60 protein-coding genes (2 of these 60 only partly in view) are annotated in these 54,901 nt (G+C 65.1%); 29 read left to right on the top strand and 31 right to left on the bottom strand.

The genetic code is table 11. The annotated features are described in order from the left end of the window. Together CP556_RS09145 and CP556_RS09140 are read right to left on the bottom strand one after the other, a co-directional pair. Nucleotides 1–870 carry the 5' portion of an FAD-dependent oxidoreductase gene (locus CP556_RS09145; protein ID WP_098725332.1) on the bottom strand. It extends 513 nt beyond the left edge of the window, so only the first 870 of its 1,383 coding nucleotides appear in the window; the start codon lies at nucleotides 868–870; its stop codon lies beyond the left edge, outside the window. 434 nt (nucleotides 871–1,304) lie between these two features. Then, nucleotides 1,305–2,144 carry a potassium channel family protein gene (locus CP556_RS09140; RefSeq protein ID WP_098725331.1) on the bottom strand — a complete coding sequence of 280 codons (840 nt, stop codon included), beginning with the start codon at nucleotides 2,142–2,144 and terminating at the stop codon, nucleotides 1,305–1,307. Between the two features lie 144 nt (nucleotides 2,145–2,288). Here CP556_RS09140 and CP556_RS09135 point away from each other — a divergent pair, with 144 nt between their 5' ends. After that, a complete protein-coding gene (locus CP556_RS09135; RefSeq protein WP_098727340.1) occupies nucleotides 2,289–2,924 on the top strand; it encodes a class I SAM-dependent methyltransferase in 636 nt (211 codons plus the stop codon). 30 nt (nucleotides 2,925–2,954) lie between these two features. On the opposite strand, the gene CP556_RS09130 is transcribed toward CP556_RS09135, so the two are convergent. From CP556_RS09130 to CP556_RS09120, 3 genes are read right to left on the bottom strand one after another with little or no spacing between them, the layout of a single operon-like run. Continuing rightward, nucleotides 2,955–3,701 carry a hypothetical protein gene (locus CP556_RS09130; protein ID WP_098725330.1) on the bottom strand — a complete coding sequence of 249 codons (747 nt, stop codon included), beginning with the start codon at nucleotides 3,699–3,701 and terminating at the stop codon, nucleotides 2,955–2,957. Between the two features lie 22 nt (nucleotides 3,702–3,723). After that, on the bottom strand, nucleotides 3,724–4,272 hold the full coding sequence (locus tag CP556_RS09125) for a hypothetical protein (protein WP_141551657.1): 549 nt from the start codon (nucleotides 4,270–4,272) through the stop codon (nucleotides 3,724–3,726). A gap of 9 nt (nucleotides 4,273–4,281) precedes the next feature. Further along, nucleotides 4,282–4,716 carry a DUF4870 domain-containing protein gene (locus CP556_RS09120; RefSeq protein WP_098725328.1) on the bottom strand — a complete coding sequence of 145 codons (435 nt, stop codon included), beginning with the start codon at nucleotides 4,714–4,716 and terminating at the stop codon, nucleotides 4,282–4,284. 256 nt (nucleotides 4,717–4,972) lie between these two features. Here CP556_RS09120 and CP556_RS09115 point away from each other — a divergent pair, with 256 nt between their 5' ends. After that, nucleotides 4,973–5,755: a helix-turn-helix transcriptional regulator gene (locus tag CP556_RS09115; protein ID WP_098725327.1), complete on the top strand. Its 783-nt coding sequence runs from the start codon at nucleotides 4,973–4,975 to the stop codon at nucleotides 5,753–5,755. 341 nt (nucleotides 5,756–6,096) lie between these two features. Next, on the top strand, nucleotides 6,097–9,303 hold the full coding sequence (locus CP556_RS09110; protein WP_098725326.1) for a PAS domain-containing sensor histidine kinase: 3,207 nt from the start codon (nucleotides 6,097–6,099) through the stop codon (nucleotides 9,301–9,303). Between the two features lie 314 nt (nucleotides 9,304–9,617). Here the strand turns inward: CP556_RS09110 and CP556_RS09105 are convergent, their stop codons facing one another. Beyond that, nucleotides 9,618–9,842, bottom strand: coding sequence for a hypothetical protein (locus tag CP556_RS09105; RefSeq protein WP_098725325.1), 225 nt, complete (start codon nucleotides 9,840–9,842; stop codon nucleotides 9,618–9,620). A gap of 284 nt (nucleotides 9,843–10,126) precedes the next feature. Here CP556_RS09105 and CP556_RS09100 point away from each other — a divergent pair, with 284 nt between their 5' ends. Next, on the top strand, nucleotides 10,127–10,807 hold the full coding sequence (locus CP556_RS09100) for a glycosyltransferase family 2 protein (protein WP_098725324.1): 681 nt from the start codon (nucleotides 10,127–10,129) through the stop codon (nucleotides 10,805–10,807). 288 nt (nucleotides 10,808–11,095) lie between these two features. On the opposite strand, the gene CP556_RS09095 is transcribed toward CP556_RS09100, so the two are convergent. Then, complete coding sequence (locus CP556_RS09095) at nucleotides 11,096–13,405, bottom strand: PAS domain S-box protein (RefSeq protein WP_098725323.1); 2,310 nt, start codon at nucleotides 13,403–13,405, stop codon at nucleotides 11,096–11,098. Nucleotides 13,406–13,536: 131 nt separating this feature from the next. On the opposite strand from CP556_RS09095, the gene CP556_RS09090 reads away from it, so the two are divergent. After that, nucleotides 13,537–13,923: a pyridoxamine 5'-phosphate oxidase family protein gene (locus CP556_RS09090; protein WP_098725322.1), complete on the top strand. Its 387-nt coding sequence runs from the start codon at nucleotides 13,537–13,539 to the stop codon at nucleotides 13,921–13,923. A 49-nt stretch (nucleotides 13,924–13,972) separates the two neighbouring features. On the opposite strand, the gene CP556_RS09085 is transcribed toward CP556_RS09090, so the two are convergent. From CP556_RS09085 to CP556_RS09065, 5 genes are all read right to left on the bottom strand, one after another. Next, complete coding sequence (locus tag CP556_RS09085) at nucleotides 13,973–15,034, bottom strand: deoxyhypusine synthase (RefSeq protein ID WP_098725321.1); 1,062 nt, start codon at nucleotides 15,032–15,034, stop codon at nucleotides 13,973–13,975. 87 nt (nucleotides 15,035–15,121) lie between these two features. Continuing rightward, the gene (locus CP556_RS09080) at nucleotides 15,122–15,406 is read right to left on the bottom strand and encodes a hypothetical protein (RefSeq protein WP_098727339.1); all 285 of its coding nucleotides are present in this window, start codon (nucleotides 15,404–15,406) and stop codon (nucleotides 15,122–15,124) included. A 111-nt stretch (nucleotides 15,407–15,517) separates the two neighbouring features. After that, complete coding sequence (locus tag CP556_RS09075) at nucleotides 15,518–16,285, bottom strand: Nif3-like dinuclear metal center hexameric protein (RefSeq protein WP_098725320.1); 768 nt, start codon at nucleotides 16,283–16,285, stop codon at nucleotides 15,518–15,520. Between the two features lie 109 nt (nucleotides 16,286–16,394). Beyond that, nucleotides 16,395–18,863, bottom strand: a complete 2,469-nt coding sequence (locus tag CP556_RS09070) for a cbb3-type cytochrome c oxidase subunit I (protein WP_098725319.1) — start codon at nucleotides 18,861–18,863, stop codon at nucleotides 16,395–16,397. A 236-nt stretch (nucleotides 18,864–19,099) separates the two neighbouring features. Next, a complete protein-coding gene (locus CP556_RS09065; protein ID WP_098725318.1) occupies nucleotides 19,100–19,930 on the bottom strand; it encodes a glycerophosphodiester phosphodiesterase in 831 nt (276 codons plus the stop codon). A gap of 107 nt (nucleotides 19,931–20,037) precedes the next feature. On the opposite strand from CP556_RS09065, the gene CP556_RS09060 reads away from it, so the two are divergent. Next, entirely contained in the window at nucleotides 20,038–20,295 is a 258-nt protein-coding gene (locus tag CP556_RS09060; protein ID WP_098725317.1) for a hypothetical protein, read from the top strand. A 548-nt stretch (nucleotides 20,296–20,843) separates the two neighbouring features. Continuing rightward, a complete protein-coding gene (npdG, locus tag CP556_RS09055; protein WP_098725316.1) occupies nucleotides 20,844–21,512 on the top strand; it encodes an NADPH-dependent F420 reductase in 669 nt (222 codons plus the stop codon). Nucleotides 21,513–21,683: 171 nt separating this feature from the next. Here npdG and CP556_RS09050 read toward each other — a convergent pair whose 3' ends face one another. Then, nucleotides 21,684–21,953, bottom strand: a complete 270-nt coding sequence (locus CP556_RS09050) for a thioredoxin family protein (RefSeq protein WP_098725315.1) — start codon at nucleotides 21,951–21,953, stop codon at nucleotides 21,684–21,686. Nucleotides 21,954–22,071: 118 nt separating this feature from the next. Here CP556_RS09050 and CP556_RS09045 point away from each other — a divergent pair, with 118 nt between their 5' ends. Further along, nucleotides 22,072–22,233 carry a preprotein translocase subunit Sec61beta gene (locus CP556_RS09045; RefSeq protein WP_097379553.1) on the top strand — a complete coding sequence of 54 codons (162 nt, stop codon included), beginning with the start codon at nucleotides 22,072–22,074 and terminating at the stop codon, nucleotides 22,231–22,233. 127 nt (nucleotides 22,234–22,360) lie between these two features. On the opposite strand, the gene CP556_RS09040 is transcribed toward CP556_RS09045, so the two are convergent. Next, nucleotides 22,361–23,401, bottom strand: a complete 1,041-nt coding sequence (locus CP556_RS09040) for a DUF7972 family membrane protein (RefSeq protein WP_486187780.1) — start codon at nucleotides 23,399–23,401, stop codon at nucleotides 22,361–22,363. 36 nt (nucleotides 23,402–23,437) lie between these two features. Further along, a complete protein-coding gene (sp36, locus tag CP556_RS09035; protein ID WP_098727338.1) occupies nucleotides 23,438–23,653 on the bottom strand; it encodes a Sp36 family protein in 216 nt (71 codons plus the stop codon). A gap of 127 nt (nucleotides 23,654–23,780) precedes the next feature. Between sp36 and pdxT the strand changes: the two genes are divergently transcribed. The 4 genes from pdxT (at nucleotide 23,781) to CP556_RS09015 (ending at nucleotide 25,754) form a co-directional block, all read left to right on the top strand. After that, the gene (gene pdxT, locus CP556_RS09030) at nucleotides 23,781–24,398 is read left to right on the top strand and encodes a pyridoxal 5'-phosphate synthase glutaminase subunit PdxT (RefSeq protein WP_098725313.1); all 618 of its coding nucleotides are present in this window, start codon (nucleotides 23,781–23,783) and stop codon (nucleotides 24,396–24,398) included. A gap of 110 nt (nucleotides 24,399–24,508) precedes the next feature. Next, nucleotides 24,509–24,976, top strand: coding sequence for a bifunctional nuclease family protein (locus CP556_RS09025; protein ID WP_098725312.1), 468 nt, complete (start codon nucleotides 24,509–24,511; stop codon nucleotides 24,974–24,976). Beyond that, nucleotides 24,977–25,261 (top strand): phosphoribosyl-ATP diphosphatase, encoded by a 285-nt coding sequence (gene hisE / locus CP556_RS09020; RefSeq protein WP_098725311.1) that lies wholly within the window; start codon nucleotides 24,977–24,979, stop codon nucleotides 25,259–25,261. 139 nt (nucleotides 25,262–25,400) lie between these two features. Further along, nucleotides 25,401–25,754, top strand: coding sequence for a four-helix bundle copper-binding protein (locus CP556_RS09015; RefSeq protein WP_098725310.1), 354 nt, complete (start codon nucleotides 25,401–25,403; stop codon nucleotides 25,752–25,754). Between the two features lie 36 nt (nucleotides 25,755–25,790). Here CP556_RS09015 and CP556_RS09010 read toward each other — a convergent pair whose 3' ends face one another. The 3 genes from CP556_RS09010 to CP556_RS09000 form a co-directional block, all read right to left on the bottom strand. Beyond that, a complete protein-coding gene (locus CP556_RS09010) occupies nucleotides 25,791–26,918 on the bottom strand; it encodes a citrate synthase (protein WP_098725309.1) in 1,128 nt (375 codons plus the stop codon). Nucleotides 26,919–27,158: 240 nt separating this feature from the next. Beyond that, nucleotides 27,159–28,610, bottom strand: a complete 1,452-nt coding sequence (locus tag CP556_RS09005; protein ID WP_255291434.1) for a citrate/2-methylcitrate synthase — start codon at nucleotides 28,608–28,610, stop codon at nucleotides 27,159–27,161. Nucleotides 28,611–28,729: 119 nt separating this feature from the next. After that, complete coding sequence (locus CP556_RS09000; protein WP_098725307.1) at nucleotides 28,730–29,101, bottom strand: DUF5518 domain-containing protein; 372 nt, start codon at nucleotides 29,099–29,101, stop codon at nucleotides 28,730–28,732. Between the two features lie 82 nt (nucleotides 29,102–29,183). Between CP556_RS09000 and CP556_RS08995 the strand changes: the two genes are divergently transcribed. Together CP556_RS08995 and CP556_RS08990 are read left to right on the top strand one after the other, a co-directional pair. Continuing rightward, nucleotides 29,184–30,173 carry an NOG1 family protein gene (locus tag CP556_RS08995; RefSeq protein WP_098725306.1) on the top strand — a complete coding sequence of 330 codons (990 nt, stop codon included), beginning with the start codon at nucleotides 29,184–29,186 and terminating at the stop codon, nucleotides 30,171–30,173. Between the two features lie 77 nt (nucleotides 30,174–30,250). Then, nucleotides 30,251–30,574 (top strand): hypothetical protein, encoded by a 324-nt coding sequence (locus CP556_RS08990; RefSeq protein ID WP_098725305.1) that lies wholly within the window; start codon nucleotides 30,251–30,253, stop codon nucleotides 30,572–30,574. A gap of 98 nt (nucleotides 30,575–30,672) precedes the next feature. On the opposite strand, the gene CP556_RS08985 is transcribed toward CP556_RS08990, so the two are convergent. Further along, nucleotides 30,673–31,965 (bottom strand): TIGR00341 family protein, encoded by a 1,293-nt coding sequence (locus tag CP556_RS08985; protein WP_098725304.1) that lies wholly within the window; start codon nucleotides 31,963–31,965, stop codon nucleotides 30,673–30,675. A gap of 126 nt (nucleotides 31,966–32,091) precedes the next feature. Here CP556_RS08985 and CP556_RS08980 point away from each other — a divergent pair, with 126 nt between their 5' ends. Then, nucleotides 32,092–32,565 (top strand): DUF7994 family protein, encoded by a 474-nt coding sequence (locus CP556_RS08980; RefSeq protein ID WP_141551656.1) that lies wholly within the window; start codon nucleotides 32,092–32,094, stop codon nucleotides 32,563–32,565. A gap of 84 nt (nucleotides 32,566–32,649) precedes the next feature. Continuing rightward, entirely contained in the window at nucleotides 32,650–33,267 is a 618-nt protein-coding gene (gene engB, locus CP556_RS08975) for a GTP-binding protein EngB (RefSeq protein WP_098725302.1), read from the top strand. A 305-nt stretch (nucleotides 33,268–33,572) separates the two neighbouring features. Here the strand turns inward: engB and ddh are convergent, their stop codons facing one another. Then, nucleotides 33,573–34,514: a D-2-hydroxyacid dehydrogenase gene (gene ddh, locus CP556_RS08970; RefSeq protein WP_098725301.1), complete on the bottom strand. Its 942-nt coding sequence runs from the start codon at nucleotides 34,512–34,514 to the stop codon at nucleotides 33,573–33,575. Nucleotides 34,515–34,645: 131 nt separating this feature from the next. Between ddh and CP556_RS08965 the strand changes: the two genes are divergently transcribed. After that, nucleotides 34,646–35,149, top strand: a complete 504-nt coding sequence (locus tag CP556_RS08965) for a hypothetical protein (protein WP_098725300.1) — start codon at nucleotides 34,646–34,648, stop codon at nucleotides 35,147–35,149. Between the two features lie 253 nt (nucleotides 35,150–35,402). Here CP556_RS08965 and CP556_RS08960 read toward each other — a convergent pair whose 3' ends face one another. Further along, on the bottom strand, nucleotides 35,403–36,743 hold the full coding sequence (locus CP556_RS08960; RefSeq protein ID WP_098725299.1) for an eIF2B alpha/beta/delta subunit family protein: 1,341 nt from the start codon (nucleotides 36,741–36,743) through the stop codon (nucleotides 35,403–35,405). Between the two features lie 156 nt (nucleotides 36,744–36,899). On the opposite strand from CP556_RS08960, the gene CP556_RS08955 reads away from it, so the two are divergent. The 3 genes from CP556_RS08955 (at nucleotide 36,900) to CP556_RS08945 (ending at nucleotide 41,317) form a co-directional block, all read left to right on the top strand. Continuing rightward, entirely contained in the window at nucleotides 36,900–37,451 is a 552-nt protein-coding gene (locus CP556_RS08955; RefSeq protein ID WP_098725298.1) for a metallophosphoesterase family protein, read from the top strand. A 153-nt stretch (nucleotides 37,452–37,604) separates the two neighbouring features. Further along, nucleotides 37,605–39,662, top strand: a complete 2,058-nt coding sequence (locus tag CP556_RS08950; RefSeq protein WP_098725297.1) for a hydantoinase/oxoprolinase family protein — start codon at nucleotides 37,605–37,607, stop codon at nucleotides 39,660–39,662. Then, nucleotides 39,659–41,317 (top strand): hydantoinase B/oxoprolinase family protein, encoded by a 1,659-nt coding sequence (locus tag CP556_RS08945; RefSeq protein ID WP_098725296.1) that lies wholly within the window; start codon nucleotides 39,659–39,661, stop codon nucleotides 41,315–41,317. The genes CP556_RS08950 and CP556_RS08945 overlap by 4 nt, the downstream gene beginning before the upstream one ends. 57 nt (nucleotides 41,318–41,374) lie before the next feature. Here CP556_RS08945 and CP556_RS08940 read toward each other — a convergent pair whose 3' ends face one another. Together CP556_RS08940 and CP556_RS08935 are read right to left on the bottom strand one after the other, a co-directional pair. Further along, nucleotides 41,375–41,707 carry a growth inhibitor gene (locus CP556_RS08940; RefSeq protein WP_098725295.1) on the bottom strand — a complete coding sequence of 111 codons (333 nt, stop codon included), beginning with the start codon at nucleotides 41,705–41,707 and terminating at the stop codon, nucleotides 41,375–41,377. Further along, nucleotides 41,704–42,075, bottom strand: a complete 372-nt coding sequence (locus CP556_RS08935; RefSeq protein WP_098725294.1) for a MarR family transcriptional regulator — start codon at nucleotides 42,073–42,075, stop codon at nucleotides 41,704–41,706. The genes CP556_RS08940 and CP556_RS08935 overlap by 4 nt, the downstream gene beginning before the upstream one ends. A 151-nt stretch (nucleotides 42,076–42,226) precedes the next feature. On the opposite strand from CP556_RS08935, the gene CP556_RS08930 reads away from it, so the two are divergent. Beyond that, on the top strand, nucleotides 42,227–42,997 hold the full coding sequence (locus tag CP556_RS08930) for a coenzyme F420-0:L-glutamate ligase (protein ID WP_098725293.1): 771 nt from the start codon (nucleotides 42,227–42,229) through the stop codon (nucleotides 42,995–42,997). After that, nucleotides 42,994–44,022, top strand: coding sequence for a 5,10-methylenetetrahydromethanopterin reductase (locus tag CP556_RS08925; protein WP_098725292.1), 1,029 nt, complete (start codon nucleotides 42,994–42,996; stop codon nucleotides 44,020–44,022). Before CP556_RS08930 ends, CP556_RS08925 begins: the two co-directional genes overlap by 4 nt. A gap of 17 nt (nucleotides 44,023–44,039) precedes the next feature. Here the strand turns inward: CP556_RS08925 and CP556_RS08920 are convergent, their stop codons facing one another. Beyond that, nucleotides 44,040–44,234, bottom strand: coding sequence for a DUF8024 family protein (locus tag CP556_RS08920; RefSeq protein ID WP_098725291.1), 195 nt, complete (start codon nucleotides 44,232–44,234; stop codon nucleotides 44,040–44,042). A gap of 119 nt (nucleotides 44,235–44,353) precedes the next feature. Here CP556_RS08920 and CP556_RS08915 point away from each other — a divergent pair, with 119 nt between their 5' ends. From CP556_RS08915 to yciH, 6 genes are all read left to right on the top strand, one after another. Further along, nucleotides 44,354–44,671 carry a DUF7573 domain-containing protein gene (locus tag CP556_RS08915; RefSeq protein WP_098725290.1) on the top strand — a complete coding sequence of 106 codons (318 nt, stop codon included), beginning with the start codon at nucleotides 44,354–44,356 and terminating at the stop codon, nucleotides 44,669–44,671. A gap of 96 nt (nucleotides 44,672–44,767) precedes the next feature. Continuing rightward, complete coding sequence (locus tag CP556_RS08910) at nucleotides 44,768–44,962, top strand: cold-shock protein (protein ID WP_098725289.1); 195 nt, start codon at nucleotides 44,768–44,770, stop codon at nucleotides 44,960–44,962. Between the two features lie 283 nt (nucleotides 44,963–45,245). After that, nucleotides 45,246–46,226, top strand: coding sequence for an AAA family ATPase (locus CP556_RS08905; RefSeq protein ID WP_098725288.1), 981 nt, complete (start codon nucleotides 45,246–45,248; stop codon nucleotides 46,224–46,226). Next, complete coding sequence (locus tag CP556_RS08900; RefSeq protein WP_098725287.1) at nucleotides 46,223–47,356, top strand: DUF58 domain-containing protein; 1,134 nt, start codon at nucleotides 46,223–46,225, stop codon at nucleotides 47,354–47,356. The genes CP556_RS08905 and CP556_RS08900 overlap by 4 nt, the downstream gene beginning before the upstream one ends. Continuing rightward, complete coding sequence (locus CP556_RS08895; protein WP_098725286.1) at nucleotides 47,353–49,656, top strand: transglutaminase TgpA family protein; 2,304 nt, start codon at nucleotides 47,353–47,355, stop codon at nucleotides 49,654–49,656. The genes CP556_RS08900 and CP556_RS08895 overlap by 4 nt, the downstream gene beginning before the upstream one ends. A gap of 160 nt (nucleotides 49,657–49,816) precedes the next feature. Then, on the top strand, nucleotides 49,817–50,110 hold the full coding sequence (gene yciH / locus CP556_RS08890; RefSeq protein WP_098725285.1) for a stress response translation initiation inhibitor YciH: 294 nt from the start codon (nucleotides 49,817–49,819) through the stop codon (nucleotides 50,108–50,110). Nucleotides 50,111–50,295: 185 nt separating this feature from the next. Here the strand turns inward: yciH and CP556_RS08885 are convergent, their stop codons facing one another. From CP556_RS08885 to CP556_RS08855, 7 genes are all read right to left on the bottom strand, one after another. Beyond that, the gene (locus CP556_RS08885) at nucleotides 50,296–50,661 is read right to left on the bottom strand and encodes a rhodanese-like domain-containing protein (RefSeq protein WP_098725284.1); all 366 of its coding nucleotides are present in this window, start codon (nucleotides 50,659–50,661) and stop codon (nucleotides 50,296–50,298) included. Between the two features lie 91 nt (nucleotides 50,662–50,752). Beyond that, nucleotides 50,753–51,340 carry an NUDIX hydrolase gene (locus CP556_RS08880; RefSeq protein ID WP_098725283.1) on the bottom strand — a complete coding sequence of 196 codons (588 nt, stop codon included), beginning with the start codon at nucleotides 51,338–51,340 and terminating at the stop codon, nucleotides 50,753–50,755. Nucleotides 51,341–51,459: 119 nt separating this feature from the next. After that, on the bottom strand, nucleotides 51,460–51,870 hold the full coding sequence (locus CP556_RS08875) for a DUF5809 family protein (protein WP_098725282.1): 411 nt from the start codon (nucleotides 51,868–51,870) through the stop codon (nucleotides 51,460–51,462). A gap of 25 nt (nucleotides 51,871–51,895) precedes the next feature. Beyond that, nucleotides 51,896–52,378 (bottom strand): DUF5810 domain-containing protein, encoded by a 483-nt coding sequence (locus CP556_RS08870; protein ID WP_098725281.1) that lies wholly within the window; start codon nucleotides 52,376–52,378, stop codon nucleotides 51,896–51,898. Between the two features lie 64 nt (nucleotides 52,379–52,442). Continuing rightward, the gene (rimI, locus tag CP556_RS08865) at nucleotides 52,443–52,916 is read right to left on the bottom strand and encodes a ribosomal protein S18-alanine N-acetyltransferase (RefSeq protein WP_098725280.1); all 474 of its coding nucleotides are present in this window, start codon (nucleotides 52,914–52,916) and stop codon (nucleotides 52,443–52,445) included. Nucleotides 52,917–53,137: 221 nt separating this feature from the next. Further along, nucleotides 53,138–53,626 carry a DUF892 family protein gene (locus tag CP556_RS08860; RefSeq protein WP_098725279.1) on the bottom strand — a complete coding sequence of 163 codons (489 nt, stop codon included), beginning with the start codon at nucleotides 53,624–53,626 and terminating at the stop codon, nucleotides 53,138–53,140. Nucleotides 53,627–53,808: 182 nt separating this feature from the next. Then, nucleotides 53,809–54,090, bottom strand: a complete 282-nt coding sequence (locus CP556_RS08855; RefSeq protein ID WP_098725278.1) for a DUF6360 family protein — start codon at nucleotides 54,088–54,090, stop codon at nucleotides 53,809–53,811. Between the two features lie 798 nt (nucleotides 54,091–54,888). Between CP556_RS08855 and CP556_RS25910 the strand changes: the two genes are divergently transcribed. Next, nucleotides 54,889–54,901: the 5' end (the start) of a hypothetical protein gene (locus tag CP556_RS25910; RefSeq protein ID WP_176548157.1), read on the top strand. Its footprint extends 128 nt past the window's final position; only the first 13 of its 141 coding nucleotides appear in the window; the start codon lies at nucleotides 54,889–54,891; its stop codon lies off the right edge, out of view.

Here is a 54,901-nt window from a genome sequence, read left to right as displayed (position 1 = left end):
GGGGACGAGCTTCGCGGTCGGCCCGAATCGCGTAATGGACGAGTCGTGAACGTCCGCGTCGCCGTGGACGGCGGCGAAGGGCAGTTTCTTCATCTGGAGCGTGTAGACCTTCCCGTTCAGGAGGTCGTCCGCGAGGAAGAAGCTCCCGGCGATGGGGAGGAGGACCTTGTCCTGGCCGTAGCCGAGTTCCTTCGCGATCTGGAGGCTGTGCGAGCCGGCCGCGACGACGGTGGCGTCACAGTCGAAGCGCCCGTCGTCCGTCTCGATCGTGTAGCCCTCGAGCGTCGGCGTGATATCCGTGACTTCCGTCCCGGTGAAGACGTCGACGTTCGCCTCCGCCTCGGCCTCGGCGACGAACGACTTCGTCGTCTCGCCGTAATCGACGACGTAGCCGTCCGGCGTCTGCAGCGCGAGCATGTCCTGCGAGGGATCGCGGCCCTCGACGACTTTTGGCTCGATCTCGCCGATTTCCTCGCGATCGATCGGTCGAAGCTTCGGGTAGAGGTCGCCGAAGCCGTCGTCCTCGTACCGTTGCTCGAGTTCCGCGACCTCCTCGTCACCGACGCCGAGCACCATCTTGCTGCGCTTGGCGTGCATCTCTCGGTCGGGGTCGGTGTTCTCCAGATAGCCCGCAAGGAGTTCCGCTCCCTCTTTGACCTCTTCGGCCTTCTCAAGCGTGTAGTTCGTCTCGATGTCTCCGAAGTGGAGGGTCTGTGAGTTGTTCGTGTGGTGGGAGTTGATCGCTGCGATCTCCGATTCCTTTTCGATCAGCGCGATCGAGTCGATATCAGTGAACTTCGCAGTCGTGTATAGAAGTGATGCACCACTGATACCACCGCCGACGATTACGAGGTCGTATTTACCAGACATTATTGATCGGTGTGGGTCGGTATTGCAAGTGCTCGACTCCAGACTGATAACTCATATTTTTTCGATCGAGTTTTCGACGGTTGTCGTATCCCTCATCGACGGCTGTATTCTCGGACTTCGGATACCAGGAAGAGAGTGCCCAGATTGTCATATATTGGGCCTCTACCCAGGAATACAGCTGGAGAAACCCACTCGTGATCCGGCAATCCGCTCCCGTTCTCGTCTCTCATCCTCGGCGATCCGGTGTCATTCAGCCGCAGTTGTATCGACAGTCGACGTACCGGTTACAACCCGTGCTCCCGAGCGCGAGAGTGACGAATCACTCGTCGCACAGCGGCAGGACGAAAACGCACGTATAGAACGGGAGTAAACTCTCGAGTCGTTGTCTTCGCTCTGTGGTCTCCGAGGAGGGACGATCCGTTTCCGGGTTCGGTCTACTCGCGCGAGTCGTGTTCCTGATAGATGACGTGGCCACACGCCTTGCAGTGTGACGCATCGTGGTCGTGATACGAGAGTCCACAGTTCGGGCACGTGACGTTGATCTTCCCCCTGTGGCTCCACTCGCGGACGATCCTGCTCGCCTGCCAGGGGATAACGATGATACCGGCCAGGATCGCAGCTACCGTGACCCACCGCCCTGCGGTCGTGATCGGGACGATATCGCCGAATCCGACGGTCGACAGCGCGACCACGACGTAGTAGAACGCGTCACCAAACGTACTGACGTCGGGGTTAACAACGTGTTCCGCGCTGTAGAACAGGCCAGCAGAGACGAAAAGAAGCACCAGCACCGTCAACAACAGCTTCAGCGCGCGTAAGGCGTTATCCGAAATCGTCCCAAAGAAGAACTCCGCATCCTGCGTAAACCGGTAAAACCGGAGGACGCGGACGACCCGAACCACGCGCAGGAAGCCGACGTTGGCAACCATCGCGACGCCCGGCAGCAACACCACGAGGAACGTCGGAAGAATCGCGATCAGGTCGACCACGGTGTAGGGATCGGTGGCCTCCTCGAGGCGATTCGCCGCACCGTAGAGTCGGAGGATGTACTCCACCAGAAACACGGCGGCGATCGCGATCTCGAGTCGCCAGAGTCGAGACTGAAGCTCGGCGGAGAGCGGATAGGTTTCCGCGACGAAGACGGCGACGAAGACGAGGTTGAGTACCAACAGCGCGATGTCGATCGCCTTTCCCAGCGGCGTCCGGTGATCCAGGAGATAAAACCGGACGGCTTCCCGAACGTCGCGGCCGCCGGGCGACAATTCGATCGGCATTCGACAGTCGTACTCCGAGTGCAAGATACGTAGGCCCTCGGATTATCGAACACGGCCAGTCTCACCGCACCCGGCTCGTTATCACCCCATCGAGGGCCAGTCGGAGTCCGACTAGACTTTAGGTGTTCACCGGATATGATGCACGTGAATTCTAACGAGGTCCGTCGCCAGTGGGCAGAGCGGACCGGAGAGTACTCCCCGGAGTATTACGCCTACTACGGCCCGGACGAGCGCAGCGAGTCGATTCTCGAGCGTCTCGAGCGCTTCGTCGACCGAGACGCGTCCGTCCTCGAACTCGGCTGTAGTTCGGGCCGACACCTCGCACACCTCTACGAGCACGGCTTCGACGACCTGACCGGGATCGACGTCAACGGCGACGCGTTCGACGTCATGGAGGAGACCTACCCGGATCTCGCCGACGCCGGCACGTTCTACCACGACACCATCGAAGGCGTCGTCGGCGACTTCGACGACGACCAGTTCGACGTCGTCTACTCGGTCGAGACGCTCCAGCACCTCCACCCGGACGCGGAGTGGGTCCTCGAGGACATCTGCCGGATCACCGACGACCTCCTCATCACGGTCGAAAACGAGGGCGAAGACGATGAGCAGACCGATCACCCGGAGTCGGCCGACCCCGACGTGAGCTACGTCAACGACGACTTCCCTCTCTACCACCGCGATTGGAACCGCGTGTTTACCGAGCTCGGGTTGCTCGAGGTCGACGTCGAGGTGGGCAAGCGAGATACCGTCCGAGCCTTCCGCACGTCGCAGGAGTAGGTTTTTTTGTGGGCTGCTCGAGCGGTCGGTTCAGCTCGACTCGTACTCGACGAGTTCGACCTCGAGGTCGAGATCGCCGTCCTCGGTGTAGGTAGCCACGTAGGGAGCGCTCCCGCCGTCCGAGCCGCGGAGACAGCTCTGCTGTGAGAGTTCGCCGTCGACTGTCGTCTCGACGAAGACGCACTCGAGCCCCGCGTAGGAGCGTTCCGCCGTGACCTCGGTGATCTGGGTCCCCTCGTCGGTGGTTGTCTGTTTGCGGTTACCGACCGAGGGGTTCGTAAAGCCCATCTCGAAGTAGTAGAGCAAGGATGCGCTCTGGAGGGCTAAGACCGGCGCGTGTGCGGGTGTGAGGAACAGCTGGCCCCTCACCTCGTCACCGGGACTGGTTATCGTCGATTGATACTGCTCGTCGCCGAACTCGTAGTCGACGCTCACGGTCACCTCCTCGCCGGCGTCCTCGATGTCGTACACCAGGTGCCCGGTGACCTGTTCGCCGGTCTCCTCATCCATTCCCGCGAGGTCGAAGGCGTAGTAGCCCGGTCGACTCAGGTTGAACCAGTCGTCGTCCGCGTCGACCATCGAGTTGAAGTCGTCGCCGTCGGCATCGCTGCTGCCGGTCCCATCGTTTTCGCCGTTTCCGACGTCACCAACCCCGCCCATCCCGGTACAGCCCGCAAGGGCGACCGAGAGGACGACCGCCAGCGTCAGCAGGGTGTGGGCAGTCAGTCTCGTGTTCAGGAGTCGAGCCAGTCCGGATTGTCCGTGTGATTCGTTCATGTATCGTGTCGTACTTCCGCGTTCAGTTCGTTTCGACGGCGAATGACTCGACGACTCGCGCGGCGAGTTCGTCGAGTCCGTCGTCGTCGTTCCAGTCCACTCCGAGGACGTACCCGGTCTCGCCCTCGATGGCGAAGAGATACGTGAGCCGCCAACGCTCACCATCGGGCACGCTCCAGTAGGCGCAATCGATCACCTGACCCGTCCCACCAGGCTCGAGGAAGCGGTCTCGCCGCTCGATGCGCTCGATCGTCCGGACGTGCTCGTCGGCCTCGAGGGTCTCGAGGAAGTTCGCGACGTACTCCGCCAGCGTGAGGGCGACGCCCTCGTCGACGGAGACGGTCGCGCCGGCCGAGCCCGTCCGGTCGTCAAATGACGCCCCGCCCGCGGGCTCCGTCTTCGCGGACCAGGTCGTCGGATACGCGAGTCGGTAGCCGTACTCGTCGTCGGCGTACGCCTCGAACGGCGGTGTCGGTTCCGCACTATCCATCTCATCGTCACTGGTCCCATCCGCTCGGCCATCGCTCGCTCGTTCGGCCGTATTCCCCGTTTCCTTCCGGTTCGTGGGCACGCCGTCACCTCAGACCAGCCTGTCTGCGATTCCAGCGACGACGGGCAGGCGGATCGTCTCGCCCCGGTAGGACGTGACCATGAGATAGGCCCAGATCGCGAACCCGCCGACCGCGAGTCCCAGCCAGAGCAACCCGAGGAACAACGAGATGATGCTCCCGATGATGAACGAGTTCAGACTGGCGAACAGAATCGTGACGATAGTCCCGACGACGCTCACTGCGATAGACGACAGTATGAACAGGCCGGAAACAACCATGCTCTGGGCGGCGTGAAACCGCACGAACCGGTTGTCCCCTTCGATCACGAAGAAGAGCAGCCCCGTGATAAACCCGAACAGATACGAGAGCGCCCCCGCGATGTTCGGCTCGAGCCCCGATTCGGTTTCTACTGCGTCCGCCGCGCGTTCGGCCTCGATATCGACGTCTTGTGTATTACTTGCCATTAGTGGTATCGGTGAGGGGCTCCGTCGTCGTGCCCGCTCCAGTACCAGTCAGCAGGCGCGACAGTCGGTTATATGAACCGAGTGGGATCATTTCAGCCGGTGACATCATCTCAAGTCGCGAGACGACGCTCGGCGACTACTATAGTTCAGTTCCGCTCGAGAGAGTCGCAATAGACGCGAGATACCGTCTCGTCGTCGCAGGATCGGTGACTGACCAGTGGACTTAAGAGCATCATGAGTCACTATCACCGTGTGAATGGATGCCGAGGGACTCATCGAAATCGTCCGGCAAAAGCCGGTGCTCGACGCGTTACGTGAGAAGGGTGGGATAGATCGACGAGAGTTAGAAGAACGCCTGGATGTCTCTCGGTCGACCGTCCACCGGTTCACCCGATCGCTCCGGGACAGCGGCCTGATCGAACGCATCGACGGCGAGTTCGTCCTCACGCCGTTCGGTGAGGTAACCGCTGCGGAGGTCGCCGAATTTCAGTCGACTCTCGAGGCCGCGTCGGAACTCGCCCCCGTCCTCCAGGTTGCGGCCGCTCACGACATCGACATCGATATCGCGGCGTTCACGGGCGCAACCGTGACGACGGTTGCGCCCGGGGATCCCTACCGCCCGGTGAATCGGTTCATGTCGCTGGTGAAAACGACCGAGACATTGCGGGGGCTCGACCCAGCGACCATCAACCCGCTGCACCTAGACGAGTTGTCCGACCGCATCAACGCCGGGATGGAAACGGAGGCCGTCTATCCGTTGGCGGTACTCGAGGAGGTCCTTACGTCGAACCCGGAACGGGCACGCTCAGTCATCGAAAGCGGAAATCTGACGTTTTGGATCCACGATGACATCCCGTTCGGACTGACGCTCTGTGACGACCGGATCGGAGTCGGCATCTACGACGATGAGACGGGTCTGTTGCGCACGTACGTCGATACCGATTCACAAACCGCACGCGAGTGGGCCGAAGCTGTCTATACGAAATATCGCACCGAAGCGACTCCTCTCACGGAGGATCTCGACCGCTTTCGGTTTTGATGGCGGAAACTGGGCCGTGATATTTGATACATTCTTCATCACGTCGTGAACCGCGCTCAATATATCAGTTCGGTATAGTTTATGGACTGGATAGCTCTCACCGAACGAGTTCGTTCGCGGTGATCGGAGCGTATAACAACAACAACACAGCGGATCGAGGCCGCTACTCGATGCGGGTGAAATAGATGGATCGACAGGCGTTCGAAGAGCTGAAAACGCGATTTTCCGGCTCGAGTTGGGCATACTGGAGTGCCGAATTCCCGAGAAACCGGCGGGTATAGTTTTCCCGTAACGTGTTTGTGAACGCCAAGCGTTATGCATTCGTAGCGCTACGTGAACCCATGGGATCCTCGGGTTCGGCTCAAGACATCTCTACGGAGGACGTTCGGAGTCTTTTTACACGGTTAGAGCAGCCGTCTGAACCGATTGCTGCGGTGGAGGTCGCCGAGAAACTGGAATGTGATCGTCGAGCCGCTCGTCACAGTCTCGAGGAACTCGTTGAACGCGGTGAGCTGCAGACGAAGCGGATTTGCGGCGCGACTCAGGTCTGGTGGCATGCGGAACCGGAGGAGTTTACTGCCTTTGTTGATGCGGTGGAAGACTACGCCGTCTTCAGGCTCGATCCGAATGGTACTGTTGTCAGTTGGAATACCGGAGCGGAACGGATCAAGGGCTACGAGGAAAGCGAAATTGTCGGTGAGCACTTCTCTACGTTCTATACCGAGGAGGATAGCGACTCTGGAGTTCCGAAAGAGAACCTCGAAGTCGCGGCAGAAGAGGGCCGTGTAGAAGAGGAAGGCTGGAGGGTCCGTAAGAACGGTAGCGAGTTCTGGGCAAACGTCACTATCACCGCCATTCGTGACGATACTGGTACGCTTCAGGGGTTCACGAAAGTCACGCGTGACATGACCGAGCGCCAGGAGTACGAACAACAGCTGCAACAGGAACGCGATCTCACCGAACAGATCTTCGAGACCGTCCCGGTCAGTATCTATACGATCAATTCCGAAGGCGAGTTCATCCGAGCGAACCAGCGAGCTCTCGAGCGTATTGATAGCGAGGAATCTGAACTCACGGATTACACTGTCGAATCGTGGGAGATCTACGATAGTACGGGAGAGCCGATTCCGTTCGACGAGTATCCATGGACGCAGGTCGTCGAAACCGGCGAAACCGTCTACGGTTACGAGTGTCAAACTGATGTTCCGGGCGGTCGTCGTCGGTGGCTTTCGATTAATGCCGCTCCGATTCAGAGTGAAGAGAACGAAGACGATCGAATCGTCTTTTCCGTAGACGATATCACGGAGCAGAAGGAGCGTGAGCAACAACTCCGTCGCGAATACAAACAGACTGAGAAACTGTTGCGGACGGCACCGATCGCGATTGCCGTTCAGGATGCCGAGGGTGAGACGGTGATGGCAAATCAGCAAGCCCAAGAAGCTCTTGGATTATCCGAACAGGAGATCATTGAGGAGCCCGAAAACCCTGATGAGTGGGATCTATATGACGCAGATGGTAACTTGGTCCCTCCTCATGAAACACCATCTGCTCGCGTTTTAGCGACTGGAGAGCCAGTATCTGACGAGGAATTTATCTTCGATCTGCCGACCGGCGAACAGATGCATTTCCGCCTGAGCGCTACTCCAATATGTAGCGGCGACGGAACCATCGAACGCGTGATAACGACCGGTGAAGAGATCACGGAGCTCAAGAGACGTGAACGACAGCTCGAACAGCGCAAGACCGAACTCGAGACGGAGCTGAGCGAGATTCTCGGTCGGATTTCTGACGCGTTCTACGCGCTTGATAACGAATGGCGATTTACCCACCTCAACGACCAGGCCGCCCAGCCGATGCAACAACCGAAAGAGGAACTACTCGGTCAGAAAGTCTGGGACGTCATGCCTGCGGAGTCGGAGAGCACTTACCGAGAGAAGTATCAAACGGCGATGGAGAAACAGGAACCGATCAGCTTCGAAGTGTACGAGGAAGACTTCGACTCCTGGTATGAATACAATCTCTACCCCTCGGATAGCGGGCTTTCGGTCTACTTTCGAGATGTGACCGAACGAGTGGAGCATGAGCGAGAGCTCACGAAGTACGAAACGATCGTTGAGACGGTTAATGACGGGATCTACGTCAAAGACGAGGACGGGTACTTCACGATGGTCAACGAGGCCTACGCAGAGCTGACCGGCTACGACCGTGAAGCACTAGTTGGAGAACACGCCTCCCTGGTCGTCAACGAGTCCACAGTCGAACAATCACGGGATATAACAGCAACAGCCGACGATAGACCTGAGAACCCGGTCTTAGAGGCGGAGATTCAGACGGCAGGTGGTGACCGTGTCCCTGCAGAGGGAACCTTCGCAACGTTACAGACTGACGGCGAACAGGAGGAAGTCGGTATCGTACGAGATATCACCGAACGGAAGGAGCGAGAGCAGGCGCTCCGTGAACGTGAACGCCATCTCAAACGGTACAAGGAGTTCACCGACGATATTCTGGATGCCGTTGGAGACATATTTTATCTGGTCGGCGAGAACGGTGACCTTCAGCGGTGGAATGAGAGTCTCAGTGACGTAACAGGATTTTCAGATTCGGAGGTCGGGTCGATGCATGCTCTAGAGTTCTTCAGCGAGGACGAACACGAGAACATCTCGGCCACTATCGCTGAAGGGTTCGAAGCCGGCAACGCACAGGTAGAAGCAGAAGTCCTCACCAAGGATGGCGAGTCTATCCCCTATGAGTTCGTTGCGTCAACGGTCGAAGACCCCGACGGGAATGTAGTTCTGACGGGGATTGGCCGTGATATCACTGACCGTCGGAAGTACGAGCGCAAGCTCGAGGAGTCCAACGAACGTCTCGAACAGTTCGCATATGCTGCGTCTCACGACCTACAGGAACCCTTGCGGATGGTTACGAGTTATCTGCAGCTTCTCGAAAACCGGTATAGTGATGAACTCGATGAGGACGCGGAAGAGTTCATCGAGTTTGCCGTCGATGGCGCTGACCGGATGCGTGAGATGATTGAGGGGCTGCTACAGTACTCACGGGTCGAAACACAAGGCGACCCGTTCGAGACAATCGATCTGGACGCGATTCTTTCTGCGGTACGTGATGATCTTCAACTGCAGATTGAGGAGAGTGACGCCGAGATCACAGCCGAATCATTACCGTGTGTCGAGGGTGATCCCAGTCAATTGCGTCAAGTCTTCCAGAACTTGTTGGACAATGCGATCGAGTATAGCGGCGACGAACCACCACAAATAGAGATCGCTGCTGAACGGAATGGTGGAGACTTGCGTCTCTCGATCCGTGATGAGGGGATTGGTATCGATCCCAGCGATACCGATCGTATTTTCAAAGTGTTCCAGCGGCTTCACGGGCACGACGAACACGAGGGGACTGGTATCGGTCTCGCTCTCTGTCAACGGATTATCGAGCGACACGGTGGTGAGATCTGGGTCGAGTCCGAACCCGGTGAGGGAGCGACCTTCTCGTTCACGTTGCCTGCAGCGGATGAACCCGGCACCAATCGAGAATGACTGACCTCTCTGTAACTGGTACGGAGTCCAGAGCCCTGAAAGCGTAAAAAGGCAGTATCTGGCAGACCAGTCTGGAATGAAGTCTTCTGGCTGGGTTTGGCTGAGGTGAGTATTCCTACTCGATCGTTGAAGATCGATTCATAGAATAGCCATCGAGCATGTGAAAGTGGTAGCCTCGGCACTCATAGGGCTCGTCACCACCGGATGCCGAGTCCGGCTCGGAGCGGGTGCTTCGTCATCGGCCACGCGGTCCTACCGCCGTCGCTCCAAAGACGGTTTGGATTCGGCAGCGAAAACTACATCGAACCTCGGCCTTACCGGCCGCGTCCCGCGTCCTCGTTCGCGAAAGCCGCGTTCCACTCGTCGATCAGGTTCTCGAGTCGCCCCGTACTCTGCTGCGAGAACGTCCGGGGAGCGCGGTCGGTGGCCGTCCGCGGATCCTCGGTGACGGCGCTCGAGGGGGCCGGTCGCGTTCGGGTCGCGGTTCGATTCGGTGTCGGTTCGGCGTCGGTCGTGGACTGCAAGTGTTGTGTGCTCATGTCGGTCGGGTGTGGGATATCGTCGAAAATCGGTACTCGTCGGCAACGAATTCAGGCTGCTACGTGTACGACCGACATCTGTACTCACCCCTACTGAGTCCACGGTTATAAAAGTTCATGATAGATATCGTCTCTGCGGGCAGCTGTCTGAAAACAAATATCATGGGTTCTATTCACACGATCTGTCGCGCCCACCGACTCGCTCAAACCGCGTGTGGACGCTCGTTTCAGGCCACACAAGTCCGATAGCTTGAGAACCCGTCCCCGTAATCACTCGAGTACTGATGACTGGCGACGAGCGTGACGGCGACGCAGACGTCAGCTTCGTGGTGCCGGCACGAAACGAGGCGGAGTACCTCCGGGGAACCCTCGCGAGTCTGACCGCGCTGGATACGGCCTACGTGTACGAGGTGCTCGTCGTCGACGGCGACTCGAGCGACGCGACCAGAGAGATCGCCCGCGAATACGACGCGACGGTCGTTCCCGAGAGCGGCGAGAGCATCGCCGCAGCGCGGAATCTCGGGGCCGAGCACGCGTCCGGCGAGTGGCTGGCCTTCGTCGATGCGGACACGCGGGTGCGGGCGAACTACCTCACTGAACTGCTCGGCTTCGTCGAGGCCAACGGGCTCGCGGCCGCGAGTTCCTACTGTCGAATCACCGGCCCCCGCCGAGCGAAGCTCATGGAGGCGACGATCAACCACGTCTTCTCGCGGCTCGAACGACCGATCCTGCCGGGGTTCAACTGCTTCGTCCACCGGCGGGCCTTCGAGGAAATCGGCGGCTTTCCCGAGGTGTCGAACGAGGACACGGCATTCAGCCGACGGCTCGCTCGCCGCTACCCGACGGCCTACTGCCCGACCGTCCTGGTCGAGAGTTCGGGCCGGCGGATCACCGAGGACGGGTTGACAGGGACGCTCTGGCACTACGCGCGACTCGACCTCGAGCGGCTCCGGGCGGAGTACTGAGCGGGTGTCGGTCGTCGGTGACGTTCTGTGGGCAAGTACGCACTCGAAGATGAGAGCGTGCAGTACAGCAGCCTCTTTTACCGGGGGAATCGGCTGGCGTCGCAGACGCCAGCCTCAACCCCCGGTAAAACCCGTTGATGCCAAAAAGCCGCCGTCGCGGGGTTTCACCCCGCTCCGGCGGTGAACCGCTCGCTTCGCTCGCGGATGCTCAACACCTTCCGCAGCGTTCCATTCGCTCGGCTACTGAACGGCTCTCGCACTCGAGGTCGCCACGAACGCGCGGACGGATCACCGCGAGTCACGCGGTTGATCGACGCCGGTCACCTCGAAGCGAGCGCCGCCGGCGTCGCTGGCCGTTACCGCGAGGTCCCAGTCGTGGGCCTCGGCGACCCGTTCCACGATCCCCAGTCCGAACCCGGTGCCGTCCTCGGCCGTGGTAAAGCCGATATCGAAGACCTCGTTGCGCTCGGATTCGGGAATCCCCCGCCCCGTGTCGGCGACGTAAAACCCGTCCGCACAGTCGCCGACGGAAACGGCCAGGTCGGCAGTCGACCCTCCCTCGGGGACCCCGTGATCGAGCGCGTTCCGAAACAGGTTCTCGAGCAGCTGCTGGAGCCGGTCGGGGTCGGCCCGGACCCAGGACTCCCCCTCGACCGCCAGTGCGGCGTCCCCGGTGTCGACCATCGACCAGGCCCTCGTCGCGCAGTCCTGGACTGACACCGGATCCAGCTCGGCCGTCGTCGCCCCCTGCTCGGCCAACGAGAGCAGGTCCTCGATCAGTTGCGCCATCCGGTCGAGCGCTTCCTCGCAGGCCTCGAGCTGGGACCGATCTCCCTCCTCGGCGAGTTTCAGCGCGCCCTGCGCGACGTTCAGCGGGTTCCGCAGGTCATGGCTGACGACGCTCGTGAACTCCTGCAGGCGGTCGTTCTGCCGTTCGAGCGTCTCACGAGATCGTTCGCGTTCGGTCTCGTAGCTGACCCACTTCGCCATCAGCTTGACCAGCGATCGCTCGGCTTCCGAGAAGCCGTCGCCGTCGCGGGGGTCGCTCGAGGCGAAACAGAGGGTGCCCCAGATGGTGCCGTCGACGGTCACCTTCGCGCCGACGTAGCTCCCGAGTTCGAACAGCTCGTAGGCGGGATCGCCGGTCCACCCCTCGTCGGGCGCGTTCGCGACGGTGACGAGCTCGTGGGTCTTGATCGTCTTCCGGCAGTAGGCTTCGGAGAGCGGGCAGGATTCGCCCTGCTGGAGGAGCGGGTGATCGCTCCGTGATTCGACGACGGTCTGGGTCCGCTCGTCGAGGTTGATCCGCGTCATGAACCCGTAGGGGAGATCCAGATACTCGCAGCCGAGCTCGAGCAGCTCCGGCAGCTTCGCGTCGAGCGACGCGTCCGGCTTCGTCGAGATGTCATACAGCGCCTGTAGCGCCGTGACGTTCGCCTCGAGTTCCTCCTCGGCACGAATGCGATCGGTGACATCGGTGAAGAAGATCGAGAGGCCGTCCTCGGAGGGGTGGGCCCGGACCTCGAACCAGCGCTCGAGCGCGCCGAAGTACTCCGTGAAACTCACGGTCGTCTGGTCGGCGAACGCCCGCTCGAGTTGCCGTTCGAGTTCGGTCCCGCCGACGGTTTCGAACGCCGTCCCGAGCGGCTCGCCGAGCAGTTCCTCGCCGGGCCGCTGGAGGAGGTCGACGGCCTGCTCGTTGACGTAGGTGTACTCCCAGTCGGCGTCGATCGAGACGAAGGCGTCGCCGATCCGTTCGAGAGTGGCTTCGCGCTCGCGCTCGAGGCGCTTTTGGTCCGTGACATCCCTGATGACGGCGGTGAAGAGGTGCTCGCCGTTGACGACCGCTTCGCCGAAGGAAACGCCGATGGGGATCGTCCGTCCGTCCGCACGGAGTCCCTCGAGTTCGACCCAGTTCCAGTCGAGGGTTCGTTCTCCCGTCTCGAGGTAGCGCGCGATCGCCGCGCTGTGATCGGTCTGATACGTCGCGGGTACGAGGGTCGTCAGCGGCTCGCCGACGATGGCGGTCGGCGCGTAGCCGAACAGTGACTCGACCGCGTCGTTCGCGTACTGGACGGTCCCGTCGTCGGACGCCGTGATCACCGCGAAGGACGCGCTCTCGGTGAACGCTCGAAATCGGGCGGTCGTCGCCTCGAGCGCTCGGCGCTCGGCCACCGCCTCGACCGCCCGCTCGATGCGGATCGCGAGGCGCGTCCCGTCGGCGGCGGCCGATTCCGGCAGACAGCCGGTCGCACCGGCCTCGAGCGCGGCGCTGACCCGGTCTTCGTCCCATCCGTCGATGACGAGGAACACTGGCAGGTTCGGTCGGTCGTCGCGGAGACGTGCGAGCAGCGAGCGGCCGTCGCCGTCCGCGGCCGCGGTCCGCTCGACCAGACAGTCGACGTCGTCCGCACGCACGGACTCGAGCGCCGCGTGTTCGTCGTCGACCGTCTCGACCATCAGCCGGTCGCTCGCGGACTCGAGTGCGGCGGCGAACTCCGCCGCGACGGTCGGGTCGTCGTCGACGGAGAGCACGTCGATCTCGCCGCTCACGTCCCCGATTTCGTCGCTCGTGGGGGCCCCGGTCGACTCACTCATAGGATCGATTGAATACACCCGTAAACGGACGACGAGGTAATAAGCCGTCCGGCAGTTCGGACGCAGTGGCGACCGGCGCGCCGGCATCGGCATGGTGACCCCTTTTTTCGCTGCCCGTCGCTGGGACGACCGTGTCGACGGTCCCACCCGAAGCGGAGCGCCTGCTCGAGAGCGAGCCGTTGATGGCCCATCTGGGAACCTGTGCCGAGGGACGGCCCCACGTCGCGCCGGTCTGGTACCGGTACGCCGACGGGGTCGTCGAGATCGTGACAACCGGCCGGAAGCTGGCGAATATCAGGGAGAATCCGCGGGTCGCCATCTCGGTACAGAGCGACGAGGCGGGGCACACGCAATGGATGGTCTCGCTACTCGGCACGGCGACGGTCGTCGACGACGAAAGCGAGACCGCCGCGGCTCGCCGCCGGATCAACGAGAAGTACGACGCGGAGTCCGACGCGTACGCCGAAAACACGCTGGTCCGGATCGAGGTCGGCTCGGCGACGTACCAGACGTACTGATGAGCGCTCGAACGAGGGAGGCGCTATCGCTCCCTCGAGCGCCGTAATATCAGTTTTCGAGTCGCTCGCGAGCCGCGGCGACCACGAGCGGCAGCGTGATCGTCGCGTCGGCGTAGACCGAGACGTTCTCGGCGTCTTTCTCGAGTTTCCCCCACGAGCGGGCCTCGTCCAGCGTCGCGCCGGAGAGGCCGCCGGTCTGTTTCGGGTCCATCGTCAACTGGACGGCGTAATCGTAGGCGTCGGGCGAGACGAGCATCGTCTGGAGGGTGAAATTCTTGGGGACGCCCCCGCCGACGACGAACGCGCCGGCTTCCTCGGCGTGGTAGGCGATATCGGTCAGCGGCGTCATGTCCGCCAGCGCGTCCAGCGAGAAGGCCGAGGTCTGGGAGTACATCCACGCCTGCAGGCCGAGCACGGAGTCCTGAACGGCGGGACAGTAGATCGGCACGTCGTTCTCGTATGCCGCGGCGGCGATACCCGCGTCCTCGTCGACGCCGTCGCGTTCGTTCACCTCGGCGTTCGCCCGGCCGAGTTCCTCCGTGAGCCGCTGGATCGAGACGAGTCCCTCGTCTTCGCACTCGGCCTCGAGGACCGGAAAGACCTCCTCGCGGAGGTGCGACTCAAAGTCGGCGAAGAACTCCTGTGGGAGATAGACGTTGTAGATGCGATCGACGCCCTCGTCGCGCAGCGTTTCGTCGTGTTCGCGCTCGGTCTTCCCCTCGGCGTGGACCGCGCCGTGGTGGTGTTTCCCGCCGATGGCCTCGATGGAATCGTGGGTGAGGTTCGCGCCGGTCGTGACGAGCACGTCGATGTAGCCGTCGCGGATCAGCTCGGCGACGATCGATCGCATCCCCGTCGGAACCATCGCGCCCGCGAGGCCGAAGAAGACGGTCACGTCGTCGTCGAACATCGCTTCGGTGACGTCGACGGCATCGTGGAGGTCCGCCGCGCCGACGCCCGCGTTGCCGTACTCGTCCGCGAGTTCGCCGACCGTCATTCCGGCGCGGACCTCGGCGTGGCCGATCGGGTCGTGTGCGAAGGTTTCCTCGGGGTCATGGTGATCGTCCGCCTCGCCGGCGTCGTCGCTCCCGTGGTCGTGCTCGTCGCTCATGTCCTCGAATGGGCGGGCGAGCGGTTTGAACGTCGCGGTCCAGTTCCGTCTCTGTGTGCCGCCAGTGATCGGTTTCGACCCCGTGAATCATCCCTCGGGCTCGAGCGCCCCCGTCACACCCCGTTGCCAGTAATCGACGGTGCGATACAGGAGATAGAGGATCGCGTTGAGCAGTCCGGTCAGTGCGAAGAGCGCGCCGAGTTGCGGACCGATCGTTTCGAAGAGGCTCCCCGGCCCGCCGATCTCGGCGATGCCGTAGGCGAAAAACGCGGCGATAACGCCCCAGACGAGCAAGATTGCGGCGATACGAGCGCCCTCCTCGACGTAGGTCGATACTGAGAGAGCCGTCGGCAGTGTCGATGATGAAGCCACGACGCGTCGTTTCGACGCGTCTAACATAACGGACGGGATACCTGAAAGAGGGATTTTACCCATCCCCGCAACCGGCGTCGGTTCCCTCAAGCCGGCTTCAGGGGGCCGGTGCTACAATCCCGTCGGCGCGTCGAGGAAGGTCGTCTCGAGATCCCATCCTGCTACGAGATCCTGCAGCGAGCGGACGCCGAACGTCTCCGTCGCGTAGTGGCCCGCGAGGAAGACGTGGATTCCTGCCTCCTGCGCTTCGTGGTAGGCCTTCCCTTTCCCCTCGCCGGTCACCAGCGCATCCGCGCCCGCGTCGACGGCCTCGTCGAGCCAGTCGACCCCGCTACCGGTAACGACCGCGACGTCTTCGATCTCGTCCGGCCCGAACGCGAGGTGCTGGACGGGCTGACCGCCGGTATCCAGATTCGTCTCGAGGCGCTCGCGCAGGTCGGCGGGCGCGTAGGGGTCGGCGGCCGTCCCGCGCTGGCCGATGTGTTCGGGGCCGTGGTCGCCGAACGGGGCGCGGTCCTCGAGTCCGAGCAGGTCGGCGACGCCGGCGGCGTTGCCCAGTTCCTGATGGCCGTCGAGCGGGAGATGGGAGACGTACAGCGCGAGGTCGTTCTCGATCAGGGGCGCGATTCGGTCGTAGGTGCGGCCGGTCACGCGGTCGAAGCCGCCCCACGAGAGCCCGTGGTGGACGACCAGCAGGTCCGCGTCGGCCTCGAGAGCACGGTCGACCGTCTCGCGGACGCCGTCGACGGCGAACGCGACGCGCTCGATATCGGCCTCGTCCGGGCCGACCTGCAGGCCGTTCGCGCTGGCGTCGAGATCGGCGTACTCGTCGGTTCGCAACTCCTCGTCGAGTCTGTCGACGATGCTCGAGAGTTCCATACGCCTCGTTCGGCGGGGATCTCCTTGTATTGGGTTGATCTCCTCCGATCGGAGGACGGCCTCGAGGCTCCCTCGCCCGTCGCGTGTAGAAAAACGGCACCCCACCGCGCTACATGAGGTAGAACAGCGGGAAGAGAATCACCCAGACGATGTCGACGAAGTGCCAGTAGAGGCCGAAGTACTCGACCGGTCGATCATCCTCGAGGTAGGCATCGACGCTCACGATCCGGTAGATCAGAAACGCCGCGATGAGCAGGCCGAGGATGACGTGCAGCGCGTGGAGGCCGGTCGTCACGAAGTACATCGAGTACTCGAGATCGGTGAACCAGTAGATGTCGTGGGCGAACTCCTGCCCCCACTCGTAGCCCTTGATGGCGAGGAACGTGAGTCCGAGTAGCAGCGTGGCCCCCATTGACGCCAGCAGCCCGCGCTTGTTCCCGCGTTCGGCCATCACCAGCGCGAGGACGACCGTGAAACTCGAGGTGAGCAGGACGTAGGTGTTGATCAGTCCGATCGTCGCCGAGGGCGGCACGGGATCGAAGTTGCCCCAGCCGCCGTGGATCCGCATGAACACGTACGCCCCGATGACGGCACCGAAGACGACGACGTCCGAGGCCAGGAAGAACCAGACGCCAGTCTTGGTCGTGCCGACCCCCTCGAACGGCCACCGTTCGGCGATGGCCATCTCGGGTGCGTTGAATTCCTCGCGTCCGTACTGGAACAGCGCGAACCCCAGGATGCCGACGCCGACGAGCGAGAGCACGGGATAGAGAACGTTCTCCGATCCGGCGGTGCTCCCGGCGAGTTCCGCGCCGCGCGCGGTCGCGAAGTCGGCGACGTACGGCGTTAGTCCCGATAATCCGAGGAACATAACGAACATGCCGACCCCGATTCCGAACGGCCAGATGCTCGCGTGATCCTCGTGGTCGGCCTCGAGCGACTCGGCCGCTCCGGTGCGCTCGTGGGCGACCGCGCCGCCGTCGGCCGCCGTCGCGTCATCGACGAACTCGAGGCGACCGTTCGCGTAGCTGGGTCGGTTCGGCCAGTTCTCGAGCGGCGGGGGTGAGGTCGTCGCCCACTCGGCGGTTCGCGAGTACGCCCACGGGTTGTCCGGCGCGTCGGGCCCGGAGACGAAACTCTTCGCGAGCGTGATGAAGACGAGCAGAACTCCCGTCCCGATGACGAAGGCTCCGACGGTCGCCAGCTGGTGGTAAAGCTCGGTTCCCTCGGGGTAGTGGAAGACGCGCCGCGGCGTCTCCCAGGCGAGGAACATCGGGAAGTACAGCAGGTTGAAGCCGATGAAGTAGACGGCGAAGCTGAGCTTCCCGAGCCGTTCGGAGTACATCTTGCCGGAAATCTTCGGCCACCAGTAGTAGAGGCCACCGATCAGCGCGGTGACTCCCGCGACCATCACGTAGTGGAAGTGCGCGACGACCCAGTAGGTCCCGCGGAACTCGTAGTCGAGGACGACGGCACCGAGGAAGACGCCGGTGATCCCGCCGAGGATGAACAACACGAGCGCACCCAGCGAGAACAGAAACGGCGTCGTGAATCGGACGCGACCCTTGATCATCGTGTAGATCAGCGCGAAGACCATCAGGTCGAAGGGAAGCGAAATCCCAATCGTCGTCGCCATGAACAGCGTCTTGATCGGGAGGTTGATCGTCGTCAGAAACATGTGGTGCATCCAGACCAAGAAGGACTGAACGGCCACCAGGACCATCGCGATAATGACCCACTTTCGGCCGACGATTCGGCGGCCAGTGAACGTCTGGAACGTCTCGAACATGATCCCCAGGGCAGGGAAAAAGACGATATACACCTCCGGATGGCCGAAGAACCAGAAGAGGTGTCCCCACAGCAGACTCGAGCCCTGGGCGGTCGCGAAGTACTGCGTGAGCAGGAGGCGGTCGGTCAACATGAGAATGAGTGCGGCCAGCAGCGCCGCGAACGCGAACAGCATCATCCAGACGGTCAGGAGGATCCCCCACGTGACCAGCGGCATGTTCCACAGGCCGAGACCCTCGGCGCGACAGCGGTGGATCGTCGTCAGGAAATTCACCGTACTGAGGGTGGTCGACAGGACGAACAGGGTCAACGCGAGGATCGTCGTATTGCCTCCCATCGTCAGCGTGTAGCCTGGGTTGTAGATCGGCACGTTCAGCGGCGCGTACATGTACCAGCCGTTGGCCCACGTCGTCCCCTGAAAGAACGAGAAGATGACGAGAAGGCCCGAAAACAGGTAGAACCAGTAACTCAGCGCGTTCAGGCGCGGAAATGCCATGTCCTTCGCCCCGATCTGGAGCGGAACGATATAGTTCCCGAAACCGAATCCGAGCGGTGAGATAAACCAGAACACCATCAGCAATCCGTGGATCGAGACCGACTGATTGTACTCGGTGTTCGTGAGGAGTCCGGTGCCGCCGAACTCCCAGAGGTGAGCGCGAAACAGCAATGCGAGGACGCCGCCGGCGACGAGGAAGAATAGCGCCGTCGCCAGATAGAGAATGCCGACATCCTTGTGATTGGTCGTCACCAGCCACCGCTTGATGGTCGTCTGCGGTGGAAGCTCGCTCATGGTCCGCCACCTCCCGACCAGTGCCTCGAGTCGACACCGTGCCGGACCGCGGCGACGCAGGGTTCGTTCGCAAGCCCGCGGTCGAACCGACACCTCGAACGCGAGACGAGATACATAGTCAACACTTCCTTTGCACGATTTGTCGCATCAAGGTATCCGGCGCAGTTGCAGGCAGTACTTGCCATCCGGTGACGCGGCTGGGATCGAATCGCGCGGCATCGCGCCGACTGCCGTCGTTATCGACCGCTCGAGCCCCTATCCAGCCCGGGATAGTCGGCGATGATCCCGTCGACGCCGGCCGCCGCGAGTTCGTCGAACTGGACCCAGTTGGTCGCCGTCCAGACGTTAACCGCTCGGCCCGCCGCGTGGGCCGCCTCGAGCACGTCGATCTCGGGTTCCCTCGTCGAAAAACCGGCGTAGGCTGTCCCGGCCAGCTCCGTTCCGGCGATCGCGTTCCGCGGCGGGTGGATCGCCTCGCAGTCGTAACGGCGCGCGATCTCGAGTCCGGCCTCGAGGTCGTCCCACACCAGCGGTGCCGCGGCGTCGTCGGCGACCTCGCGCAGCGCCGCGATCGCGCCCTCGCAGAACGACGAGAAGAGGAGTTCGCCGCGGAAGGCTCCGCAGTCCGCGACGACCCGCTGGACGAACGGCAGCCAGACCTCGCGGCGCTCGGCGCGTTGGGTCGGCGAGAGCGACTCGCCGACGCGCAGATCCGATCGGCCTGGATTCTTCAGTTCGACGTTGAGGGCCACCGTCTCGGGGACGGCCTCGAGCACGTCCGCGAGCGTCGGCACCGCCGCGTCGGTACCCAGAACCCGCGTCTCTCGAAGCGCCGCGAGCGGCGTCTCCCACACGAACCCCCCGGCGTCGGTCAGGGACCGGCCGTCACGGATCCCTCCGAGGCGCTCGTCGTGGATAACGACCGGGGTCCCGCAGGCGGCCGGCTGGACGTCGATCTCGAGCATCGCGGTCTCGTCGCGATCGGCCGCTCGAGTCACCGCCTCGATCGTGTTTTCGGGTGCGACGCCGGCGTAGCCGCGGTGAGCGATGACGGCGGGGCGTGCCATACCGGATCGACGGGAAGCCGGGTAACGAAAGCTGTGGATTGGCCGCGAGTCGCCGACGTGGCGCTTCCCGGCCGGTTGTTGATCCGTGTTCCCCGCGAACCACCGGTATGACCGAGACCACGCTCGCGGACGTCGAGCGCGCACTCGACCGCGCGGACGACCTCGAGACCGAGGAGGCCGTCTCCGTCCTTCGAACGGCACGACACGACCTGCGGGACCTGGGGACCAACGCCGACGTGGACGAGCAGCGGCGGCAGGAACTCGAGGGGCGACTCGAGCAGCGGATCCGCGAGGTGACCGAGCGCGACGCCTACGACGGCGGGCTGGGCGCGGCGATGAACCCGAACGAAGACGACGCGCCCTGAGACGGGTTCCTGTCAGACTGCGCGTTCCACCGCCGTTACGACGAGGGAGTTCGATGCGGTGGCGCGCGCTGTCCAGCGATGAACGACGGGTGAATCGCTGGTCGATGTCGTGCGAGGTCTTCGTGAATAGTGCGGGACCGACGGTCCCGCATACCATGCGAACGGGTGCTTCGCACCCGTGAGCAGACGCAGTGAACGAAGGCTTGGAAGACGCAAAGCGTCTTCATGCGGATGAGCGAACGAGGGAAGTGAGTGAGCGAGTCGGTTAGGGAGGGTGTGACCCTCCTAGAAGCCAGAGCGAGCAGCGCGAGCAGTGCGTTCGCGTTCTCGTTGACTCGCGGTCTCTCTCGAGACGATCTTCTCCGTCGCGTTCAGACCACCGACGAATCGAGCTCGTTCGACGGAACGTTTTCGACTCCCCTCTCGCGGATTTGGTCGAGTCTGTCGATCGCGTTGAAACGGGTCCGGGTGGAAGTTTCCGTCCGAGAACCCGGCGATATCGGCCGATCCCCGGCCCTTTTATTCGGGTGCCCTCCCGAGAGGTGCGTATGCGAATTGCACTGCTCGGCGGCACCGGCGACATCGGCGAAGGGCTCGCACTGCGGTTTGCCCGGGATACGGACCACGAGATCCTCATCGGCTCGAGGGATCCCGAGAAGGCTCGCGACGCGGTCGCGGAATACGAAGACGAACTCGAGGCGCGCGGTGCCGACGCCGATATCAAGGGCTTTGGCAACGAGATGGCGGCCGATCGAGCCGACGTCGTCATTCTCAGCGTCCCGCCGTACTACGTCGGCGACACCGTCGAAGCGGTCGCCGACAGCCTCGACGCGGACTCGATTCTGATCACTCCCGCGGTCGGCATGCAGGGCGACGAGGACGGCCTGCACTACCACCCGCCGGACGCCGGCAGCGTCACCGAACTCGTCGCACAGCGGGCCCCCGACGAGGTGCCGGTCGTCGGCGCGTTCCACAACCTCGCGGCCGACGCGCTGTCGAACCTCGACAACGACCTCGGGCTCGACACGCTCGTCGTCGCCGATGACTCGGACGCCGCGGCAACCGTCCTGTCGATCGCGAACGAGATCGACGGCTTGCGCGCGCTTGAGGCCGGACCGCTGGCCAACGCGGCCGAAGTCGAGAGCGTCACGCCGCTGGTCATCAACATCGCGAAGTACAACGAGGAGATGCACGACGTCGGCGTGAAGTGGCTCTAGACGGCGTCGACTGAGCCGGCGTGACCACCGTCCTGGTTCGCTCCGCTCGACGTTCTCACGGTTCGATCCGCTTGAGGAGTACCTGCGCCTCGAGCGAGTGCGTCAAACGAAACCGCGGGCGCGGTCGCTCGTCGATCGCGAAAACCGAAGAGAACCGCCGGTGTTCGTCGTTTATGCGCCGGCCGACTCGAGGGCGTCCTCGATGTCGTTGCGCTGGGTGACGCCGACGAAGCGCTCGACGATGCCGTCGTCGTTCTCGATGATCAGCGTCGGCAGCGACCGAACCTGGTACTCGTTCGCGATATCCTGTTGCTCGTCGACGTTTACTTTCTCGACTTCGAATCGGCCCTCCCAATCGTCCTCGAGGTCCTCGAGGATCGGATCCTGGGTCTTGCAGGGGCCACACCAGTCTGCGTAGAAGTCCTTGAGTGTGACAGTCATGCGGTCAACGCTAGTTGCCTCGCGCTGCGCATAAGGGTTTCCCACTGCCAACCGATTGCCGTGATCGACGACGGGCTCCGGTCGAAAGGTTTAGTTTCAGGGGCCCATAGGGACGGGTATGGACAAAGGACAGAACACTGGCGGGCTGATGTCCAGTGCCGGACTCGTCCGGTACTTCGACTCCGAGGACTCGAACGCCATCCGTATCGACCCCAAGACGGTCATCGCGTTCGGCGTCATGCTGGGCGTGCTGGTCCAGCTGCTGACGTTCGTCTCGTAACGCATCGGCTCCCTTCTTTCAGCGTCGCCTCGAGTAGCCACAGCACTGCCGGAACTCCGTTGCGAGAGGCAAGCGGTCGGCCGGTCGGTCACCGCGACCGAACCGTGATCGGCAATCCGAATCGCCGCTACCGCTGGGAGTTGCGAAGGATCAGCGGTTCGATGGCGAGCGTTCGCTTGGCGACCGTCACGATCCGGAGGACGTAGGACGCGAACAGCAGAAACGGCAGGAGCGTCACTGTAAACGCCGCCCCGATCGCCCACGTGATGTTCGCCACGCCGAGCGTTCGCCCGGGGAACGTGCCCGCGTCGACAACCGTGAGCATAATCCCGGCGAGGACCAGCGCCGGAACCGCCGCGTAAATTATCATCTGCGAGAGTGTGACGAGTTCCCACTCGAAGTACAGCGTCTTGACGTGCTCTCGCGCCGGCCCGAACAGGCTGAGCGACGTCTTTAGCTCGTCCAGAGTGGACAGCTCTTCGGCGCTCAGGCTGTCTTCGAACTCGTTGGCGATCCGCTCGACCTGGAAGATCTTCCAGCCGTAATTGAAGTTCAGCGCGGCGAACAGGACGCTGAAGTTCCCGAACGTCGCGTCTTCGAGTTGGTCGATGACCAGTTCGGCGTTGCCCACGAGGCTGTCGGTGAACTCGTCGACCTCCGCGCGGAGCTGGTCGTTATCGTTGTCAGCGACACCGTCGCGAAGCGCCTTCGCTCGCAGTTCGGCCACGAAGACGAGTTGGCGGAGGAACTCCGACGGATCCGCCGGACTGGGCGACCCGATGAGCTCCTCGGTGTAATCGCGGAAGTCCATCGAGTTCTCCATCCGGTCGCGCTGGTCGCCGAGCGGACCGTTCTCCTGAGAGAGCACTAGTTGGCCGATGGTGACGACGAGCGTAGCGCCGGTGATAATCGCCCCGATCATCGTCGAGAACATCGTCTCGATGGTGTCGCCGGTCTGGAGTTGCGCATGCAGGGGCGACGGCGTGAGGGTGACGAACACCACGAACGTGACGAACACGCCGAGCGCCAAGACGGCGGTCACCTGCAGCCGAGAGGCGGCGAGCAGGAGCCAGATTTTGAGCCGACTTTCACCGGCGCGTTCGCGCATCGTGTTTGCCGTGCTGATGTCGGAGTCGCCGGCCGTCTCGATGTCGGAGTCGCCGGCTATCTCACTATCGAGGTCGTCGGTGTCGTTCACAGCGTTTCACCCGTCATCGGCACCGGCACTCGTCTCGGCGGGGCGTTTGAATACCAGGTACTTGGTCCCGCCGCCCGTGTAGTCGATCGTCTCGACGAGTTCCCAGCCGTCAGCGCCGTGCTCGTTCAGCGCCGCTTGGGGGTCCTCGGCCTCCTTTTTCGTTTCGCCGCGAACCGGTCTGAGCGTCCTGTACTCCCATCGACGCGCGTCAATTCGGCTCATCTCCGGTTCAGCAAACGTTGCCGAGGGCAGTAAGGATGCGGCAGACATGTCACGGTCGACCGAGTCCGACGATGCGGCCAGTTCCGATGGCGCGATGTTTTTGACGCCCCCATCCGTAGCCGGGGCCATGTCACTGACTGCGGGCGTCGTCGCGGTTCAGGGCGACGTCGAGGAACACGCAGCGGCCATCGAGCGCGCCGCCGCGGTTCGCGACCGCGAAGTCACCGTCCGCGAGATCCGCGAGTCGGGGATCGTCCCCGACTGCGATCTGCTGGCGATGCCCGGCGGCGAGTCGACGACCATCTCCCGACTGCTCCACAGCGAGGGGATCGCCCCCGAAATCCGAGCGCACGTCGCCGCCGGGAAGCCCCTGCTCGCGACGTGTGCCGGCCTGATCGTCGCCTCGAGCGACGCCGGCGACGACCGGATCGAGGAACTCGGCGTCCTCGACGTGAGCGTCGAGCGAAACGCGTTCGGCCGGCAGAAAGACAGCTTCGAAGCGCCGCTCGCCGTCGCGGGCCTCGACGAGCCGTATCCGGCGGTGTTCATTCGCGCACCCGCTATCGATTCGGTCGGCGGCGCTGATGTCCTCGCGTCGTGGGACGACCGCCCGGTCGCCGTCCGGGACGGGCCGGTCGTCGGGACCTCCTTTCACCCGGAACTGACGCCGGACAGCCGGATTCACGGGCTGGCCTTCTTCGAAAACGACGCGGCGACGACGCCGGCGCTCGAGGAGCCCCGATAACGCCGCGCCTCGAGGACGACGTCCCGGCACTGCGTTCGATGGCGTCCCGGGCCTCCGTGCATGCATTCGCGACCGGACCTGTTTTCTCTCTCCTTCCCCACGGTACGGGTATGCAGGCATCCATCGACGCGGTTCGCGTCGCGGGGACCCCCCAGGGACCGGTCCCGGTTGTCGTCCTCGCCGTCGACGGCGAGGACGATGTCGTGCCGATATTCATCGGCTTCAGCGAGGCGACAAGCATCGCCCGCGGGCTCGAAGCCGAGGACATCGGACGGCCGCTGACGCACGATCTCTTGTTGGACGTCATGGAGGAGTTGGGCAGTCGGATCGACCGCGTCGTCGTCAACGAAATCAAGGAGCGCGGAGACGGACAGGGCGGGACCTACATCGCCGATCTCCACCTCGAGACGGCCCGCGGCGAGACGGTCGTCGACGCCCGGCCGAGCGATTCGCTCGCGCTGGCGGCCCGGACGAACGCGCCGATCGAGGTCTCCGAGTCGGTCTTCGAGGACGGGCGAGACGATAGCGAAAAGTTTGACGAACTCGAAGACATCCGCAACGTGTCGGGTGAAATGTAGATGGACGAAACGCTCGAGGAACTGTTCGCCGTGATCGAAGACCGGAAGGAAACGCTGCCCGAGGACTCCTACACCGCGTCGCTGTTTACCCACGAGAAAGGGGAGAACGAAGTGTTAGAAAAACTCGGCGAGGAGACGACCGAACTCGTGTTGGCCGCAAAGGACGACGACCGCGAGGAGATCGCCCACGAGGGTGCCGACATCGTCTACCACCTGCTCGTCTTGCTCTCCATGAAGGACATGGAGCTCTCGGATCTCGAGGCGGAACTCGAGGCGCGGCGCTAGCCGCTACAATCGATCGTCGCTCCGCCGCTCCGTCGCACACATCACCGCTGCTCGCATTCGTTGCTCCGTCGCACACAGTCACCGCCGCTTGCATTCGCCGCGAGCATCTTGAACAGGCTGGGCAGTAGAGACACGGGCGATGGCACTACAACAACTCGAAAACGCGCATTCTGACGAGCACATGCAGGAGTGTATCGACAACTGCCTCGAGGCCGCCCAGGTCTGCGAGTGGTGTGCGGACGCCTGTGCGGGCGAGGGCGAAGGGATGGCCCGCTGTATCCGGCTCTGCCGGGACGTAGCCGACATCGCGTCGCTGCACGCGCGATTCATGGCGCGCAACTCGGGGTATCACCAGGAGCTGGGCGAACTCTGTGCAGACCTCTGCGAGGAGTGTGCCGAGGAGTGCGAACAGCACGATCACGACCACTGTCAGGCCTGTGCAGAAGTCCTGCCGAAGTGCGCCGAGAGCTGTCGGGAGATGGCCGGGGCCTGAGTCGCGTCCCGACTGCGGTCGGAACCCGAGGTCCACTCACCGCTCGTCGACTGGCGTCCACGTCCGATCGGTCTCGCCGACGTGCCGGGAGACCGGTCGGATCAGTCGGTTGTCTGCCCGCTGCTCGAGGCAGTGGGCCATCCACCCGGCGACTCGCGAGACCGCGAACGTCGTCGTGAACAGTTCCATCGGAATCCCGACGCCCTCGAGCAAGGCGGCGGTGTAGAACTCGACGTTAGTGTCGAGGCGGCGGTCGCCGCCCCGCGCCGCGAGGGCGTCGACGGCGACCGTCTCGAACGCCCGGACCGTCTCGAAGAAGTCGTCGTCCCTCCCCTGATAGAGGCGGTCCGCCGCCGACGAGAGGACCGCCGCTCGCGGGTCTCGGACCCGGTAGACGCGGTGGCCAAAACCCATCAGCCGTTCGCCGGCGTCGAGTTTTTCGCGGACGTAGGCGTCGGGATCCCCGCGCTCGTGGACGGTCCGGAGCATGTCGAGAACGGGACCGGGCGCGCCGCCGTGGAGCGGTCCCTTGAGCGAACCGACCGCGGCGGTCGCCGCCGAGACGAGATCCGACTGCGTCGAGACGACGGTCCGCGCGGTAAACGTCGAAGCATTGACGCCGTGGTCGACGACGGTATTGAGGTAGGTCTCGAGCCCGCGGACGGTGGCCTCGTCCGGCTCTGTACCGGTGAGCATGTACAGGTAGTTCGCGGCGTGGCCGAGGTCCTCGCGCGGGGGGACGGGCTCGTTACCCCGTCGGTATCGCCAGTAGGTCGCGACGATGGTCGGGACGACAGCGACGACTCGCCGTGCGGTCTCCTCCGACACGGACTCCGCGGTTCCGAGCGTCGACGCGGCCAACCCCATCCGGAGCGCGTCCATCGCCGGACGGTCCTCGGCGGCGGCCCGTCGAAGGACGGCACGGACCTCCTCGGAGATCTCGCGTCGGCTCGCGAGGTCCGCACGGAAGTCGGCGAGTTCCGCGGCCGTCGGCAGTCGATCCTCGACCAGGAGAAAGACGCTTTCCTCGTAGGTCGCATTCGTCGCGAGTTCCGCCACCGGGAACCCGCCGATGGTCAGCGCTCCCGACTCCCCGTCGATGTCGCTCAGTCTCGTCTCCGCGACGGTGATACCCTCGAGTCCCCGATTGACGGTCTCGCTCATGTCTCTCCGGAGGGCCGACACCACCGTAAGCGCTCGGAGCAGCGTCGTTCTCCCGATTCGCGGTCGGCGGCGACCGCTTCCGGGACCAGTCGGTCATGCGGTGTTTCCAGTAGCGTTCGAATCCAGCCACCCACGGCCGATACCGGGCAAAACGGCCGAATCCGTCGAACGGTGACGCACTGTCGTTTCATCGGAGCCGGAGAACCTCGCTTCCCCTCGAGCGACGACCGGCCGACGGCCCTACTTGCGGAGGTCGTCGGCGAGTCGGCCCTCGGTCAGGACGCTCCGGACGACCGTTCGACCGGCGTCGGTCAGTTCGTACCCCGCCTCGCGCTTCGCGACGAAATACTCCCGGAGCTGGCGCAGGTGGTAGTTGAACCGCCCCTTGTCCTCGATCGACGACGACGCGCGCAGCGCCGAGTACGAAACCACGTCGTCGCGGTCGGACAACAGCAAGAGGAGTTCGAGCCGACTCGGCTCCGAGAGGACCGCGAGCGTCTCCGAAACGGGCTCGAGCGACGAGGACTCGACCGGGTGTCGAACCACCGAATCACCCGCGACGTATCGGTTCTCGACGGGGAGCCACGCCTGCTCCGTCGCGCCGACGTACCGGCCGGTGGGCCGAACGAGGTCGTTGTCGGCCAACTGCTCGAGACAGTGGGCCGTCCAGCCGCCGACCCGCGAGACGCCGAACGTCGCCGTAAACAGCTCCCGCGGGAGACCGATCGCCCGGAGCACGGCGGCGGCGTAGAACTCGACGTTCGGCTCCGTCCCCCGCTTGGGAACGCGCTCGGCCAGCACGTCGCCGGCGACCGCCTCGAACTCCCGGACGGTCTCGAGGAAGTCGTCGCCCGACCCGTCGGCGAGGCGCTCGGCGACCGCCGAAAGCACCGGCGCACGCGGGTCCCGTCCCTCGTAGACCGGATGGCCGAACCCCTTCACGCGCTCGCCGGCGTCCAGCTTCTCGCGGACGTACGCCTCGCCACCGCCGGACTCGTGGACCGTCTGCAGGGCGTCGGCGACCAGTTCGAGCCCGCCGCCGTGGCGCGATCCCTTGAACGTCCCGACGGCGGCCGTCACCGCGGAGACGACGTCGGACTCCGTCGACAGCACGGTTCGGGCGGTAAACGTCGACGGATTGAGGCCGTGTTCGATCAGGGTCGTCAGGAACGCCTCGAGGCCGCGAACGTCGGTGTCGGCCGGCCGCTCGCCCGTGAGCATGTACAGATAGTTCGCGGCGTGGCCAAGCTCCTCGTCGGGCGCAACCGGCTCCGCACCGCGTCGATACCGCCAGTACGCGGCAGCGATCGTGGGGAAGACGGCAACGACTCGCTCGGCGGCCGCCCGCGGCTCCGTCGCGTCGGTCTCGAGGGTCGCCGCCGCGATACCCATCCGGATCGCATCCATCACGGGTTCGTCGGCCGCGGCGGCCTCCCGAAGTACCGCTCGGACCGCCGAAGGGAGGTTGCGGCGACTCACGAGAGCGCCGCGAAAGTCCGCGAGTTCCTCGGCGGTCGGCAGTCGACCCTCGAACAGGAGAAAGACCGTTTCCTCGTAGGTCGCGTTGGTCGCGAGTTCCGCGACGGGATAGCCGCCGATCAGGAGATCGCCGTTCTCGCCGTCGATATCGCTGAGCGACGTTTCGGCGACGGTAACCGACTCGAGTCGCGGATCGTAGACCGAAGGTGACACGTCGGGTAAACGATCGGACCCGCCCGTTGTAATGGTTGCGCAGGGACAGATCATCGGGGATCGGGATCTCCCACACATCGGTCCGTCACCGACGGCTCGAGAGACCGACCAGCAGTCCGTTAGTTGCTGACCGCGGCACCGACGGCACCGGCGACCGCGCTCTCGAGCGCCATCACGATCGAGATCGTAACCGCGAGCAGGAAGATGCCGATCCCGGCGGCGCCGGAGATCGCCCCGCCGAGCGGTCCGAGCGCGAGACCCGCGAGACCGACGGCGACGGCGAGGAGTAGGCCACCGATGATCCCGCCGAGCGAGCCGGCGAGCAGCCCGTGCCAGACGCCGCTACCGATACCGCCGCCGGCCATGTAGCCGGCGACGAAACCACCGAGTAGCCCGGCGGCGAGCTGTCCGACGCCCGGAACGACGAGGCCGACGATTCCGAAGACGGTCGCGACGACGAACCCGACGAAGACGGCGCGCCAGTTTGTCATGCCAGATCGAAGGACGGCGACGGGGATAAGCTCGCGGCGGACAACGAACGACCTTTTATGACCGCGCGTTCTACTCTTACCCATGATTTTCGAAGACCTTCCGACAACGCCCACGTCGGAAGAGCTGATCGACAAGGCGTTTTCGCGAGCGGCGCGGGCCGGCAAGGCAAAGGGCGGCCTCGAGGCCCAGCAGTCGATGCTCCAGACGGCGGCGAACATCATCTCGGACAACCTCGAGAACGTCGTCACGGCGTGGCCCGACTTCGAGTACGAGGACGACGTCCATCCCTTCTATTACGAGTTGGCCGACGCGATCGTCGACGTTGACAAACTCCGACAGGCGCTGTCGGAAGTGATGTGGGCCAGCCGGAAGGCCCGCGAGATTCACGAGGAGTACCAGTCCCGACTGCGGAAGACCGACGTGGACACGGCGCGCAAGCACCGCAAGCAGGCCTTCGCCCGCCTCGCCGACATCGTCGAGCAGGTCGACGACCACCTGCTGTACATCAACAAATCGCGTAACGACCTGCGCGACCTGCCGGAGATCAACCCCGACGAGCCGACGATCGTCGTCGCCGGCTATCCAAACGTCGGCAAGTCCTCGTTCGTCAATACCATCACGAACGCCCGCGGCGAGACCGCCTCCTACCCCTTCACGACGAAGGGGATCGGCGTCGGCCACTTCGAGCGCGACCATCTCCGCTACCAGATCGTCGACACCCCCGGGCTGCTCGACCGACCGCCGCAGGATCGCAACGAGATCGAGTCACAGGCGGTCAGCGCCATCGAGCACCTCGCCGACTGCATGCTCGTCATGGTCGACCCCACCGGCGACTGTGGCTATCCGATCGGCCCGCAACTCGAGCTTCGGGACGCGATTTCGGCCCGGTTCGAGGACATCCCCGTGTTCACGATCGCGAACAAGGAAGACCGGTTCGAGGAGGGAGACCTGACCGAAGCCGTCGCGGCCGATTTCACCATGAGCATCGAGACCGGCGCGAACGTCGAGACGGTCGTGGATGCCACCGTCGAGGCGATCGATTACGAGCCGGAGCTGCCGTTCGACGGATAGGATATCTCACACCTACGCTGCAGGCAAAATAGAAGAACCACACTACCCATGGTCGCGATCGAACTCGAGACCCCGCGATGAAGGGACCGGGTATTCTCTGGCTGCTCCAGACCGCCGCTGGAATCTCGATGGCGGGACCGATGTTCGTCGTCGGCGTCGGATTCCTTCGGAGCGGACAGCTCGTCGGAGGGATCGGATTTCTGGCGCTCGGCGCGGCGACGCTCTACTTCCCGACGTATCTCGTCAACCGGATCGGCGGTCCGAGGACGTGGCTTCGGCGACGGATCGGTCGCACCGGCCGCGACAGTACCGCTACCGGTTCTGACGCCGATCCCAGGTCCGAGCCCAAGCCCGGCTCCGAATCTCGACGCTCGAGGATCCTCGAGCGGCTTCGACGATAGCGGGCGACGAACTGACGGTCTCGTCAGTGTCAAGTCACGGACTGAGGGCGGCTCCCGAACGGGGTACTGACCGCAGGCGAGTCGCGAATCCACAGGGGCTACCGTCTGAGGATTTCGACGTACCTGATCTCGACCGAGACCGACTGATCGGCGTGATCGTTGATTCGCTCGTGGAGGATATCGGCCAGCTCGGGTGCCGACTCGCCCGGCGGCCCGCCGATCGTCACGACCACCCGATCCGGATTCCTGAACGGGTAGTTGTCGTCCATCACGACCTCGAACTCGAGCAGTTCGTAGCTCTCGTATTCACCGTCTGTGAGGACCGTCTCGACTTCGTCGCGGGCGTCCTGTTCGAAGTTTCCCGCCTCGTAGGAGGCGTAGGTGATCGCGCCGAGGAACACCGCGAAGACGAGGACGATGACGATGAGTCCGACGATCCGATGGCGAACGCGCTGTTCCGTCTCGCCCATCTGGAACAGGTTCTCCGGGCGGTAGCCGGCGTACCACAGCGTCAACAGACCGGCGAGGTTCACCGACAGCAGGTTGACGAGGACGAGGACCGTCGCCCCGATCGCGGCCGTCGGTTGTCCCCACGCGAGCGTGATCCCCGCGACACCGGCGGGCGGAATCAACGCTGCCGCGATCATCACGCCGACGAGCGCGACGGAAGTTCCCGTCGCGATGCTGACGACCCCCGCGATGCCCGCGCCGAGCGCGATCGCGAGCGACAGTAAGTCGGGCGCGAGCCGTTCGGAGATCTCACCGACGCTCGAGAGGACGAGGTCGGGCGGGACGATGTTCATCGACCGAACCAGAACCGCGAAGATCGCCGCCGCCCCGATCGCGACCACGACGCCGAGGATCTGGTAGGTAATGCTCTCGATAAATAGTTCCTCGTCGTCGATCACCGTGCCGACGCTGGCCCCCAGCGCCGGCCCGATCAGCGGCGCGATCACCATCGATCCGACGACGACCGCGGGCGAGTCCAACAGCAGTCCGGCGGTCGCGACGACGGCGCTGATGACCGTCATCACCACGTAGACGGGAAAGCTCGGCGTCAGATCGTCGGCCTCCGCCTGCAGCTCCTGACGCGAGATGCGGTCCGAGCCGACGTCGCCGTCCTCGTACTCCTCGCGTAACGCCTCAAATCGGCGGGAGACGACCGTCTCTGCGTCGACGACAACCGTGTAGGCGTCCTCGTCGACGCCGGCCGCCTGAATCTCGTCGAGTACCGGTTCGACGGCAGCGTCCGGCAACGGAAAATAGATGACCGCCGTGTACTTTCGGCTGCCGGTCTCGTCCGTCACGACGTAGTCGATCTCCCGCTCATCGAGGGTCTCGAGGATCGTCTCTCGCTTCCCCGTCGGTACCGTCAACTGTACGAGCCGCACGTGTCCGTTTGAGACCGCGGGGGGTCATAACTCCGGGGCATTCCGTCCCACCGCGGCGGACGGTTCCGCCTCGAGGGGATCGAATCGTTTCGTCGTTTTCTTATAGTAATTTCTGGGAGTGTGCGTATGATACGACGTCTCGCCTCGGTAGCCGGTGCGGTGATACTGGTGTTCGCCGGTGGCCTGCTCGCAGTCGTCGGGCGCGACGTTCTCACCGACCCCGTCACCGCGACGGTCGTCGCCGGTCTCGTCCTCGCGTCGCTCCTGTGGATCACCGGCAGCCTCACCGATTCGGTCTCGGTCGGCCGACTGGCCGTCCCGTGGAACGTCTTCGTCGGAGCGGCGAACGTCGTCCTGTCGGTCGCCGTCGTTCTCCTGACCGTTCGGTCCGCCATCGCCACCGGTACCGAAAGCGCCTGGCTCATCGCCGCGGCGATGCTCGCCGGCGGCACCTCACTATCCTGGCAGGGCGTCCAGATAGCCGTCGATAGCCGCCACGTCGACCTCGAGGAGGCATCCTCGAGCGGACGGCTCCTCGCCGTCGCGCTGCTCGTCGCCGGCGCGTTCGGCGTCGGATTGCTCGCGGGAACGGTGGTGTAGGACCCGTCCGCACGACGGCGAGCGCGACCGAGCAGTCGTCCCCCGGTCAGAGTATATAAAGGGACGAGACGCATACACCGATGTATGTTCGATACTCGCCCCAATCGAGGGGCCGAAATCGCCCTCGTCGGCCGCTCGAACGTGGGCAAATCCACGCTCATGCGCGAGCTGACCGGCCACAGCTTCGACACCGGCGGCAAACCCGGCGTCACCCGCTCGCCTAACCACTACGACTGGGCCCCCGAGGACTTCGTCATCACCGACCTCCCCGGCTTCGGCTTCATGAGCGGCGTCGACGAGGACCGCCGTGAGCAGATTAAGACCGAAATCGTCCACTATCTCGAGGAGTACGCCGACAACGTCCTCGTCGCCATTTTGGTCGTCGACGGCAAGAGCGTCATCGACATCATCGACCGCCACTCCGGCCCCGACGAAATCCCCTACGACGTCGAGATGTTTCACTTCCTGCGTGATCTCGACATCCCGACGATCGTCGCCGTCAACAAAATGGACAAGGTCGACGACGAGGACGAGCGACTCGACGCGCTCTGTGACCGCCTCGGTCTCTACCCGCCCTGGAAGCAGTGGCAAGAGACCATCGCGCCGATCAGCGCGAAGAAGGGGCAACTCGAGCCGCTGAACGAGGCCGTCCGGAGCCACCTGCACGAGCAGGAGCGGGACGATCTGTTCAAGTTCTTCTAACGACCTTTTGCTCTGCGGTCTGTCGCGCGTGCGGCAGCGTCGCTGCCGCACGCGCGACGTCCCTCGGCAAAAGGTCGATCAAAAGCACTCCTCCCTCCTCTCCACTCACTTCGTTCCGAGTCAGTCGTCGGCCCGCTCGCTCACCCCGTCTCACGGCCTTCGGCCGTTCGACTGTTCGCGGCGCGTCGCGCCGCGCACGGCTTCGCTCGCGGTCGAAACAGGGGAAGCGCCTGCCCTCCCCCGGATCGCGCGACTCTCGCGTTCGCTCGAGCCGCGCTCTCGGCCATGTTACGTCAGAGACACCGTCAGACCACGCGGTTGTGGAACTCCTCGCCGTCCGCGAGCCGATCGACGTTCTCGCGGACGATATCACCCACGTCCCGGAAATAGTCCCGCGTGTACGCGGCGCAGTGCGGTGAGATTAGTACCTCGTCCATTCCCCACAGCGGCGACTCTTCGGGCAACGGCTCCTCCTCGAACACATCTAAGGCCGCCCCAGCGAGCGAATCCGCCTCGAGCGCGTCGATCAGCGCCGGTTCGTCGACGACCGGTCCTCGAGCGACGTTCACGAAGTACGCGTCGTCGCGCATGGCCTCGAACGACTCGGCGTCGAAGAGATGGTGCGTCTCGTCGGTCAATGGGACCGTGACGATGACGAACTCGGCGCTGGAGATCCCCTCGAGCAGCCGCTCGGTCGCGTAGATCTCGTCGAAGCCGGGAACCGGATCGTCGGAGCGGCGAACCCCCGTCACGCGGACCCCGAGTGCACCCAGCGTTTCCGCGACGCCGCGACCGAGCGTTCCGGTGCCGACGACGCAGGCCGTCGACCCCGGGAGCGTGAACGCTTCATCCCATTCCGGTCGGTTCCACCGGCGTTCCTGCTGGTTCGAAACGTGGTCGTGGAGCCGCCGAGCGAACATGAGCAGGTAGCCTGCGACCGTCTCGCCGACGGTCCGGTCGTGAATGCCCGTGCTATTCGTAAGGACGACGCCGCGTTCCGCGAGGTCGTCGAACGGAAATCGGTCGACCCCGGCCTGAATCGAGTGGACCCACTCCAGGTCGAGGAACGCCTCCCGGTACTCGAGGGTGACGACCGCGTCGCAACCCGCGATCCCGTCGTCGTCGATGACTTCGACCTCGATCGGAAGATCGGCGAGGGACGTCGCGAGCTCCCCCGGCGGAAAGACGTCGTCGACCGACTCGTGGACGCCCAGACTGTCGACCGACGACTCGAGTTGGGTACGCATACGCACCGCTACGAACGAGGCAAGATTGAACCTTTGGTCGATTTCGATCCGAAAACTGACCGCGTTGGCGGGTTTTCTGACCCGGATACTACCCTTTCATATTGATATACTACCGGTCGTAACGTCCCGCTATGCAACAACGAATTGACGCCGGTTCGAACGGCGAGCACGGGATCGAAACGAGTCGCGTCACTCGACGAAGCACCCTGATCGGGGTCGGGACGATGGCCGTTACCGGGCTGGCCGGGTGTTCGGCCAGGGCGAACGAGAGACTCGAGGACGTGAGCGTCTTCAACGGGACCCACGAGCCGATCGACGGGACGATCGAAATCGCCGGTCCGGACGATGAGATCGCTCTCTCGGACGCGTTCGACGTTGCATCGCACGACGAGGAAGACGACGGGAACTCGAACGCGACGGCAGCGTACGAGCAGGTCTGGGGAACCATCGGCGACTACGAGGTTTCCGTCGAACTGGCTGACGGCTTCGACATCGCCGGGAAAACACGTGCGGACGAAACAGTGACGATCACGGACACGGATAGCGAACTGCTCGCCGTCGTTCTCGGCTCGGATGACCACGAGGACGAGATCAGTTTCGCCGTGGGAGAACGCTGGAGTGATTTCGAGCGGTAGTTGCGGTCGGTCACCGCGGGACGCATCCGTCGCGTTACCTTGGATTCCACAGGAATGCACGAAGATGCGTCTCCGGGACGCTGAGACGGTGGCTCAGTGAAAGCTATCATCACAAGGGGCTAAGCGGGGGTAACTCTCGTCATCGCCACCGATCGATGATACCCCCGTCGGACGCAAAAGCCTCACGGACATCCGTTCACGTCGAAAATTCGCTGCGTCACGAGCCCCGACGGGCAGCCGCATCCAAATACCGCTACCACTCCTCGAGCCCGCGCAGTTCCGCGGCCACGTCTCCCACAGCATCGGGCTCGAGCGCGCCGCGTTCGGTCACGATTTCGGACACGCAGTCGGCGGGCGTCACATCGAACGTCGGGTTCAGCACATCGATCCCGACGTCGCCGTCGTACACCGCGGCCCGGTCGCCGGACTCGAGGTTCACAGCCTCGCGGGTCGAGACCTTGTCCGTCGCCGCGACGATGGACACCGGAATCCCCTCGCGGTCGGCGGCGATCGCCAGCGCTCTCGTTCCGGTCTTGTTTACGACGGCACCGTCGGGCGAGACGGTGTCGGCGCCGACCACGACGCGGTCGACGTCCTCGCCGGCGAGCACGTGCGCGATCGCCGCATCGATGTGAACCGTCACGGTGCTCGCCGTCGTTTCGGCCAGCCGTTCCGCGACGTCGATCCCCTCGCGAGCCGGCCGCGATTCGGCGACGAAGACCCGCGACGGCTCGGCCGCCCGGAGCGCCTCGAGGACGGTCCCCGACCGCGATAGGGTCGCGACGCTGCCCTCGAGGCGCTCGCTCGCGTTTCTCGCAGCCTCCTCGTCGGCCGTCAGCGCGCGGTCGACGTTCGACAACGCGGACTCGAGCACCGCGGCTGCACCTGTCTCCGCACTCGCACCGCCGTCCGCACCGGCCATCGTCCGATTCACTCGATTCCGGAGGACGGCCATCGACGGCCGGGCCTCGAGCAACCGGCCCGCGAGTTCGGCGAGTTCGTCCCATTCACCCTCGGAATCGCTACCGGACGAGTCGCGTTCGGCCACGAGCAGCCCCGCTCGATCGCGCAGCACCTCGAGCGCGCGGATCGAGAGGAACGCAGCGCCGTGCTCGTCGTCGGCCGCGATCGATCGAACGGTGGGTGCCACCCGCTCGTAGGCGGTCCACAGTTCGGGGACCGTCTCGCCGTCGAGTCCCTCGCGGCCGTCGCCGACGGCCTCGAGGATCGCGGTCGGCGGAACCCACTCGAAGGCGTCGTGTTCCTCGCTCAACTCGATCTCCCGGGCGTCGCAGTCGAACAGGTAGGGGTGGACGACCCACTCGCGCTCGAGAGCGGGGTCCTCGAACGCGACCGGCCGCCCGGAGCGGACCAGCGAGACGGCGTCGATCTCGAGGCCCGTCTCCTCGCGGATCTCGACGAGAACCTGTTCGTCGGGGTCGCCCTCCGCAAACCCGGAGACGCCGCCCCACCGGCCCCGGTAGGTGCCGACGGCGTCGCTGCGGCGCAAGCAGAGAACGTCGCCCCGATGGCGGAGGAACGCGGTGACGACGTGAACCGGGTCATCGCTCGAGGTGTCGGTGTCCGGGCACATACGATAGTCCACGGCGACCGGGAACGTGTCGCTTTCGAACGCGCCGCTACGGACCGCGAGGTACTCGCCCCGAGTCCGTCCTCGAGTGAGCGAGACGGACGACTAGAGGTCGTCCGCTGACGAACGCTTTTCGGAACTGCAGACGAACGCACGGCTATGACGCGTATCGCGATCGTTTCCGACACCCACGTGCCCACTCGAGAGCCGGAGATTCCCGCGTGGGTCGTCACCGAGATCGAGGCGGCCGACCACACCATACACGCCGGCGATTTCGAGTCGTTCGGGGCGTACGAGCGGATCGTCGACCTCACGGGTGGCGAGTTGACGGCCGTTCGAGGCAACGTGGATCCGGCGACGCTCGACGTGCCGACGACGGCCACCCTCGAGATCGACGGCGTGACGTTCGTCGTCACCCACGGCGACGGATCATCGGGCGACTGGCGGGAACGGGTCGTCGAAACGGCCCGTGAGGAAGCGGGCGCGGACGCCGAAGCGACGCTCGTCGCCGTCGCCGGTCACACCCACGAGGTGGTCGACGAGACCGTCGCGTTAGACGAGTTCCGCTCGGCAGACGAGGGCCACGCAGCCGGTCGCGTCCGGGTACTCAATCCGGGGAGCGCCACCGGCGCTGCACCCACGACTCTCGTGACGATGTACGTCGCGACCGTCGACGACGGCGATCTCACCGTCGAGTTACGGACCGACTGACCGTCGGCGCGCGGCCGCGACGGGGCGAATATACTCGCGAGGCGAGTGCGTGAACTATACCTACCTCGGCTCCCCCTGTCTGTCCATGACACAGCACGTGACGGGATCGCTCGACGGCGAATCGGCCGCGGGCCACGGAGAGGAGAAGGATCGATGACGGGAGGTGAGCCGAGAGCGGACGGAGGCGCGACCGGCGACGGCGAGACGCGGATCGGCGTCGACGTCGGCGGCACGTTCACCGACGTGGCGCTCTCCGTCGACGACCGGCTCGTCACCGCGAAGGTGCCGACGACCGACGACCAGCACGTCGGCGTCCTCGAAGGGATCGACAAGGCCTGCGACCGCGCCGGGATCGCGCCGAGCGAGATCGACGGCTTCGCACACGCGATGACCGTCTCGGTCAACGCCCTGCTCGAGCGCGACGGCGCGAAGACGGCGCTCGTGACGACCGAGGGCTTTCGCGACGTCCTCGAGATCGGCCGCCAGGACCGACCCGATCTCTACGATCTCGAGGCCGAGAAGCCCGACCCGCTGGTCCCTCGCGAGCTGCGGTTCGAAGTCGACGAACGGGCGACGACCGAGGGGGTCGAACGGCCGGTCGACGCCGACGCGGTCCGCGACATCGCGGCGAGCCTGCGCGAGCGCGAGGTCGAAGCGGTCGCGGTCTGCCTGCTACACGCCTATGCGGACCCCGACAACGAGCGGGTCGTCGCCGAGACGCTGCGCGAGGAACTCGCGGTCCCGATCTCCGCGTCCCACGAGGTGCTCGCCGAGTTCCGCGAGTTCGAGCGGACGTCCACGACGGCCGCCGACGCCTACCTCCGACCGGCGATCGACGGCTACGTCGGCCGGCTGGTCGAGAAAGCCGACGCCGCGGGCGCCCCCGAACCGTGGATCATGCAGGCCAACGGCGGCATCGCCGATTCCGAGACGGTCCGCGAGCGCGCCGTGACGACGACGCTCTCGGGGCCTGCCGCCGGCGTCGTCGGCGCTTCGGCGACCGTCGACGACGCCGACGTCGAGGGGCTCGTCACCTTCGACATGGGCGGCACCTCGAGCGACGTGAGTCTCGTCCGGGACGGGCGAGCGGAGCGGACGACCGACGCCGAAATCGACGGATTACCGATCCGGACGCCGATGGTCGACGTGAACACCGTCGGCGCGGGCGGCGGCTCCGTCACCTGGGTCGACCCCGGCGGCGCGCTCCGGGTCGGTCCGGAGTCCGCGGGCGCCGATCCCGGCCCGGCCTGCTACGGTCGCGGGGGGACCGAGCCGACCGTCACCGACGCCGCCGTCGCGCTCGGCTACATCGGCCCCGACACCGCGCTGGGCGGTGAACTGACGCTCGACGTCGACGCCGCCCGCGACGCGCTCGAGGGACTGGCGGACGAGGCCGGTCTCGGGGACGCGCTCGAGGCCGCTCGCGGGGTCTACCGCGTGGCGAACGCGACGATGACGCGAACGATCCGGTCCGTCACCGTCGAGCGCGGGCACGACCCCCGGGAGTTCGCGCTCGTGGCCTTCGGCGGCGCGGGGCCGATGCACGCCGCGGCGCTGGCGGACTCGCTGTCCGTCGACCGGGTCGTCGTCCCGCGACCGAGCGGGGTCCTGTCGGCCTTCGGCCTCCTCGCGGCCGACGAGAGCTACGACGCGGCCCGTACCGTCGGGGCGGAGCTCCGGGCGGCCGATCCGGCCGAGCTCGAGGGCGTCTACGACGACCTCGTGGCCGACGTCCTCGCGGACGCGTCCGATCCGGACGCGGCGCGGGTCGAGCGCGCCGCCGACTGCCGGTACGCGGGCCAGAGCTTCGAGCTGACGGTCGCCGTCGACGACGAGTTCGACGCGGCCGGGGTCGCGGAACGCTTCCACGACGCCCACGAGCGGGCCCACGGCTACGCGATGGACGAATCGATCGAGATCGTCACCCTCCGCGCGACGGCGACAGTTCCCGGCTCGGAGCCGACCGTCCGGTACGACGGCGCGGGCGACGATATCATCGGCACCCGGCGAGTGCACTTCGCCGGCGGTGCGCGGTCAGCAACCGTCTTCGATCGGGATCGGCTCGCGCCCGGCGCGACGGTGTCCGGGCCGGCGATCCTGGAACAGGCCGAGAGTACGACCGTCGTCCCGCCCGCGTGGGCCGGCAACGTGCTCGCTGACGGCACCCTGGTACTGACTCGAGCGAGCGACACGGCGGAGGGACACCGATGACTGTGAATACCGACGACTCGAACGGCGGCGACGGCGACGGAAGCATCGATCCGGTCACCCTCGAGGTGATTCGCAACCAGTTGGAGAGCGTCGCCGAAGAGATGGGACAGACCCTGATCCGGGGAGCGTACTCCCCGAACATCAAGGAGCGCCGGGACTGCTCGACGGCGTTGTTCGACGCTGACGGGCGGCTGATCGCGCAGGCCGAACACATCCCGGTCCACCTCGGCGCGATGCCGGCGGCCGTCGCAGCTGTCCGGGAGCGCGACCCGAAGCCGGGCGACGTGTTCGTGCTCAACGACCCCTTCACCGGCGGGACGCACCTGCCAGACGTGACGATGGTGTCACCGCTCGCGCCCGGACGAAAAAGCGGGAGCGGCGCGGACGATGAGCGTGCTCTCGACGGCGAGACCGATGGGCGAAACGGCGACGATATCGTCGGCTACGCCGTCTCGCGCGCACACCACGCCGACGTGGGCGGGATGACCCCCGGGAGCATGCCGGCCAACTCGAGGGAGATCTACCAGGAGGGACTCCGGCTCCCGCCGACCCGGCTCGTCGCGGGCGGGCAGGTCAGAGAGGAGGTCCGCTCGCTCGTCCTCGCGAACGTGCGCAACCCTCGCGAGCGCCGGGCCGACCTCCGGGCGCAGCGGGCGGCCAACGAACGCGCCGAGGCGCGGCTCGAGTCGCTGTTCGACGAGCACGGCCGCGAGACCGTCCTGGAGGGGTTCGACGCGGTGATCGACTACTCCCGCGAGCGCGTCGAGCGCGAGATCGCGGCGCTCCCCGACGGCACCTACGAGGCGACCGACGTGCTCGAGGGCGACGGCGTGACCGACGAGGATATCGAGATCGCCGTCGCGGTGACGATCGACGGCGAGGGCATCGACGTGGACTTCTCGGGAACCGACGACCAGCTCGCGGGGAACCTGAACGCGCCGCTGGCGGTCGCGAAGAGCGCCGTCTACTTCGTCGTGCGCTGTCTCACCGACCCCGAGATTCCGCCGAACCACGGCTGCTACGAACCGGTCGAGATCAGCGCGCCCGAGGGATCGCTGCTCGATCCGGAGCCGCCCGCGGCGGTCGTCGGCGGCAACGTCGAGACCAGCCAGCGGGTCACCGATACCGTCTTCACCGCGCTCGCGCGGGCCGCACCGGACCGCGTGCCGGCGCAAGGGCAGGGCACCATGAACAACCTCACCATCGGCGCGCGGGACGGCTCCGTCACCTACTACGAGACGATCGGCGGCGGCTTCGGCGCGCGTCCGGACCGCGACGGGATGGACGGCGTCCAGGTCGGCATGACGAACACGCTCAACACGCCCGTCGAGGCCCTCGAGACCGAGTACCCCCTCCGGGTCGAGCGCTACGCGCTCCGGGAGGGGAGCGGCGGTCGCGGGCGATATCGAGGTGGGGAGGGGCTCGAGCGCTCGGTCACCGTCGAGACCGACGCGACAGTGTCGCTGCTGACCGAGCGCCGACGCCACGCGCCGAAGGGGGTCGACGGCGGCGATGACGGCGCGACCGGCGAGAACCTGATCGACGGCGAGGCGGTGCCCGCGAAGACGACCGTCGACGTGGCGGCCGGGACGACGGTCACCGTCAGGACGCCCGGCGGCGGCGGACACGGGGAGCCGGACGAGCGAGAAGAGTAGGGGCTCGAGGACAGTACTGAGACGATTGAGACCCGATCGATCGTTCTCGAGAGGCGGTTACTCTCGTAGATAGCCGACGGGTCTGTCGACCCTTTCGTCTAGCGGCGCACGCTCTACTCGGCCGAACCAATCGAGAACGTCGTCGTGAGACAGCGAGACGACACCCCAAGGGACGAGGGAGCTCCGTTTCGGGAGTCCGCCATCGAGAAAGTCGTCCTCGCCGAGCGGAATCGTCTCGTCGTACCACGTTCGCGTCGTCAACGTGACTGCGATGTACTGTTCTCCGTCGAACGGATGGGCAGTGGTGCTGACGATCGCGAACGGGCGACTCGGTTTCTCCTCGTTGAACGGATCACCGGCCTCGACGATGTCGCCGCGTTCGTACTTCATTCGCCGTCCGTCCCCCGTTGGCTCGGATGCTGCTCGTCAGCGCCGGCGTCACGCCACGCGTCCATATCTTCCGTGCCGAGTTGCTCGTTGAGCGTATCGAGGCTGCGACGCAGGTCGATGGCGGACCGAACGCGTTCCGGATCACCGGCGGCCCAGTACGGTGGCTTGTGTCGCACCAGATCTCTCTCCTTCAATCGGCTCAGTACCGCGCTGACGGCGTTCGGATCGATGCCCGTCGAATCGGCGATTTCCCGTCGCCTGAACGCCTTGTCGTCGTTCAAAGCGAGAAAGGAGAGTATCCGCTCCGCCTGGGTCCGGTCCCCTTCGAACTCCGCTTCCCGGTCGAACGTGTCGATATCGATCGGCATATCTCCGTTTTCGTGTTTGGAGGATATGTCTGTTTTCCGCGTTTGTGCCTTTTGTCTCGATTCGTTGCTCGGCGATCGGGACGAACCGGCTATCGCTGGCTCCATTCTCCGGTGACGGTGCGTTTTTAGCGCCGCTCGCCCACCCACCGGTATGGAACTCAACGGCGTGGTGGACTTGCCCGAAATCCGCCCCGGCGACGACATCGCCGACCTCGTCGCGGATCGGGCCGCTCTCGAGCCCGGCGACGTGCTCACCGTCGCCAGCACCATCGTCTCGAAGGCCGAGGGACGGACGGCGAATCTCGAGGACTACCCGGTCAGCGGCCGGGCGGAAGAGATCGCCGACCGGATCTCGGCGTTGGCAGACGAGGAGAAGGACCCGCGATTCGCGCAGGCGGTCCTCGAGGAGAGCACGGAACTGCTGATCGACGCCCCCTTTCTGCTGACCGAAACTCGATTCGGCCACATCTGCGTCAACGCGGGGATCGACCGCTCGAACGTACCGGATCACGACCTGTTACTCCTGCCGAAGCGACCGACCGGGAGCGCCGAGCGGATTCGATCGGGGCTCGAGCGGCGGGGCCTCGAGGACGTCGCGGTGGTCGTCACGGACACCTGCGGTCGCCCGTTCCGACACGGCCAGCGCGGCGTCGCGCTCGGCTGGGCCGGGATGCCCGCGAGCAGGGACTGGCGGGGCGAGCTCGACCGGGACGGCCACGAGCTCGGCGTCACCGTCCAGTCGGTCGTCGACGAACTCGCCGCCGCCGCGAACCTCGTCACCGGCGAGGGAGCCGGCGGCACGCCCGCCGTCGTCGTCCGGGGCTGGGACTTCGGCGATCACGAGGGGAGCGACGAACTCTTTCGATCCGTCGAGAGCGACTTCGTTCGGCAGTCGCTTCGAGAGTGGAGGTTCAGTGAATGAGTGAGAACACCAACTCGAGCGACGATCCGACCTGGGGCATCGAACTCACGCCCGAACACCCGCCCGAACGAGTGGCCGACCTGGCCGCGCTCGCGGAGGACGAGGGGTTCGACGTCGCGTTCGCGAGCAGCCACTACTTCAATCGGGATCCGTTCGTGGTGCTCTCCCGGATGGCCGACGCCACGGACGAAATCCGGCTCGGACCGGGCGTCGTCAATCCCTACGAAACGCACCCCGTGAAACTGGCCGCACAGACGGCGACGATCGACGAGATCAGCGACGGCAGAGGCGTCTTCGGCGTCGGCGCGGGCGACCGTTCCTCCCTGTCGAACCTCGGTCTCGAACGCGATAGCCCGCTCCGGCGCGTCCTCGAGACGTTCGACCTCGCTCGAGAGCTCTGGGACGGCCGGACGGTCACCCACGAGGGAACGTTCACCGCGCGGGACGCGTCGCTGAACCTCGAGCCACCGTCCGAGGAGATTCCGGTCTACGTCGGCGCGCAGGGCCCGCACATGCTCCGGATGAGCGCGAAACACGCCGACGGCGTGCTAGTCAACGCAGCCCACCCGCGAGATCTCGAGTGGGCGGCGGGCCAACTCGAGCGGGGGGGCGAGGAGCGACCGGACGAGCGCGGCGAGTTCGAGTCGCTCGCGTTCGCGAGCGTCAGCGTCGCCGCCGACGAGGATGCCGCGCGCGAGGCCGCCCGACCACCGGTCGCCTTCATCGTCGGCGGGGCCGCCGAGCCGGTCCTCGAGCGACACGATATCGACCGCGACGCCGCGACCGCGGTGAGCGAGGCGCTCGAGCGGGGAGCGCTTCCTGAGGCCTTCGATCGCGTTACCCCGGCGATGATCGACGCCTTTTGTATCGCCGGGACGACGGAGACGGTCGCGGACCGGTTCGCCGCGGCGCTCGAGCACGTCGACGGGATCGTCGTCGGCTCGCCGCTGGGGCCGGATCTCGAGGACGCGATCGAGCGGGCGAGCGAGGCGCTCGCTCGGGCGAGCGAGATGCAACGCGAGTGAAGAGTCGGCTGCTGCGGTCAGTTCGCGGTGAAGAGGTTGCCCACCGCGCCGAGGGTGAGGATGCCGAAGACGCCCATCGAGAAGGCGACGAGGAGCGCGCCGATCAGAATGAGGAGGGGTGCGAGTCCTGCACCCATCGCGACGTCACTGAAGAGTTCGATCATCTCGGTAAGGTTGTCAACGACGAGGTTCAGCGGTGTGACGGTGTCCATATTCGGGCGTTGTGACCCGTGCTACTTGGCCGTACCGGTCCCGTTCAACGCTGCTCGCTGTGCATCGTCCTCGAGAGCGGAGGCGAGCGATTAAGCCGCCGGCGCTCGTACTCCCGTCCGTGACCGACGACGCGACGCTCTCGGATTTCGCGTCCGCCGCTACCGACGAGTCGAACGACGACTCGAGTACCAAGGGGGACGGCGACGGCGACTCGACAGCGGAAGCCGACGCCGACCCAACGCCGGAAGCCGGCGCTGAACCGGCATCGGGTGTCGACTCCGATACTCCGTCAGCGGACGCGGAGGACTCGACCGGCGAAGCAGGACTCTCCACGTACGCTTGGGGCGAGTTCGACTGCGGTCAGTGCGACGGCGCGACCGACCGCGTCTGGCGTTCGGACGGCGATCTGGTCTGTCCCGACTGCAAGGAGTGGTAACGGATGACTGGTCGGGGTAACGGCGGACTTCTCGAGGGATGCCTGCGAATGTACTCCCGAAGATTTATATCTTCGTCGCGGTTCTATTGAGATGCAATGGCGAAAGGTACGGTCGACTTCTTCAACGACACAGGCGGCTACGGATTCATCGAAACTGACGACGCGGACGACGACGTGTTCTTCCACATGGAAGACGTCGGCGGCCCCGACCTCGAAGAGGGGCAGGAGGTCGAGTTCGATATCGAGGAGGCCGAAAAAGGGCCACGCGCGACGAACCTCGAGCGAGTCTAAGCTGTTCCGTCGAGTGGTATCGTTTTCTGATTGCTACTTGGGTAGCGACGGCGCTCGGGGGAGAGTGGAGCGGCCTCGTGTGAGTGGAACGGGCCTCGTGTGAGATCGTTCGCGACTTACTCGAGACCCGCGCTCGTCCCGAGCGGAGCGTCAAGGGAGGACGACGACGGCGATGTCTTCTCACATAACTGGTAGTTCATGTGACACAAAGCATATGTTCCGGAGCCACGGATATCGTCGTAATGACCGGGTCGTCCGGGTCCCCGCGGACACCTTCGACACTATGACTGATGCAAACCCGACAGTAGACGCAGGCACCGAGTCAACGGTCGACGGCGACGCCCTCCGAATTTCGACGGTCGAACGACTGTGTGCCGACATCGAGGCGAACGTCTCGCGCGTGATCGTCGGCCACGACGACGTGATCGAACACGTCGTCACCGCCGTCCTCGGGCGCGGACACGTCCTGCTCGACGACGTTCCCGGCGTCGGCAAGACCATGCTGGCGCGCTCGATTGCCAAGTCCGTCGACTGCACGTTCAGTCGCGTCCAGTTCACGCCGGATCTCCTCCCCACCGACGTCACCGGCGTCAACGTCTTCAACCAGAAGACCCGCGAGTTCGAGTTCCAGTCCGGCCCCGTCTTCGGCAACATCGTCCTCGGCGACGAGATCAACCGCGCGCCGCCCAAGACCCAGGCCGCCCTGCTCGAGGCCATGGAGGAGGGGCAGGTCACCACCGACGGCCGGACGCGCGAGCTACCGACGCCGTTTACCGTGATCGCGACCCAGAACGCCGTCGAACCGAATCGGACCTACGATCTACCCTTCGCCGAACTCGATCGATTCATGAAGAAGCTCCATCTCGGCTATCCCGATGCCGAGGAGGAGTCGGAACTGCTCGGCCGGACCGTCGGCGACCACCCCATCGAGTCGCTCGAACCGGTGACCGACCGCGAGACGCTCGTCGCCGCCCGCGAAACCGTCTCGACGGTGCGGGTCGCGGAGCCGGTCCGAGCGTACGTGACGCGGCTCGCGGCGTACACCCGCGAGCACGCGCACATCGGCGTGAGTCCCCGCGGGACGATCTCGTTGCTCCGGGCGGCCCAGGCCCGGGCCGTCACGAACGGCCGGGAGTACGTGACTCCCGACGACGTGCAGGCCGAAGCCCCCGTCGTCATGGGCCACCGGATCAAGACGGACGGTCGCGACCGCACCGGCGACGCGGTCGTCGAGGACGCACTCGAGCGCGTCCCCGTCGAATGAGGCGCCCGCGTCGACTTCGATTGACGCTCCGCGGCTGGACCGCGGTCGTCGCCGTCGTCGTGGCCGTCGCGCTGAGCTGGGGGTTCGGCCCTCGCGCGCTGAACGCGGTCGTCGTCCCGCTGGTCGTCGTTTTGCTCGCCGGCCTCGTCACGACCGCCCGAACGACCCGCCCGCGCGTCGACCGCCAGCCCGTCAGTGAGGGATTCATCGGCGAGCAGCGACGGGTCGAGGTCGCGATCGAGACCGACGGCCCGGTCGCCGCGACCGTCCGCGACACCGTCGGTGACGGCCTCTCGTCGACCGCGGAACCCGTCGCCGAGACGACTCTCGAGGGCGACGAGACGGTCGCATACGACGTGGAACTCGAGGCGCGAGGCCGCCACTGGGTCGGTCCGCTCTCGATCGTCGTCAGCGACGTCGTCGGCCTCGTCGAACGCCGATTCGAGTACGAGACGACGACGCCCGTGCTCGTCTATCCGCGCGTTCACGAGCTGGACGGTGGCCCGGCCGCCGATATTCGGGCGCTCACCGGCGTTGCCGATCGTCGCGACCGCGAGGAGTTCGACCACCTCCGGGAGTACCACCGCGGGGATCCGCTCCGCGATGTCCACTGGAAGGCCGCGGCCAAGCGCCCCGACGGCGAACTGGTCGTCGCGGAGTACGCCGACGACGAGGCGGTCGGAGCCGTCACGGTCGCTGCGGAGTGCCGTTCGCGTCGGTTCGACGAACTCGTCGACCGCGACGATGAGTGGGCGGCGGCCGCCGCGAGCGTGATCACCGTCCTCCTCGAGCGAGGCGCGCCGGTCGGGCTCAGCCTTCCCGACGAGACGCAGCGGCCGGGAGACGGGCGAGAGCATCACCGCGACCTGCTGGGACTGCTGGCGGTCGCCGAGCCCGGCGAACTCGATGATCGGACGCGGCGGGACGCCGACATTCTGGTTCGAACTGACGCTGACGGGACGACGATCGTCGTCGACGACCGGGAGATCCCCTTCGATCGACTCCGTGACCGGGATCGAGGGCGACGAAACGGAAGCGACGAGGGCGATCACGACGCGCGACGCGGTCGAGCCGATCGCGACAGTCGTCGCGAACGCGACGGCGGCGGACGATCGGAGGTGAGTCCATGAGTACGGACTCGTCCGGACGCGTCGGCGATCGGACGATATCGCTCGATACGGACCGAGCCGTCGACGCCGACATCGTCCGGCCCGTCGCCCTGGGCTGCGTGCTGGCCCTGACGGCGTCGTACGTGAGCGTCCTCTACGGAATAACGCGAGTCGTCGGCGGCAGTCAGTCGCTGTTCGCGCTCGTCGCGGCGATGCTCGTCGCGGCGACGGTGCTCGCGCGGCTGATCCGGCCGTGGACCGCGGCGGTCCTCGCGCTGGCGGCGACGGGAATCGGGTTCGCCTATTACCTCACGTCGGCCGGCGTCGATCCCGGCGTCGTCTTTACCGCCACCGACGCGCTCGTCTCCGACACCGTCGCGCTCGCGACCGGGCTCCCCCTCCTCCGGATGCTGCAGGCGGGCATCTGGACGCTGGGATTCGCGCCCGCTCCCGTCTTCCTCTCGTGGTATCTCGCCCTTCGGGGGCGATACGCGCTCAGCGTCGTCCCCGGCGGGGCCGCGCTGGGCTTTCTCGTGTTGACCGGCGACGCGGGCACGCTCACCACCCTGGCCGGCACCCTCGCCGCCATCGGCGCCATCGCCGCCGGCGAACTCGAGAAGCGGGGCGGCTCGATCCGGCAGGCTGACCTGCTCGCTGCCCTGTTTGCGCTGATCGTCGTCCTCTCGATGACGGTCACGATCGTCCCCGGCCAGCCGGCGGGGCCGACCCACCTCGTCCAGGGCGAAGCCGGCACGCTCGAGGCGACGCTCGATACCGCGCCCCAGCGGTCGGGGATCTCCGGGCAGGTCGACCTCTCGCCGGAGGTGCGGTTCACGGTCGAGTCCGAGCGGCGGTCGTACTGGCGAACGGGCGTCTACGATCGCTTCACCGGCGACGAGTGGATCCGAACCGGCCAGAGCAATCGGTACGACGGGCGGATCGGATCGCCGCCGGGCAACTACGACCGGGTCGAACAGACCATCACCGCCGAGACGAAACTGGGGATCATGCCCGTCGCCCCACAGCCGCTCTCGCTCGGCGGCGACGTGACGCGGCGGGCGAGCGTCTCCACCCACGGCCAGCCCCGGCCCGAAACGCCGCTCGAGGCGGGCGACAGCTACAGGGTCGAGAGCGCGATCGTCGACCCCAGTCCGTCCGCGCTCCGGGACGCCGGGACGAACTATCCCGACGACGTCACCGACCACTACCTGCAGACGCCCGAGAGTACCTCGAGCGAATTCCGGGAGCGCACCGCCGAGATCACGGCCGACGCCGACAATCCATACGAGACCGCGGTCGCGATCGAGCGCCACCTCGAGTCCTCGAAGGAGTACTCGCTGGCGGTCTCCAAGCCCCCCGGGAACGCCGCCGAGGAGTTCCTGCTCGAGATGGACGAAGGCTACTGCGTCTATTTCGCGACGGCGATGACGCAGATGCTCCGCGAGGAGGGCGTCCCGGCCCGCTACGTCACCGGCTACACGAGCGGCCAGCAGGTCGACGACGATAGATACGTGGTCCGCGGGCTCGACGCTCACGCCTGGGTCGAGGTCTACTTCCCCGACCACGGCTGGGTCCGGTTCGACCCGACGCCGGGGGACGGCCGCGACGATGTCCACACCGACCGGCTCGAGGAGGCTCGCGAGAACGGCAACGAGGACGCCGACACCGAAGAGAGCGCCGACGTGCCGGTTCGCGACGACTCCGCCGACGATCCCGAGGAGGACCCGAACGACCCGTCCGAGCCCGACCCCGACGATCCGAACGATCCGGGTGAGCCGAACGACCCCAACGAACCGAGCGAGCCGAACGGGTCGCCGAACGAACCGGCCAACGGAACGAACGAGAGCCCGGCCGACCGCACCGACGGTACCGAGTCGAGCGACGACGAACCGCTCGTCACGGTCACGCGCGAGGCTGCGGCGCTCGGGATCGTCCTCCTCTTCGGGTTCGCCGCGGGCGTGCGCCGAACGGATGCGACGACGCGCGCCCGTCGCGAACTCGGCATCTACTGGCACGGCCGCCGGCGCGATCCCGATCGGGACGCCGAACGCGCGTTCGCCCGGCTCGAGCGGCTGCTCGCACGCCGGTACCGGCCGCGTCGTCGGTCGGAATCGGCTCGAGCGTACCTGGCGGCACTGTCGGCAGCGGCGGACGACGCGACCGACGCGGAGCCGATCGACCCGCGAACCGAACTGGTCGTCGACCGCTACGAGCGAGCCACCTACGGCAACGGTATCAGCCGAGTTGAGGCCGACGAAGCGATCGAAGTCGTCGACGATATCGCTCGAGAGTCCCTTCCAGTGGTCAGTCGGCTCGGATAAGACCCGGGGGCAGTCCGAATGTTACCGCGATCGAACGGGAACTCGAGTCGCTCACCGGCGGCCAGTCCCCGGTACCTCCCCCGCCCACTCAAAAAGAACCGCGCGAAAGCATGCGGGTCCCGATAGTGTTTAATATGCCCGTTTCATAGCTACGAACGTAATGTCGGAAGTCTGCTCGACGTGCGGGCTGCCCGAGGAACTCTGCGTCTGTGAGGACGTGGCCAAGGGACAACAGCAACTCAACATCCGCATTGACGAGCGCAGATACGGGAAAGAGGTAACGATCGTCGAAGGATTCGATCCGAAGGACGTCGATCTGGACAGTCTCTCGTCGGATCTCAAATCGAAGTTCGCGTGTGGCGGCACCGTCGAAGACGACCACATCGAACTCCAAGGCAACCACACCGGTCGCATCGAAGAGTTCCTTCGGGACCGGGGTTTCAACGTCGCCTGATACCCGCAATGTGCTGAGACGACTTCCGAACCCACGACCGCATCGCAACGCAGTTCTCCGTTTTTTCACACCGATCAACCAGTCGAATCGCCAAATCGCTGAGCCGAACTACCGACTGAGCGACGGGGATCCGCCTCAAGGCTCCGCGGGAGACGACGTGCGCGCTGCCCCTGCGACCGAACCGATCAGAACGGAGATTCGCGATCGGCCGGTTCGTCCCTGTCTTCTGCCTCGCGAACGAGGCCGAACTTCATGCCGTACTTATCGAGTCCACCCGCCATGCTCTCGACGCGCGCATCGGCGGTCCCCTCGTAGGACCCGATGAGCTTCGCGGCCTGCACGCTCGCCTTCCCGTGCGGACAGACGGTGACGATGTGGTCGTCGTCCTCGAGTTCGTCGACGCGCTCCGTGAGTTCGTGAAAGGGAATGTTCTCGCTGCCCTGAATGTGACTGTGTTTGAAGTTCCGCTCGTCGCGGATGTCGACGATGCGAACGTTCGCATCGTCTTCGAGAAGTTCCTTGACCTCGTCGGTGGAGATTTCGCCGTCCATTACCGGCGCGTTAGGTCGCGGGCTGAATAAGGATACGGGTCCAGTCGTCCGGCTGAGTCGTCGGAGATGGCATCGGCGAATCGCGCTCGTGCTACAGAACGCCGTCTTCCTTCGCGAGCAACAGCGCTGACAGCGTCGAATCGTTCGCCGGCTGCTCGCGGGCGCGTTCGAGCGCCTCGCTCACCGGCACCGTCGTCACCTCGAGGAACTCGTTGTTGTCGAGTTCCCGCTCGCCGGGCTCGAGTCCCTCGGCGTAGACGACGCCGCGGTCGTGGCGCAACACACCGGTCGCGACGGCGTACTCCTGGAGGAGCGCGGTGCTCGAGGGGCGAAAGCCGGTCTCCTCCTCGAGTTCGCGGGTCGCCGCCCGCGTGTAGGACTCGCCGTCCTCGACGATCCCCGCGGGGAGTTCGAGGTGCGTCTCGCGGATCGTAGGCCGATACTGTTCGACGAACAGGAGGCGGTCGTCGTCGCCGCCAGCGTCACCACCGCTGTCCGCGTCCGCGAGGACGCTCCCGTCGATCCGCGCGACCACGACGACCGCGGGAGGGAGGGACGCCCAGTAGTATCGTTTCCGGCTCCCGTCGGGCTGTTCGAGCAGATCGTAACCGCCGTCGTACCAGCCCGTCTCGTACTCGGTTCGCTCCTCGAGCAGGTCCCACTCGTCGGGTACAGTCATGGTGGACACGTGGGCGCTCGAGTGGATAAGAGGTGCTGGTCGCTCCGCCGGCTGCGACGGGACGGTCACTCGTCCGGAACTTCCCGTCGTCGCTTACGGGTCGGAGTATACCGGACGGGCTACACGATATCGCGGTACAACCGCCCGAACGCCTGTCGACGAAGCGTCGCGACCGCCGCCTCCTCCTCGTTCTGAAACGTCGCCGCGACGGCCTCGCCGTCCGGCCCCGCGTGCCAGACAACGCGGTCGACGTCCTCGTGACCCGCCATCGTCACCTCGCCGTCGTAGTCCTCGCGCCAGCCCTCGAACTCCTCGCGGGGACCGACACGAACCTCGAGCAGGCTCGCGAAGAGGGCATCGCGCGCGGTTTCGATGACGTCGCCGGTGACGCGGTCGTCGTACTCCTCGCGGTCGAACTCCATGGCCTTCGCGACCTCGCGGACGACCGTCTGGGCCGCGGGACCGACCGATTCGTACGCCGTGCGCGCGTCCGCGACCGACTCGAAGGTGAACGTCCCCACTGTGTGCATATCCGTCCAGTCGGCAGAGACGTAGTTACGCGTTTTCGTTCTCGTCGACGGCGCCCTCCACGCTCTCGCCGTCCTCGCTGTCGCCCGCTCCGTCGTCCGCGTTCGATGGCGATTCGTCGTCCGCGTCGCTCTCGCCCGTGGGCTGCATCTCTCGAGTCAGCTCGGCGGCTTCCTGAAGGACGTTTTCGGCTTCGGTAGTCATCGAACCGCGGCCGGGTTGACTGCTCTGGCGGGCGATCCCCTCCTCGAGCGAGTCCGGTCGCCCGGGCTCGTGGCCACGGCCGTGGTCGTGGCCGGACCCCTCGAACTCGGGCGTGTCGATTTCCCGCGCGTGCGGACTGACGATCTCGCCGAGTTCCTCGGGGCTGCAGTCGCCCCAGTGGGGCGCGTGCTCCTCGAGCCACTCGCGATGGTTTTCGCGGCCGAGCGACGCAGTGATCGCGAGGTGATTCGCGAGGTGCACCGCGTCGGCCTCTTCGACGTCACAGACCGGACAGGCGTATCCCATACGAGACCGTACGGGTTCGGACGGTAAAACGTGGCGCAACCCGCTACCGCAGCGCCACAACCCGCTACCGCAGTTTCCGAATCATCACGATCGCGTCCTCGCCGTCGCCGTAATAGTTGGCAACCCGCCGGAGCGGATCGAAGCCGAGGCCTCGATACAGCTGTTTCGCCCCGTCGTTCGACCGCCGAACCTCGAGTTTGACCGTCTCCGCACCGTGGGCCGCGAGCACGCCGAGCGATCGGGAGAGCAACGTGGAGGCGACGCCCGCCCGACGGTGCTCTGGGTGAACGGCGACGTCCTTGACGTGGCCGAGCGCGCGACCGATCTGCTGTGTCACGTCGGCGACGACGTAACCGGCAATCTCGCCGTCGATCTCCGCGACGAGAAACCCCGGTTCGCCGAGAAACCGCTCGAAGGCGTTGTACGGCCAGGCCTGTGCGAACGACGCGTTCTCGATACGAACGACCGCGAGTAAATCCGCACGCTCTGCCGGTCTAATCGACACCTCCTCACGTCTCTCCGGGGCGGGCGTCGTCACACGCGAGAGTAACACACCGAACAGTAAAAGCCGTACGCGTCGCGGCAGGACCACTCGAGTTCGACGCGATCGACTCCGCCGCGAAAACGGATCGCGCACACCCTATTCGTCGTCGCTCGCTTCGCCCTCATCGAGATCCGTCGGCGGCTCCGCGTCTTCGGTGCCGCCGCACTGTGTCCGGTCCACGTCGTCTTGCGCGTCAGAGTCATCGGCCATTCGATTCACTCGGCCGGGACCGAATCCATCTCGAACTCCTCGGACAGTCCCGTGAGTTCGTCGAGGGCCTCCTGCTCTTCCCGGAGGTTCTCCTCGAGCAGATCGGCCGCGTCGCCCATTTCGAGTTGGGCTGCCAGCGGGATCAAATTGCCGTAGGCGGCGATTTCGTAGTGCTCGGTCTTCTCGGCGGCCGCCACGTTGTGATATTCCATCACCTCCTGTGCGGGATCCATCGACGTCAACTCCTCGTACTCCTCGAGGAGCCCTTCGATGCCCTCGCACTCCTCCGTCTCGGGTGGCTCGCCGAACATATCGAAGCCCTCCTCGAGCCGCTTGATCTGGTCTTGGGTCTCCTCACGGTGCTCCGAGAACGCCTGGGAAATCTCGTCATGCTCGGTGTTCGCCTCGAGTTCCTCGAGCGCGTCGAGCAACTGGTGCTCCGCGTGATAGATGTCTTCGAGGCCATGCTCGAACAGGTCCTGAATAGTGTTCATGCTCAGACAGTAACAACTGAAGCGGTTCACACACTGATCGCGCAGCTGTCGTGCGATCAAGTGTGCAGTGACTTTCAGTGGCTACTATACCCACTCCGTCGTTCGCTACCCGAATGAAAAAGGCGGGAGCCTGCCACGGCAGGCGCAGATACGGACCACCGTCGCCGCCAACGAAGCCACAGCTACTCTGTCGCGTCCTCGACTCGACCCGCGTGCTTCTCGAGGTCCGCGGCCAGGGTCCGGGCCTGTTCCGGCGTCAACTCGAGTTCGTCCATGTGCTTTGGCAGGTGCTCCTCGGCGAGATTATCGAGTTCGAACTGGAATCGAACGCTATCGGGATCCTCGCGATCAGCGGTCGCGTTCACGACGGCGACCGACTCCCACTCGAAGGTCTCGCCCACTGCTTTCCCCTCGACGTAATCCAGCGTCGTATACGCGGTAACCGACATCAGTCGATCGGACATATTGATTCGATCCTCAGTCTCCGAGCACTTATACTGCCGGCCGTCTCGAGCGATGACATCGAGAACGGAAACAGAACGATCACGAGGCGCGATTGTCAACGCACTCGGTGAAACGGGTTTCAGACGTGAACGAGAGGAAGTGTGAAACCGGTTCCGATGCATTCGACCGCCGGCCGAGTGTCGAACACGGAGACGAACGGACTCGAGCCAGCACTACTCACGGCGATTAGCCATCCAGCGCTAAAACAAGCGCCACACCTATCGGTTATTTTTGCCACAACTTGCTCGCAGTCATTCAGTTCCTGACTCGAAGCGTGCACAGGAACTCGGTTCAAGAAGCAAGAACAGTCCACCACAACGTACCGATCGACGGCACTCTCGGGGAACGTCACACCACCGTTCGCATTCGCTCTTGCCCAACAGCGCTCCACCTGTGCCGACACGACAGATATCGTCATACCCGCATCAGGCGAAGCAGACACCAACACACGTTACAACCGAGGTCTATCGGATTGCAACACTCGCTCCAGTTCGAGCCGAAACGGGCGACTATGCAGTGTTTCTGGCTCAAGTGACCGCCACTGATCGTTCGTCAGTCAATACTCCGTGAGTTCCACACGGATCTGGGCCGTCACCATCGGTCCAATAAGGTGCGATTCGATACCAGACGGATACTGAACAGCTGTCGCGAGAAGTCGACTCGTCAGAGATAGCGGCAGAAAGGTCCCATAAGACAGAGCACGGGTATCGTTTGCAGCCGAAGCGATACTTATGGCTACGGGGTTCGAATGGCCGCCAATGACTGATACAG

The organism is Natrinema sp. CBA1119 (assembly GCF_002572525.1).
In the GTDB taxonomy this organism is placed as follows: Archaea; Halobacteriota; Halobacteria; order Halobacteriales; family Natrialbaceae; genus Natrinema.
This window is presented reverse-complemented; position numbering and strand designations above follow the sequence as displayed.

Excerpts from the sequence above, each read along its gene's own strand:
- CP556_RS09140 (WP_098725331.1), bottom strand. The coding sequence starts at position 2,144 with ATGCCGATCGAATTGTCGCCCGGCGGCCGCGACGTTCGGGAAGCCGTC.
- CP556_RS09130 (WP_098725330.1), bottom strand. The coding sequence starts at position 3,701 with ATGAACGAATCACACGGACAATCCGGACTGGCTCGACTCCTGAACACG.
- CP556_RS09120 (WP_098725328.1), bottom strand. The coding sequence starts at position 4,716 with ATGGCAAGTAATACACAAGACGTCGATATCGAGGCCGAACGCGCGGCG.
- CP556_RS09115 (WP_098725327.1), top strand. The coding sequence starts at position 4,973 with ATGGATGCCGAGGGACTCATCGAAATCGTCCGGCAAAAGCCGGTGCTC.
- CP556_RS09110 (WP_098725326.1), top strand. The coding sequence starts at position 6,097 with ATGGGATCCTCGGGTTCGGCTCAAGACATCTCTACGGAGGACGTTCGG.
- CP556_RS09105 (WP_098725325.1), bottom strand. The coding sequence starts at position 9,842 with ATGAGCACACAACACTTGCAGTCCACGACCGACGCCGAACCGACACCG.
- CP556_RS09100 (WP_098725324.1), top strand. The coding sequence starts at position 10,127 with ATGACTGGCGACGAGCGTGACGGCGACGCAGACGTCAGCTTCGTGGTG.
- CP556_RS09095 (WP_098725323.1), bottom strand. The coding sequence starts at position 13,405 with ATGAGTGAGTCGACCGGGGCCCCCACGAGCGACGAAATCGGGGACGTG.
- CP556_RS09085 (WP_098725321.1), bottom strand. The coding sequence starts at position 15,034 with ATGAGCGACGAGCACGACCACGGGAGCGACGACGCCGGCGAGGCGGAC.
- CP556_RS09075 (WP_098725320.1), bottom strand. The coding sequence starts at position 16,285 with ATGGAACTCTCGAGCATCGTCGACAGACTCGACGAGGAGTTGCGAACC.
- CP556_RS09070 (WP_098725319.1), bottom strand. The coding sequence starts at position 18,863 with ATGAGCGAGCTTCCACCGCAGACGACCATCAAGCGGTGGCTGGTGACG.
- CP556_RS09065 (WP_098725318.1), bottom strand. The coding sequence starts at position 19,930 with ATGGCACGCCCCGCCGTCATCGCTCACCGCGGCTACGCCGGCGTCGCA.
- CP556_RS09060 (WP_098725317.1), top strand. The coding sequence starts at position 20,038 with ATGACCGAGACCACGCTCGCGGACGTCGAGCGCGCACTCGACCGCGCG.
- npdG (WP_098725316.1), top strand. The coding sequence starts at position 20,844 with ATGCGAATTGCACTGCTCGGCGGCACCGGCGACATCGGCGAAGGGCTC.
- CP556_RS09050 (WP_098725315.1), bottom strand. The coding sequence starts at position 21,953 with ATGACTGTCACACTCAAGGACTTCTACGCAGACTGGTGTGGCCCCTGC.
- CP556_RS09045 (WP_097379553.1), top strand. The coding sequence starts at position 22,072 with ATGGACAAAGGACAGAACACTGGCGGGCTGATGTCCAGTGCCGGACTC.
- sp36 (WP_098727338.1), bottom strand. The coding sequence starts at position 23,653 with ATGAGCCGAATTGACGCGCGTCGATGGGAGTACAGGACGCTCAGACCG.
- pdxT (WP_098725313.1), top strand. The coding sequence starts at position 23,781 with ATGTCACTGACTGCGGGCGTCGTCGCGGTTCAGGGCGACGTCGAGGAA.
- CP556_RS09025 (WP_098725312.1), top strand. The coding sequence starts at position 24,509 with ATGCAGGCATCCATCGACGCGGTTCGCGTCGCGGGGACCCCCCAGGGA.
- hisE (WP_098725311.1), top strand. The coding sequence starts at position 24,977 with ATGGACGAAACGCTCGAGGAACTGTTCGCCGTGATCGAAGACCGGAAG.
- CP556_RS09015 (WP_098725310.1), top strand. The coding sequence starts at position 25,401 with ATGGCACTACAACAACTCGAAAACGCGCATTCTGACGAGCACATGCAG.
- CP556_RS09010 (WP_098725309.1), bottom strand. The coding sequence starts at position 26,918 with ATGAGCGAGACCGTCAATCGGGGACTCGAGGGTATCACCGTCGCGGAG.
- CP556_RS09000 (WP_098725307.1), bottom strand. The coding sequence starts at position 29,101 with ATGACAAACTGGCGCGCCGTCTTCGTCGGGTTCGTCGTCGCGACCGTC.
- CP556_RS08995 (WP_098725306.1), top strand. The coding sequence starts at position 29,184 with ATGATTTTCGAAGACCTTCCGACAACGCCCACGTCGGAAGAGCTGATC.
- CP556_RS08990 (WP_098725305.1), top strand. The coding sequence starts at position 30,251 with ATGAAGGGACCGGGTATTCTCTGGCTGCTCCAGACCGCCGCTGGAATC.
- CP556_RS08980 (WP_141551656.1), top strand. The coding sequence starts at position 32,092 with ATGATACGACGTCTCGCCTCGGTAGCCGGTGCGGTGATACTGGTGTTC.
- engB (WP_098725302.1), top strand. The coding sequence starts at position 32,650 with ATGTTCGATACTCGCCCCAATCGAGGGGCCGAAATCGCCCTCGTCGGC.
- ddh (WP_098725301.1), bottom strand. The coding sequence starts at position 34,514 with ATGCGTACCCAACTCGAGTCGTCGGTCGACAGTCTGGGCGTCCACGAG.
- CP556_RS08965 (WP_098725300.1), top strand. The coding sequence starts at position 34,646 with ATGCAACAACGAATTGACGCCGGTTCGAACGGCGAGCACGGGATCGAA.
- CP556_RS08960 (WP_098725299.1), bottom strand. The coding sequence starts at position 36,743 with ATGTGCCCGGACACCGACACCTCGAGCGATGACCCGGTTCACGTCGTC.
- CP556_RS08955 (WP_098725298.1), top strand. The coding sequence starts at position 36,900 with ATGACGCGTATCGCGATCGTTTCCGACACCCACGTGCCCACTCGAGAG.
- CP556_RS08950 (WP_098725297.1), top strand. The coding sequence starts at position 37,605 with ATGACGGGAGGTGAGCCGAGAGCGGACGGAGGCGCGACCGGCGACGGC.
- CP556_RS08945 (WP_098725296.1), top strand. The coding sequence starts at position 39,659 with ATGACTGTGAATACCGACGACTCGAACGGCGGCGACGGCGACGGAAGC.
- CP556_RS08940 (WP_098725295.1), bottom strand. The coding sequence starts at position 41,707 with ATGAAGTACGAACGCGGCGACATCGTCGAGGCCGGTGATCCGTTCAAC.
- CP556_RS08935 (WP_098725294.1), bottom strand. The coding sequence starts at position 42,075 with ATGCCGATCGATATCGACACGTTCGACCGGGAAGCGGAGTTCGAAGGG.
- CP556_RS08930 (WP_098725293.1), top strand. The coding sequence starts at position 42,227 with ATGGAACTCAACGGCGTGGTGGACTTGCCCGAAATCCGCCCCGGCGAC.
- CP556_RS08925 (WP_098725292.1), top strand. The coding sequence starts at position 42,994 with ATGAGTGAGAACACCAACTCGAGCGACGATCCGACCTGGGGCATCGAA.
- CP556_RS08920 (WP_098725291.1), bottom strand. The coding sequence starts at position 44,234 with ATGGACACCGTCACACCGCTGAACCTCGTCGTTGACAACCTTACCGAG.
- CP556_RS08910 (WP_098725289.1), top strand. The coding sequence starts at position 44,768 with ATGGCGAAAGGTACGGTCGACTTCTTCAACGACACAGGCGGCTACGGA.
- CP556_RS08905 (WP_098725288.1), top strand. The coding sequence starts at position 45,246 with ATGACTGATGCAAACCCGACAGTAGACGCAGGCACCGAGTCAACGGTC.
- CP556_RS08900 (WP_098725287.1), top strand. The coding sequence starts at position 46,223 with ATGAGGCGCCCGCGTCGACTTCGATTGACGCTCCGCGGCTGGACCGCG.
- CP556_RS08895 (WP_098725286.1), top strand. The coding sequence starts at position 47,353 with ATGAGTACGGACTCGTCCGGACGCGTCGGCGATCGGACGATATCGCTC.
- yciH (WP_098725285.1), top strand. The coding sequence starts at position 49,817 with ATGTCGGAAGTCTGCTCGACGTGCGGGCTGCCCGAGGAACTCTGCGTC.
- CP556_RS08885 (WP_098725284.1), bottom strand. The coding sequence starts at position 50,661 with ATGGACGGCGAAATCTCCACCGACGAGGTCAAGGAACTTCTCGAAGAC.
- CP556_RS08880 (WP_098725283.1), bottom strand. The coding sequence starts at position 51,340 with ATGACTGTACCCGACGAGTGGGACCTGCTCGAGGAGCGAACCGAGTAC.
- CP556_RS08875 (WP_098725282.1), bottom strand. The coding sequence starts at position 51,870 with ATGCACACAGTGGGGACGTTCACCTTCGAGTCGGTCGCGGACGCGCGC.
- CP556_RS08870 (WP_098725281.1), bottom strand. The coding sequence starts at position 52,378 with ATGGGATACGCCTGTCCGGTCTGTGACGTCGAAGAGGCCGACGCGGTG.
- CP556_RS08860 (WP_098725279.1), bottom strand. The coding sequence starts at position 53,626 with ATGAACACTATTCAGGACCTGTTCGAGCATGGCCTCGAAGACATCTAT.
- CP556_RS08855 (WP_098725278.1), bottom strand. The coding sequence starts at position 54,090 with ATGTCCGATCGACTGATGTCGGTTACCGCGTATACGACGCTGGATTAC.